A 55,235-nucleotide genomic window follows, 5' to 3' on the forward strand; every position below is an offset into this window, starting at 1 on the left:
AGCGCGTTCTCTTCGCCGACCTTCCACTTCGCCGACTTCACGAACTGGAACACCCCGATCGGCCAGCCCTGGTTCCAGGCCCGCAGCGCCAGCCCGAACGCCGCTGTCGACTTGCCCTTGCCGATGCCGGTGTGGACGAAGACGAGCGGCCGGTTGCGGCGCTGGCGCGTCGTGAGTCCGTCGTCGGGAACGGTGGTCGGCTGCCCCTTGGGCATTACGCGGCCCTCCTGGTCTGAGTGGTCCGTACGGTGTGTACGAGCGCGGAGATGCTGTCCGCGCGCAGCTCGTCCAGCGTCACGACCGGGCCGCGCAGCTCCCGGCCCAGCTCGGCGGCGAGCCCGAGCCGCACCGGCCCCTGCTCGCAGTCCACGACCACCGACGCGGTGCCCTCGCCGGCCAGCAGCCGCGCCGCGCGCGCCGCCCGCTGCAGCGGCTCAAGGCCGCCGGTCGCCCGGCCGTCCGTCACCACGACCAGCAGCGGCCGCCGCGACGGGTCGCGCAGCCGCTCCACCCGCAGCACCTCGTGCGCCCGCAGCAGGCCCGCCGCGAGCGGCGTGCGGCCGCCCGTCGGCAGCTTCTCCAGCCGGGCCGCGCCCGCGTCCACCGACGACGTCGGCGGCAGCGCCACCTCGGCGCCCGCACCGCGGAAGGTGATCATCCCGATCTTGTCGCGGCGCTGGTACGCGTCCAGCAGCAGCGACAGCACCGCGCCCTTCACCGCGCTCATCCGCTTCCGGGCCGCCATGGAACCGGAGGCGTCCACGACGAACAGCACGAGATTGCCCTCGCGGCCCTCGCGCACCGCCTCCCGCAGGTCGTCGCGGCGCACGAGCAGGCCGGGGCCGCTGCGCCCGCGCGCCCGCTGGTGCGGCGCGGCCGCCTGCACCGTCGCTGCCAGGTGCAGCCGGGACAGGGCGCCGCGGGGACGGCGGGAACCGGTCGTCCGGCCGTGCGCCGTACGGGCCCGCGAACGGCGGCCGTCGGCGCCCTCGCCGAGACCCGGGACGTCGAGCCTGCGGGTCCGGAACGGGGCGGAAGCGGCGACTGCGGGGGCTTCGGGGGCCTCTCCGGTCGCCGGCGCGCTCTCGGGGGCGTCCGTGGACTCCGGCCCGGTGCCGGACCCGGCCGGCTCCTGCCGCTGCTGCGGCACGTCGGGCGTGCCGTCGGGGCCCGGGCCGTCCTGCGGGGGCCGCTGCCCGCCGCCGTCGGGGCCGCCGCCCTCGGGACCGCCGTCGCCGGGACCGTCGTCGTCCGGCCCCTCGGGCTCGGGCTCCGGGTCCGGCTCCTCGTCCTCGAAGCCGTTCAGGATCTCGTCGAGCTTGTCCTCGTCCAGGCCGGGAGCGTCGAACGGGTTGCGCCGGCGGCGATGCGGCAGCGACAGCAGCGCCGCCTGCCGTACGTCCTCGGTCAGCACGTCCGTACGGCCCGCCCACGCGGCCAGCGCCGACGCCGTCCGCGCGGTCACGATGTCCGCGCGCATGCCGTCCACCTCGAAGCCCGCGCACACGGCGGCGATCCGGCGCAGCGCCCCGTCGCCCAGCCGCACGGACGGCAGCAGCGCGCGGGCGGCGGCGATCCGCTCGCGCAGCGTCTCCTCCTCGGCGGCCCACTTGGCGGCGAACGCGGCAGGGTCCTCGTCGAAGGCGAGCCGGCGGCGGACGACCTCGACGCGCTCGTCGGGCTCGCGCGAGGCCGCGACCTCGACGGTCAGCCCGAAGCGGTCGAGGAGCTGGGGACGGAGCTCGCCCTCCTCCGGGTTCATGGTGCCGACGAGGAGGAAACGGGACGCGTGCCGGACGGAGACGCCCTCGCGCTCGACGGAGGAGACGCCGGTGGCCGCCGCGTCGAGCAGCGAGTCGACCAGGTGGTCGCCGAGGAGGTTGACCTCGTCGACGTAGAGGACGCCCCGGTGCGCGGCGGCGAGCAGGCCCGGCTCGAAGGCCTTCACGCCCTCGCCCAGCGCCCGCTCGATGTCGAGCGCCCCGACGAGCCGGTCCTCGGAGGCGCCGACGGGCAGCTCGACCATGCGGGCCGGGCGGGCGTCGCCGGGCCCGCCCGCGTGGGGCCCGTCCGGGCAGGTGGGGTCGGGGGCGGCGGGGTCGCAGGAGAACCGGCAGCCGTGGACCGTCACGACCTGCGGCAGCAGCGCCGACAAGGCTCGTACGGTCGTCGTCTTCGCCGTGCCCTTCTCGCCCCGTACGAGCACTCCGCCGATGGCCGGCGAGATCGCGTTGAGCAACAGGCCCAGCCGCATGTCGTCCATCCCGACGATCGCGGTGAACGGGTAGGTGGCCGGAGCCATCAGGTGTTACCCCCTTCGAGGGAATCGATCCGACTGGGCATGTCGGTGGTCGCCGGATCCTGCAGCGTGTCGCCGTGCCCCGCGCGGTCGGGGGTGAGCCGACGACGGTCCGGGCCCTGTCCGCCCTGTGGTTCTCTCTGCGCAGGCAGAGGTGGCGCCCCCGGCGGTATGAACGGGACGCCCTTCGGCACCCCGTCCTCGATCAGCCGCAGCAGCGCGTCCGTGTCCGCGTGTTCCTCGATCAGGTCGCCCAGCCGGTCCAGCTGTTCCTCCCGCAGCGCGGCGAACGACGTGTCCGGGGCCGGGACGAACGCCCTCCCCGCCGCCTCCGCGACGCGCCGCAGGAACGCCCGGCGGAAGCCGTCGCTCTCCAGGGAGCCGTGCCAGTGCGTGCCCCACACCGCGCCGACCCGGCAGCCGTCCAAGAACGGCTCGTCCCCACCCCGTACGTCCGCCACGCCGTGGTGGATCTCGTAGCCCTCCACGGTCTCGCCGAGGGCCGTACCCACCGGTCTCGCCAGGGTCTTCTCCGCCGCGAACCGGACCCGCACCGGCAGCAGGCCCAGCCCCTCGACCGTGCCCGCCTTCGACTCGACCTCGTCGTCGATCCGCTCGCCCAGCACCTGGAAGCCGCCGCAGATGCCCAGGACGGGGCGGCCCTCCGCCGCGCGCCGGGCCAGGGCGTCCGCCAGGCCGCGCTCGCGCAGCCACGCCAGCGCGCGCACCGTGCCGCGCGTGCCCGGCACGATCACCAGGTCGGCGTCGGCGAGCTCCTCCGCGCGGTCGACGAAGCGCACGACCACGCCCGGCTCGGCCGCCAGCGCGTCCACGTCCGTGAAGTTCGACATCAGCGGCACCGCGCACACCGCGACCCGCAGCACGTCCGCCCCGTGCGGCGGGGCCACCACCGACTCGCGCACCGCGCCCCGCAGGGAGACCCGCAGGCCGTCCTCCTCGTCGATGCCGAGGCCGTGCGCGAACGGCAGGACGCCGAACGTCCGCCGGCCCGTCAGCTCGTACAGCATGTGCAGACCCGGCTCCAGCAGCGTCACGTCGCCCCGGAACTTGTTGACGACGTAACCCGCTACCAGCTCCTGGTCCTCCGGCGACAGCAGCGCCGTCGTGCCGAAGAACGACGCGAAGACGCCGCCCCGGTCGATGTCGCCGACCACGACCACGGGCAGCCGCGCCGCCCGGGCGATGCCCATGTTGACGATGTCGCTGCGCCGCAGGTTGATCTCGGCCGGGCTGCCCGCGCCCTCGCAGATGACCGCGTCGTGCGTGCGCCGCAGCTCCTCCAGGCAGTCGGTCACGGTGCCGAACAACTGCTCCTGGCGGCCCGCGTGGTAGCCGCGAGCGCTCAGCTCGCCGACCGGCTTGCCCATCAGGACGACCTGGCTGCTCCGGTCGCCGCCGGGCTTCAGCAGGACGGGGTTCATGAGCGCGCTCGGCTCCACGCGCGCCGCGGCCGCCTGCATGGCCTGCGCGCGGCCGATCTCCGCGCCCTCGCGCGTCACGAACGAGTTGAGCGACATGTTCTGCGCTTTGAACGGCGCGACCTTGACGCCCTTGCGGACCAGCCAGCGGCAGATGCCGGCCGTCACCACGCTCTTGCCCGCGTCCGAGGTGGTGCCGGCCACCAGCAGGCCCCCGCCCAGCGGGCCCCCGGGCCCGCTCCTGTCAGCCGTCACCGGCTCCTCCTTGCCGTTCTTGCCGTCGTCAACAGGCTGCCCACTGTGCGGGCCGCCACCGCTGTCCCCAGGGCCAGCAGCGCCACGCGGTGCGAGAGGCGTACCGCGCGCTCGATGTCGTCCGTCCGCACGGGGCGGTTCTCCCCGCCCAGGACGGGGCGGTGCTCCACCCGGCCCGCGTACGCGAGCGTGCCGCCCAGCCGCACGCCGAGCGCGCCCGCGAACGCGGCCTCCACGGGGCCCGCGTTGGGGCTGGGGTGGCGGGACGCGTCGCGCCGGGCCACGCGCCAGGCGCCCCGCGGGTCCGGGCCCGCGATGACGGCGAGGGCCGAGGTCAGGCGGGCGCCGGGCCAGCCGGCCACGTCGTCCAGGCGGGCCGAGGCCCAGCCGAAACGGCGGTAACGGGCCGACTTGTGACCCACCATCGCGTCGAGCGTGTTCACGGCCCGGAAGCCCACCAGGCCGGGCACGCCGCCGAGCGCGCCCCACACGAGGGCGCCGACGACGGCGTCGGAGGTGTTCTCGGCCACGGACTCCACGACGGCGCGGGCGATCTGCTGACCGTCCAGCGCCTGCGGGTCGCGGCCGCACAGGTGCGGCAGGCGCTCGCGGGCGACCTCCACGTCACCGGCGGCGAGCGCGCCCCCGATGGCGCGGGCCTCACGGCCCAGGGACGTGCCGCCGAGCACCGCCCAGGTGGCGGCGGCGGTCAGCGCGACGTCGGCGGTACGGGAACGGGAGGCGCGTACGGAACGGGCCAGCAGTGCGGCGCCCGCGGCCGCGCCTCCGGCGCACACCAGGGTGTGCAGGGCGCCACGGCCGCGGTCGTCACGCCACAGGCGCTGCTCAACGGCCTGCGCGGCGCGGCCGAACGCGGCGACGGGATGGCCGCGGCGCGGGTCGCCCAGGACGCGGTCACCGAGGTAGCCGAGGGCGGCGCCGCACGCGAAACCGATCGGATCGGCACGCATCGGATCAGACCGCCGTCACGCCTCGGCGGGGGGAGGGGGCTCTGCGGGGCGTTCGGTGGCGGGAGCCGGGCATGACGATGTGTCCTCACTCAGGGTCCGCGCCCTGGCTCGACGTGACCGGCGACCAGAGTCTCCTGGCTCCCGGATCCGCGCCGCCCCGGCCTTCCGGCTCGCCGCCGTGGCCATCGCGTGGGGAGACGCTCCCCGGTGACAGTGGCGGGACCGCGCCGGATTCGCACCGGCTTCCTCTGCTGTCGCCGTTTGGCTCCGGAAGTCCACCATGCGCCGCGGGCGCCGTCAACTCACGTCTGACCTGGGCCGAGCCGTTCCCGTGCCGGGTGCGGCCGACGTCTTTTACCGCCGCCGCGGCGAGCAACCACTGCGTGCGTGTCCGGCGGTGCCGAACCGGCCGTGGGTACGGCACCGCCGGTCACACCCGTGGTGGCTGATCGCCGTTGCGGCGGGAGTGCGTTGCGTGGCAACGAGTTGCAAGCCGGCACGCGAACGGCCGGGCCCCCTCAGGGACCCGGCCGTTCGAAGGCGAGCGCGGCGCTTACGCCACGATCAAGTAGATGCCGTACCCCACGGCCGCCGCGCACAGCGCGAAGCACGCGTACGCCCCGGAGCGCGCGAGCGCACTCGTACCCGCACTCGCACCCGGGTCCGCCGAGCCTCCCGTACGGGGCGACGTGCCCACGATGCCCAGGGTGAAGATGCCCACCAGGCCGACCGTCACCACGAGGCTGACGCCGAAGACCTGGCCGAGAGCTGCCCAGTCGATGTGCATGCGTTTCTTCCTTATGCCTTAGCTCGCCGCCGCGGCGGCGGCAGGAGCCCGCCCGGCCTCGGGGGAGGGGGAGACCGCGGCGGCCGGCGGGCCGGCCGGCGGCGGGGCGACGGCCTGGAGGGCCGCGGTGACGACACCGGCCGGCTCGGCGCCGGCGACGGCGTCGCGCGAGTCCAGGTCGTCGTGGGTGACGGGCTTGCGGCGCGAGGCCAGCCAGATCGCGCCGGAGACGGCGAGGCCGAGGACGGCGACCGTGGCGACGCCCCAGTCGCCCTGGTCGGCGAGGAGGGCCGCGCCACCGGCGACGAGACCGGCCGCGGGGAGGGTCAGGCCCCAGGCCATGACCATGCGCCCGGCGGTCGACCAGCGCACGACGCCGCCCTTGCGGCCGAGGCCCGCGCCCATGATCGAGCCGGAGCAGACCTGGGTGGTGGAGAGCGCGAAGCCGATGTGCGAGGAGGCGAGGATCACGGTCGCGGCGCCGGTCTGGGCGGCGAAGCCCTGCGCGGGCTTGATGTCGGTGAGGCCCTTGCCGAGGGTCTGGATGATGCGCCAGCCGCCCAGGTACGTGCCGAGCGCGATGGCGAGGCCGGCCGAGACGATGACCCACAGCGGCGGGTCGGAGTGCGGCGCGACGACGCCGCCGGCGACGAGCGCGAGGGTGATCACGCCCATGGTCTTCTGCGCGTCGTTGGTGCCGTGGGCGAGGGAGACCAGGGCGGCCGAGGCGATCTGCCCGGCGCGGTAGCCCTTGGCGGTGTCGCGCTCGTCGCGGCCGCGGGCGAGCCGGTAAGTGAGCCGGGTCGCGCACCAGGCGGCGAGGCCGGCCACGATCGGCGCGGCGACGGCGGGGATGAGGACCTTCATGACGACCTTGTCGGCGTTGACCGCGTCGAAGCCGACGGAGACGACCGTCGCGCCGATGAGGCCGCCGAAGAGGGCGTGCGAGGAGCTGGAGGGCAGACCGGCGAGCCAGGTCAGCAGGTTCCAGACGATCGCGCCGACCAGACCCGCGAAGATGATTTCCGGTCTGATGCCCGCGCTCTCATCGATGATTCCGCCGGAGATCGTCTTGGCGACCTCCACGGACAGGAATGCGCCGACGAGGTTCAGCACGGCCGACATCGCCACTGCCACCTTGGGCTTGAGGGCCCCGGTGGAGATGGTGGTGGCCATGGCGTTGGCCGTGTCGTGGAAGCCGTTCGTAAAGTCGAACACCAAGGCCGTGACGATCACGATCCCGATGAGAAGCGTGATGTGTTCCATTCACCCAGGCAATCAGCTCGATGGTCAGTACAGCGGGGACCGTAAAGACCTTGGGTGAACGGAAGGTGAACTGACCCGGGCAGGGCAGTGACGCGAACCGGAGGCGGGAAACGGATGCAGAGGGGTGGAGGACGGATGAGGGAGACCGAGCAGATCCGCCGGACGTGGGCCGATGTGGTGGAGGCGGCCCGCCGCACCACGGCCGACGGCCTCGTCGTGGGCACGTCGGGCAATGTCTCCGCCCGGGTCGGCAACGTGATCGTCGTCACACCGAGCGGCGTCCCGTACGACCGGCTGACCCCGCGCGACGTGGTCGCCGTCGACCCGGAGGGCCGCCGGCTCCTCGGCGACCTGGCCCCCACCAGCGAGCTCCCCCTGCACCTGGCGGTCTACCGCGCCACGGACGCCGCCGCGATCGTGCACACGCACGCCGTCCACGCCACGGCCGTCTCCACCCTCGTCGACGAGCTGCCGCTGATCCACTACATGGCCGGCGCCCTCGGCGGGCCGGTCCGCGTCGCCCCGTACGCCCTCTACGGCAGCGACGAGCTGGCCGCGCACGCCCTGGAGGCCCTCGCCGGCCGCACCGGCTGCCTCCTGCGCAACCACGGCACCCTCGCCTACGGCGCGGGCCTCGACCAGGCGTACGACCGCACCGCCCAGCTGGAGTGGATGTGCCGGGTCTGGCTCACGGCCTCCTCCGTCCCCGGCCGCGCCCCGGCGCTCCTCACCCTTGACCAGGCCTCCCGGGCCGCGGAGAAGCTCCGCGGCTACGGCTCGCAGCGCTGACCGCACGCACCGCGACGGCGGGCCCCGCGCGGCGAAGGCGTCCACTGGCCGTGGCCGCCCACCCCGCCCACACTGGAGGACATGGGCATACGGACCACGGCAGCCGTGGCCGCCGTCACCGCGGTCGGTGCCGGCGCAGCCGCCCTCGCGGCCGGCCGGTACGCCTCCGACGCGGCCCTGCGCGCGGCCCCCGGCGGCCCGCCGCCGGACCAGCCGCGGCTCACCGTCCACTCCGTCGACGGCGACCGCATCACCCTCACCCGCGACCAGGCCTCGCTGCGCCCGGGCACCTACGGGCTGACCGGGCGCGGCCTGCACGCCGTTGTGGGCCCCGTCGTCCAGGACGCGCCGCACGCCGCCGACGCCGTCGTCCGCCGCCTGGTGCGCGTCACGCGCGGCGCGCCGGAGCCGGGCGACCGGGTGTGGCTCACCCCGCAGGTCCACGCCGGGAACCCCCGCGACACCCTCGGCCTCGACCACGCCGACGTCACCGTCCCCGGCGAGCTCGGACCGCTCCCGGCCTGGTTCGTGCCCGCCGCCCGCGACACCTGGGTGATCGCCGTGCACGGCCTCGGCGCCACTCGCGAGCACCCCATGGTCGTCATGCCGTTCCTGCACCGCCTGCGGCTGCCGGTCCTCGCCCTCGCCTACCGGGGCGACCCCGGGGCGCCCCGCCCACCGGACGGAATCAGCCGTTTCGGGCTCGCCGAATGGCACGATCTCGCCGCTGCCGTCCGCTATGCCCTGGCCCACGGCGCCCGCCGGGTCGTCCTGCACGGCTGGTCCACCGGCGCCACCATGGCCCTGCTGGCCGTCAGCGACCCCGGGCTGCGCCCGCACATCAGCGGCGTCGTCCTCGACTCGCCGGTGCTCGACTGGCCGGCCGCCCTGCACGCCCTGGCCGCCGGCCGCGGCGTGCCCGGCCCGCTCCTCCCGCTCGCCGTGCACGCCGCCCGCGGCCGGACCGGAATGGCCCCCGACGGGCTCGGCCGGCTCCGGGACCCGGCCCGGCTCACCGTCCCCGCCCTCCTCGCCCACGGCCCCGACGACACCGTCGCCCCGTGGCACACGTCACGCGAACTCGCGGCCGCCCGCCCCGATCTGATCGTCCTGCACACCGTCCGCCGGGCCCCGCACGCCGCGATGTGGAACGCCTCCCCGGAGCGTTACGAAGAGGCGCTGCGGAGGTTCCTCATCCCCTTCATGTGACGCTCCCACAGCCCCCAAGCTGCCCTGATCCAGCGGCAGGAAGTGAATGGCGGACAGCTGGACAATTGATTCCGATTGGGTTTTCGGAGCGGCAGCGGCAAGACTGCTCCTGTGACGTCCCGTACTCCGCGCGACTCCCGGCTCAGACTTGTCCCCCGACAGCCGATCGCCGCTGCCCGCCGGGCCGTGGCCAACCGAGGCTCTCGCCCGGCGCCCCGCCCGCCGGCCGGCACCCCCGCCCCGGCCGAACTGGCCCGGCAGGCCAGAGACTGCCTCACCGGCGCGGTCCGCGTGGCCCGCTGGGCGGCCGGCGAGCGCGGCCGCGGCGCCACCTTGCGCCCCGGTACGACCGGGCTTTCCGCGGAGACGGCCGGGCGGGCCGCCGCGGCCCTGGGCCTGACGCCCCACCAGGTGCGCGCCGACTGGGATCGCGCCCGCCTCGCCGGGCTTGTCGAACTGCACGGCGGCACGGCCCGTCCCGGCTGGCGCATGCAGGCCTGGGACCGTGACGACGGCGCCGTCCTGCGCGGCTGGGTCGCCCTCTTCGACGCCTGGTCCCTGGCGCACCCGGCGCCCGCGGGCACCGACGCGACGGTCGCCGCCGAGGTCGTCGAGGCCGCGCCCCAGCTGCTGTCCGTCATGCACCTGTCGGCCGGGCCCGTGCCCGTAGCGATGCTCCTCGACCTGCTGCAGCAGCGCGTCGCCGAGATCCGCGCCGAGCGCTGCGAGGTCCCCTACGGCGGCCCGCCCGTCCCCGCCGTCCGGCCCGTCTCGATAGACGACGACCCGCTGGAGGAGCTCCTCGGCTGGGCGCTCGAAGGGCTCGCCTGCGTCGGCGCCCTGGTCATGCGCGGCGGCCCCGGGCCGCAGGCGGGGGCGGAGGCCGAGGCCGTGCTGACCCCGCTGGGCAACTGGGCGGTGTGGGTCAAGCTGGAGCAGATCTGCGTCGCCGCGCAGAGCCCCGCGGGCAACATCGAGCTGTCCGCCGAGGCCATGCTGCGCGGCTGCGCCGACCTCACCCCGGGCCCGGCCCGCGCCGAGTACCGCGCGTGGCTCGCCGCCCGTCCCGCCGGCAGCGCCCTGTGCGAGCTGCTGGACGCGGCCCGCGGGGACGACGCCCTCGTCCGGGGCCTGGCATTCGAGGCGCTGCGGGCGGTCGGCGCGGCCGCGGAGCCCGCCGTCCGGGCCGTGGTGGAGGAGCCGTGCCTGCGGCCGTACGCCCTGCTGTGGCTCGCCGAGCACGAGGGGCGGGACCCGGAGCAGGCGGCCGAGGTGCTCACCCGCGAGGAGGCCACCTGGCTGTGGGTGGACACGGCCGCCGCCGTCGCCGACCACGGCGAGAGCCGGCTGCTTGTGCGGCACCTCGACTCGGCGGTCCAGGGCACGGTGCCGGGGCTGCTGGAGGAGGTGCGGGCGGTGGGACATCCGCGCACGGTGCAGGTGCTGGTCGCCCTGGCGGCGGCCCACCCGGACCCGGCCTTGGCCAAGGCTGTCCGGAAAGCGGCCTTCCAGGTGCACACGGGCGGCGTCTGAGCGGCGCGCCCCGCCGCGCGAGGTGAGCCCGGCCCGCCCGGCCGGGCTCAGCCCGCCGGGACGTACGTCCCGAAGCTCCACACGTTTCCCTCCAGGTCCCGCGCCATGTAGTCCCGCGAGCCGTACTCCTGGTCCGTCGGCGGCATCAGGATCTCCACCCCGCCCTTCTGCGCTCGCCGGAAGTGCGTGTCGGTGTTCTCGACCACGACGTAGACGCCCACCGGCCCGCTCTCCCGCATGGCCTCGGCGAACACCCCCACCCGGCCCTTCGAACCGATCATCACCCTGCCGTTGCCGTAGGCGAGTTCGGCGTGCAGGACCGTGCCGTCCTCGCTCTCGTACAGGGCGGCCTGTGTGAAGCCGAACGCCTTGGTGAGCTGCTTGATCGCCGCCTTCGCGTCGCGGTAGAGCAGCGTGGGATAGATGCTCGGCGTGTGCGTGCCTGTCATCCGATGTCACTCCTTAACGGTTGCTCCCCGCTCAGCGGAACGTATTGCAGCGGGCCATGTCCCCGGTGCTGTACCCCGTGTTGAACCACTGCTGCCGCTGCGCGGCCGAGCCGTGCGTCCAGCTCTCCGGGGTCACCCGGCCCTGGAACTTCTCCTGGATGCGGTCATCGCCGACAGCCGCGGCCGCGGACAGGCCGTCGTCGATGTCCGCCTGCGTCAACCGGCTGATCAGCGGTCGCCCGGTGGACTTCTCGGGCGTCGTCGTGGCGTGCCGGGCCCAGACCCCGGCGTAGCAGTCGGCCTGCAGCTCGACCTTGACGGAGTTGCTCTCGGCGCCCGTGCGCCGGTCCTGGGCGCGGCCCAGCGTGCCCATCAGGTTCTGGATGTGGTGCCCGTACTCGTGCGCGACGACGTACGCCTCCGCGAACGGGCCGCCGGCGGCACCGAACTTGGTCCGCAGCTCGTTGAAGAACCCCAGGTCGAGGTAGACCTTGCGGTCGCCCGGGCAGTAGAACGGCCCGACGGCCGAGGACGCGGCCCCGCAGGCCGTACGGACCTGACCCGTGAAGAAGACGGTCGACGCCGGGGTGTACGTCCCGGAGCGGCGGCCGAACTCCTGGCTCCAGAACGACTGGGCGCTGTTGACCACGGCGACGATCCGGCAGTCCTCGCGGGTGTTGGCGTCGCGCCCCGTCCGGCAGTGCTGGTTGACCTGCGCGTCGCTGCTCGCCGTGCCGCCGGGCGCAGGCTCCGAGGTCAGCCCGAGCTCCTGCGGCCCGATGCCGAAGAACAGCCCCAGGACCAGGGCGATCAGGCCCACGATGCCGCCGCCGATCGTCACCCCGCCGCCCGGGATCCGGCCGCCGCGCTGGTCCTGGACCTGGGAGGTGTCCAGCCCCGCGTCGTCGTCGAACTGCATGCGCCCACCGCCTTCCCACCCCCTGAGTATCGGTGAATCGCGCCATATGTCGCTATTGCTCGGGTGTCCGGTCCGGCGTGTCGGCGGGGCCGGCCGGCGGCGCCCGGATATCCAGGACAAACGGTACGGAAGGAGTGCCCTCATGGCGACGGCGGACACGGTGCACGACGCTCACCGCACCCCCTTCCGGGCCGCCCTCGCGCTCCTCCTCGCCACCCTGCTCCCGGCCCTGCCGCCGGCCGCCGCGGCCCGCCACGAACGGCACGCCCCCTTCGGAGACCGCCTTACCCTGCACGCCGCCCGCCCCGCCGGTGCCGCCCGCCCGCCCCGGCTGCGCCTCGCGCGGGGCGGCCTTGAGGCGTACGACCCGGACACGGGCGCCCGCCGCTGGACGTACGCCCGCGAAGGCCACCGCCCGCTCCAGGCCGCCCGCCCCGCCCGCGGCGAGGCCGTCGCCCTCTGGGACGACGGCCTCGTCACCGGCACCACCCTCCACGGCCGCGCCCTCTCCGTCTGGCACCGCGGCGTCCCCGGCGCCCGGGGCCGGCCCGCGCCCGGCGCCCTCCACCTGCTCGGCACGCCGCCGGGCGCGGTGGCCGTCGTCACCCCGCGGCTCGTCACCGCGTACGGGCCCGGCGACGGCGACCTCCGCTGGCACCGCGAGGCGGGCCCCGGCTGCGCCTTCGACCCCACCCGCACGGCCCACCAAGCGGGCCTCCTCCTGATCGCCCGCCACTGCGCCCCGGGAACGCCCTGGACGTCCCGCATCGCGGCGGTCTCCGCGACGGGCCCGTTCGCTTAGCGGCGGGGCGACGGGGGGCCTTCGCCCGGGGTACCGGCGGATCCGCTGCCGCCGGCGCGGTGCTGTCGCCGCGGCAGACTCTTCCGCCACAACGGCGAGACGCCCGACGACGGCTACCGGCGATGCCGGGCCGGGCCCGGCCACCGGGAGGCCGGGGAGCCCGCTCGCGGGCTCGGCCGCGACCCGGGTCCGGGGCCGGAGTGCACCGGCCGCGCCGGCAAGGTCTCCGCCGCAACGGCGAGACGCCCCGCGGCGGCTACCGGCGGTGCCGCGCCGGGCCAGGCCGCTGCGCCCCGGCCAGGCTCGGTACGGCACCGCCGGAATCCACCGTCGCGGCTGATCACCGCTGCGGCGGAGGCATGCGTGCGGGGCACCCCCTGATCAATCTGCCGGTGCCGCCGGGCGCGGCGGAGCGGGGACGCGCAGCGCCCCCGCAACGGCTCTGTGCCCCGGCGGAGCCAGGACGCCGCCCGGCCCCGGAAGCCGGTTGCGCTTCACCGTTAGACTGATGGGTATGGCATTCCTCCTCGTGCATTAGACGGCGTCGGCCGCCGCCCGCCCGCGCCCGCAGAGGCGCGCCCCCGCGCGCGGCCGAGTTCACTCCCGTCCCCACCGCCGTCCACCACGCCCTGGAGTAATCCCCGTGATCACCGCTTCCGGCATCGAGCTGCGCGCCGGCGCCCGCATCCTCATCGAGAACGCGTCCTTCCGTATCGCCAAGGGCGACCGCATCGGCCTCGTGGGCCGCAACGGCGCGGGCAAGACCACCCTCACCAAGTGCCTGGCCGGCGAGGGCATGCCCGCGGGTGGCACGATCTCCCGCTCCGGCGAGGTCGGCTACCTCCCGCAGGACCCCCGCACCGGCGACCTCGACGTCCTCGCCCGCGACCGCATCCTCTCCGCGCGCGGCCTGGACGAGGTCCTCCGCAAGATGCGCGAGAACGAGGACCGGATGGCCAACGGCAAGGGCGCCACCCGCGAGAAGGCGATGAAGAAGTACGAGCGCCTGGAGACGGAGTTCCTGACCAAGGGCGGCTACGCCGCCGAGTCGGAGGCCGCCACCATCGCCGCCGCGCTGAGCCTGCCCGACCGGGTGCTCGGCCAGCCCCTGCACACCCTCTCCGGCGGCCAGCGCCGCCGCGTCGAGCTCGCCCGGATCCTCTTCTCCGACGCCGACACCCTGCTCCTCGACGAGCCGACCAACCACCTCGACGCCGACTCGATCGTCTGGCTGCGCGACTACCTCAAGACGTACCGCGGCGGCTTCATCGTGATCTCCCACGACGTCGACCTCGTCGAGACCGTCGTCAACAAGGTCTTCTACCTGGACGCGAACCGCTCGCAGATCGACGTCTACAACATGGGCTGGAAGCTGTACCAGCAGCAGCGCGAGGCCGACGAGAAGCGCCGCAAGCGCGAGCGGCAGAACGCCGAGAAGAAGGCCGCGGCCCTCAACTCGCAGGCCGACAAGATGCGCGCCAAGGCGACCAAGACCGTCGCCGCGCAGAACATGGCCAAGCGCGCCGAGCGCCTGCTGTCCGGCCTCGAAGCGGTACGGGTCTCCGACAAGGTCGCCAAGCTCCGCTTCCCCGACCCCGCGCCGTGCGGCAAGACCCCGCTGATGGCGGAGGGCCTCTCCAAGTCCTACGGCTCGCTCGAGATCTTCACCGACGTCGACCTGGCCATCGACAAGGGCTCCCGCGTCGTCATCCTCGGCCTCAACGGCGCCGGCAAGACCACGCTGCTGCGCCTGCTCGCGGGCGCCGAGAAGCCCGACACCGGACAGGTCATCGAGGGCCACGGCCTGAAGATGGGCTACTACGCCCAGGAGCACGAGACGCTCGACCCCGAGCGCACCGTCCTGGAGAACATGCGTTCCTCCGCGCCCGACCTGGACCTCGTCGAGGTCCGCAAGACGCTCGGTTCGTTCCTCTTCTCCGGCGACGACGTCGACAAGCCGGCCGGCGTGCTCTCCGGTGGCGAGAAGACCCGCCTCGCGCTGGCGACCCTGGTCGTCTCGTCCGCCAACGTGCTGCTCCTCGACGAGCCCACCAACAACCTCGACCCGGCCAGCCGTGAGGAGATCCTCGGCGCCCTGCGCACCTACAAGGGCGCGGTCATCCTCGTCACCCACGACGAGGGCGCGGTCGAGGCCCTCGAACCCGAGCGCATCATCCTGCTGCCGGACGGCGTCGAGGACCTCTGGGGCCCGGACTACGCGGACCTGGTCACGCTCGCCTGATCCGGGGCCGTGACGGCCGTCGTCCTTCCGCGGCTCCCGCGGCCTCCCGCGGCCTCCCGCGGCCTTCCCCGCGGCCGCCCACCCGAGCCCTGGCCCGTGCCCGGGCGCTCCGTAGCGCTCCGTGACGGCGTGATCGGTGCCGTCCCGATCATTCGGCCGACGGGTGATCCATCATCTGAGTGAGTGCGGCTCGTACCCCGCTGTCACCCGCTGCCCCGGCGCACGACCCGTGCCATGCGCCGGGGCGTTCGCACCTCCGGTCGGGAGTGCCCCGTCTGACCTGCCCCTTCGCTACGCCACCCGTACGGCCGTACGAGCGCGACCGTTCGGAATTACCTGCTCCGAGGCCTGTGAACGCCGGAAATCGGGGCCGCCGGGGGCCGCGGACTTCTCATGGACCTTGTCGAATGGGTGGCCAGGAGGCCGTATAGGGGTGATCATGAGAGTCAAGAGGCGCATCTCCCATGAGGAGGCACGGGTGGCCGAGACTCTGAAGAAGGGCAGCCGGGTGACCGGCGCCGCGCGCGAGAAGCTCGCGGCAGACCTGAAGAAGAAGTACGACTCCGGTGCGAGCATCAGGGCGCTGGCCGAAGAGACCGGCCGCTCCTACGGCTTCGTTCATCGGATGCTCAGTGAATCCGGCGTGATCCTCCGGGGTCGCGGCGGAGCGACGCGCGGCAAGAAGGCCGCCTCGGCCTGACGCCCCGCGCACCCAGGGCACCGACAGTGTGGGCAGTGCCACCCGGTCGGTCGAGCAGTCGGCCGGGTGGTTACTGTGCAGTCACCTACTGTGCAGTAGCCCGATCGGAGGCCCTTCGATGACCGCCCCCAACGACAAGACTCTGCTCGACACCCTGCTCGACCGTGACGGCGTCCGGCTCACCGTGGACGACGCGGTGGCCACCGTCACCCTCACCAACCCCGCCAAGCGCAACGCCCAGTCGCCCGCGCTCTGGCGGGCCCTGACCGAAGCCGGACGGCTGCTCCCGGGCAGCGTCCGGATCGTCGTGCTGCGCGGCGAGGGCCAGTCCTTCTCCGCCGGACTCGACCGGCAGGCCTTCACCCCCGAGGGCTTCGAGGGCGAGCCCTCCTTCATCGACCTGGCCCGCGGGAGCGACGAGGCGCTCGACGCCGAGATCTCCGCGTACCAGTCCGCGTTCACCTGGTGGCGGCGCAACGACATCGTCTCCATCGCCGCGGTCCAGGGCCATGCGATAGGCGCCGGCTTCCAGCTTGCGCTCGCCTGTGACCTGCGGGTCTGCGCGGAGGACGTGCAGTTCGCCATGCGCGAGACCAGCCTGGGCCTGGTGCCGGACCTCGGCGGCACGCAGCCGCTGGTCTCCCTCGTCGGCTACGCCCGCGCGCTGGAGATCTGCGCCACCGGCCGCTTCGTGCGCGCCGCGGAGGCCGAGCGCGCCGGGCTCGCCAACCTCGTGGTGCCGGCCGGCGAGCTCGACGGCGCCGTCCACGACCTCGCCGCGGCGCTCCTCGCCGCCCCGCGGGACGCCGTCGTCGAGACCAAGGCGCTGCTGCGGGGCGCGGCCGGGCGCACGTACGACGAGCAGCGGGCCGCGGAGCGGGCCGCGCAGGGGCGGCGGCTGCGGGACCTGGCGGGCGTGGGGGAGTAGCGGAGGGCCGGCGTCAGGGGGTCGCGTTCGGTTCAGCCCCGGACGCGGACCCCGTAGCGGGTGCGCAGCACGCGCAGCTCCCAGTACGACACGGCCGTGACGGACAGCGGGCCGCCGAGGAAGGCGGCGATCTGCACGCCCAGCGGCCCGTTCGGCAGGCCGTCACCGAGCTGGGCGACGTTCAGCACCCACACGAGGACGGCCGTGAGGACGGCCGGCAGGGCGGCGTGGACGTCGGCCGTGTTGAAGGCGTAGCGGGCGGCGGCGCCCGAGGCGAAGAAGAGGAAGGATCCTGCCCAGATCAGCAGGGGGATGCCTGCGATCAGGACGGCCAGGAAGATCACGGCCTGGAGCACGAGGATCCCCTCCAGCGCCTTGCTCAGCGCGAGGAGGAGCAGCACCGCACCGACCGCGCCGATCGGTATGCCCAGGTACCAGCCGATGGCCTTGAGCGGGTAGCGCAGCCGTGAGCGCAGCATGGGGCGGTGCTGTGACGGTGCGTACCAGATGAATCCGGCGATCACGAGCGGGCCGACGAGGATCAGCACGAGGGGCGCCAGGAACAGCTTGGTGAAGCCGTCCTCGAACACGGCGCTCCAGCCGCCGTCCACGCCGTAGACGGATATCAGCAGGAACGTGGTGAGCGCGCCGGCGACGGCCCGCGCCTTCTGGACGCGGCCTATGACGGGGTCGATGACCCGGCCGGGGCTGGGGGCGGCGAAGATGCCGTTGGCGTGGCGGCGGGCGTGGCGTGCGAGGCTCAGCCCGTTGCCGGTCAGCAGATGTCTCAGCGCCATGCGGATTTCCCCCTGTGGTGCGGTGTCGCTTCGTCGAGTCGTCAAGATTTCCGCGGAAGCTCGTCCAGGGCTTACGCGACGCCGATCACGCGGATGCGCACGCCATGCCGTGCCGCTCTCCGGGGGATGCCGCCGCCCCGCCGCCTTGATCGATCAAGGCGGGATTCTATCGCTGTGAGCATGACAGCCGGGGCCGGTGGCGGCCCCTGTGGCCTGCCTCGATGCCGTCGCACGCCGGGCGCGTAGCCGGACCGGCGGCTCACTCCGGCCGTGGCCCGCTCCGGTCGTTTCCCCCGGATCCCCCGAGCGGTCCGGGGAATGCGCACCTAAGGTGGCAAAGGGAGCCCACAGCCCATGGCCCGTAGCCGAGAGAGGCGAATGGACGATGAGCGAGACCGTGCACAGCAGCGAGAGCGTTCCGACCGCCCCGGCCGACCGCGGCCGCACCACGATCGCCGACGGGGTGGTGGAGAAGATAGCCGGGCTCGCGGCCCGCGACGTCGTCGGCGTCCACGCGATGGGCAGTGGCCTCTCGCGGACGTTCGGGGCCGTCCGGGACCGGGTGCCGGGCGGCAGCAGGTCGGTCGCGCGCGGCGTGAAGGCCGAGGTCGGCGAGGTCCAGACGGCCCTCGATCTGGAGATCGTCGTGGACTACGGGGTGGCGATCGCCGACGTCGCCCGGTCCGTGCGGGAGAACGTCATCGGGGCGGTGGAGCGGATGACCGGGCTGGAGGTCGTCGAGGTCAACATCGCCGTCACCGACGTGAAGCTGCCCGACGAGGAAGAGGACGAGCCGGAGCCGAGGCTTCAGTAGGTCCGGTCCCGTCTTCAGTGGAGGAGCTCGCGATGAGCATGGCCGTGGTCGGCCTGATCGCCGGTATGGCGCTCGGGTTCGCCGGGTACTTCGGCGGGTTCGGGGCGTTTCTGCTCGTAGCCGCCCTCGGGGCGCTCGGGTTCGTGGTGGGCCGCTTTCTCGACGGGGACCTGGATCCGGGGGAGTTCTTCCGGACGCGGGACCGGGACGGGCGGCGGCGGTGACGCTTCCGGCAGGTGAGCGCGGGGCGACCCGGATCGCGGACCGCGTGGTCGCGAAGATCGCTTCGCAGGCGGCCCGGGAGGCGCTGGGCGCTGCCGTGGCGCGGGGGTTCGGTGCTGCGGGCGGGGCCGGTGCCGGGCCGCCGTACGCCGACGTCACCGTGCACGACGACATCGTCCGGGTGCGCGTCGCCGTCGAGCTCGGCTATCCCTCGGACATCGGGGCGCAGTGCGGTGAGGTGCGGCGGCGGATCGCCGAACGGGTGAAGGCCCTGGCGGGGATGGACGTGCCGGAAGTGGCCGTCACCGTGGAGCGGCTGCACTCCGTGCACACGGTGTCGGCGGGGCGGGAGCGGGTGCGGTGAGCGGGATCGAGGGCGGGGGCGGAGGCGGCGGGATCGAAGGCGGGGGCGGCGAGGCCGGGGGCGGGGTCCCGGGTGCCCGGCGGTTCTGGGCCGTGCGGCGGGTGCCCGCCTTTCTGGTGGCCGCCGTGGTCCTGGGGGCGGCCGGACTCCTGCTGTACGACGTCGCCGCCGTCCGCGCGCACCGGCCGGCGATGGAGTGGCGGCGGCGACTGGCCCACGAGCTCGCCACGCGGCCCCTCGGGGACGGGTGGGTCGTGGGGGGTGCTGTCGTCGCCGTGGTCGTCGGGCTGTGGCTGGTTCTCCTCGCCGTCACGCCCGGGCTGCGGTCCGTGCTGCCCATGCGGCCCGGCCGCGCCGACCTCCGCGCCGGGATCGACCGGCGCGCCGCGGCGCTCGTCCTGCGGGACCGGGCCATGGAGGTGTCCGGAGTGCAGTCCGTACGGGTCAAGGTGGGGCGCCATCGCGTGAACGTACGGGCGCAGTCCCACTTCCGGGACCTCGACGACGTACGGGCCGACGTGAAGGGCGTGATGGTGGAGGGAGTGCGCAAGCTGGGGCTTGCGCGGGAACCCGGGGTGTCGGTGCGGGTCGGCCGGCCGGCGAAGAAGTGAGAAGAAGTGAGGGGCGGCGTGCGGTGTTGAGGGGCGTGCGGTGTTGAAGGGTGTCAACCGGGTGCTGGTGGGCGCGGCCGGAGTCGTACTCGTGGGGCTCGGGGCGGCCGTGCTGGTCGGCTCGCTCGATCTCCAGCGGCGGTGGGGCCTCACCCTGCCGTCGGCCTGGCCGTTCGACGGGCCGCGGGACGTGCTGCTGAGCCGGGCCGCGCAGACCAAGTGGCGGGGCGAGGGCTGGTGGTGGCCCGCCGTCATCGCCGGGCTCGGCGTCGTGGTGCTGCTGGCGCTGTGGTGGCTGCTGGCACAGGTGCGGCGGCGCCGGCTGCGGGAGCTCGTCGTGGACTGCGGGGACGGCGAGGAGGCGGTGCTGCGGGGGAGAGCGCTGGAGGAAGCGGTGTGCGCCGAGGCGGAGGCGCAGGAAGGGGTGGAGCGGGCGCTGGTCGCGTTGCTGGGGCGGCGGACGGCGCCGGAGGCGCGGGTGGGGCTGACGCTGGCGCCGCACGCGTCGCCGGCGGTGGCGCTGTCGCGGCTGGACGGTGAGGCGCTGGAGCACGCGCGGGTGTCGGCGGGGGTGGGGCGGTTGCCGGTGGAGGTACGGGTGCGGGCGGTTCGGCACCGGGCCGAGCGGGTGGGGTGACGGGGCGGCCCCGGCACCTCCCGGCTCGTCGCCCGGTGACCGCCGGTCTCAGAATCCGTGGTGCGCGCCGCCGTCCACCGGCAGCATCACGCCGGTGAGGTAGGAGGCCGCGGGGGAGAGGAGGAAGGCTGCGGCCTTGCCGAATTCCTGCGGGGTGCCGTAGCGGCCCAGGGGGATCTGCGCCGCGTGGTGTTGCCGTGTTCTTTGAGGGTCGTCCGAGAGCGCGTCCAGTTCTCTGACCCTGTCCGTGTCGATGCGGTGGGGGAGGAGGCCTATGACGCGGATGCCCCGCGGGCCCAGTTCCGCGGAGAGGGACTTCGCGAAGCCGGCCAGGCCCGGGCGGAGGGCGTTGGAGATGGTCAGGCCCGGGATCGGCTCGTGGACCGATGCCGAGAGGACGAAGCCGATCACGCCTCCTCCGGAGAGTTCGCGCGCGGCGGTGCGGGCCATGCGGATGGCGCCGAGGAAGATCGTGTCGATGGCCCGTTGCCATTGGTCGTCGCTGACGTCCGCCGCGGTTCCCGCGGGCGGGCCGCCCACGCTGATGAGGATGCCGTCGAAGCCGCCGAAGTGATCGCGGGCCGCGGCGATCACGCGGTCCGGGGTGGCGGGGTCGGCGTTGTCGGCCGCCACTCCGAGGGCGTTGGGGCCCAGGGCCGTCGCGGCGGATCGTGCGGATTCCTCCGTGCGGCCGGTCACCACGGCCTTGGCGCCGTCGGCGATGAGTTCCTGCGCGGTGGCGTTGCCGAGGCCTCTCGTGGCCCCGGTGAGGACGTACGCGCGGTCTTTCAGTCCTAGATCCATGGGGTCAGTCTTGCGGAGAGAAGAGGGTGAGGGCGGCGTTGACCAGGCCGATGTGACTGAACGCCTGGGGGTGGTTGCCCAGGTGGCGCAGGGCGTCGGGGTCGTACTCCTCGGCCAGGAGGCCGACGTCGTTGCGGAGGGAGAGGAGCCGTTCGAAGAGGGTGCGGGCCTCTTCGGTGCGGCCGGTCCTGTGCAGGGCCTCGGCCAGCCAGAAGGAGCAGGCCAGGAAGGCGCCCTCGTTTCCGGGGATGCCGTCCATGGGCTTGAGGTCGGTGGTGTAGCGGCGCAGGAGCCCGCCGTGGGAGAGCTCGCGGCGGACCGCGTCGACGGTGCCGGTGACGCGGGGGTCGCCGGGCGGGAGGAAGCCGACGCGGGGGATGAGGAGCGTGGCGGCGTCGAGCTCGCGGGAGCCGTAGGACTGGGTGAAGGTGTTGCGCTCGGCGTCGAAGCCCCGTTCGCAGACCTCGCGGTGGACCTCGTCGCGCATGGCGCGCCAGCCGTCGAGGTCGCCGTCCAGGCCGGGCTCGGCTTCGAGGGCGCGGACGGCGCGGTCGGCGGCGACCCAGGCCATGACCTTGGAGTGGACGAAGTGCCGGCGGGGGCTGCGGATCTCCCAGATGCCTTCGTCGGGCTCGCGCCAGTGGTCCTTGATGTACTCCATCAGGCAGCGCTGGAGCTTCCACTCGTGGGGCTTGGCGGGCAGGCCCCAGCGGCGGCAGAGGTGGAGGGAGTCCATGACCTCGCCGTAGACGTCGAGCTGGAGCTGTTTGACGGCGCCGTTGCCGACGCGGACGGGGGCGGAGCGCTCGTAGCCGGTGAGCCAGGGCAGCTCGGTCTCGGTCAGCCGGCGCTCGCCGGCGAGGCCGTACATGACCTGGAGGTCGGCGGGGTCGCCGGCGGCGGCGCGCAGGAGCCAGGCGCGCCAGGCGGCGGCCTCGTCGCCGTAGCCGGCGGAGAGGAGGGCGCCGAGGGTGAGGGTGGAGTCGCGCAGCCAGCAGTAGCGGTAGTCCCAGTTGCGGACGCCGCCGATCTCTTCGGGGAGGGAGGTGGTGCAGGCGGCGGCGATGCCTCCGGTGGGGGCGTAGGTGAGGGCCTTGAGGGTGATCAGGGAGCGGACGACGGCTTCGCGGTGGGGGCCGTCGTAGGTGCAGCGGCCCGCCCACTCGCGCCAGTCCTCCAGGCTGTGGCGGAGGGCTTCGTGGGGGTCGACGAGGGCGGGGCGGGGCTGGTGGGAGGGGTGCCAGGTGAGGACGAAGGCGACCTTGTCGCCGGCGGAGACGGTGAACTCGGAGCGGGTGCTGAAGTCGTGGCCGTACGTCCTGACGGGGGGCTCGCTGCGCAGCCAGGCGGAGTCGGGGCCGGCGACGGCGACGCGGTGGCCGTCGGAGCGCCGTATCCACGGGACGACGCTGCCGTAGTCGAAGCGCAGGCGGAGGACGCCGAGCATGTCGACGCTGCCGGAGACGCCCTCGACGATGCGGACGACGTCGGGGGCGCGGTCGCGCTGGGGCATGAAGTCGGTGACCTTGACGGTGCCGTCGGCCGTTTCCCAGACGGTTTCGAGGACGAGGGAGTCCGGGAGGTAGGAGCGGCGGGTGCAGGGGGTGCCGGGGCCGGTGCCGGCGGGGGCCAGGCGCCAGTGGCCGTTGTCCTCGTCGCCCAGGAGGGCGGCGAAGCAGGCGGCGGAGTCGAAGCGGGGCAGGCAGAGCCAGTCGACCGAGCCGTCGCGGCCGACCAGGGCGGCGGTCTGGAGATCGCCGATGAGCGCGTAGTCCTCGATGCGTGCTGCCACGCGGAGCGTCTTCCCGCGAGCCGGGAAGGCTACTCGGGGGTGGCGGCTGTACGGGCTACGTCCGGTTGCACGGCGGGCGCGGTGGAGGCGGTTCCGGCGGCGCGGTCGCGGCGCTCGCGGCGGACGAGGATGATCCAGCCGACGGGCACGAAGGCGGCGAAGAGCCACCACTGGACGGCGTAGGCCATGTGGGGGCCGATGCTGTCGTGGTCGGGGGCCGCCACGGGCTCGGGGCCCTTGGTGCCCGGGTCCGGGTCGGTGAGCTCGATGTAGCCGCCGAGGACGGGGCGGTGCAGGGACTGCGCCTGGCGCTCGCTGTTGATGCGCATGACCTGACGGGGCGGCAGGCCGCGGGTGTCCTTGATGCCGCTGGAGTCGGTCTCGTCGGCGCGCAGCCGGCCGGTGACGGTGACCTTGCCGGAGGGCGGGGCGGGGACCTCGGGGAACTTCGTCAGGTCGCCGGTGGAGGGGATCCAGCCGCGGTTGACGAGGACGGCCGGTCCGTCGGCCTTGTCGGTCAGGAGGAGGGGGCTGAGGACCATGTAGCCGGACTTGCCGTCGGCGTCGGTCCGCAGCCGGACGACGACCTCGCCCTTGGTGTCGAAGGTGCCGCTCGCGGTGACCCGGCGCCAGACGTCGTCGGAGACGTCCTTGCCGGGCGCGGACAGCTCGGTCACCGGCACCGGGTCGGCGGCGAGACTGCGGGCGACGAAGTCGTTGCGCGCGACCCGGTGCTCGTGGCGGTGGAACTGCCAGAAGCCCAGTTTGATCATCACCGGGATGAGGACGAGCCCCACGAGGGTGAGGATCACCCACTGCCGGGACAACAGGAAGCGGTACACGTATTTGACGGTACCTGGCCCGGTTCGCCCCGGGTGCAGTGGGTGGCTCCCGTCAGGAGGCGGGGGCGGGCACCACGTGGGAGAGCAACTGGACGAAGGCGGCCTCGTCGATCACCGGCGTGCCGAAGGAGCGGGCCTTGGTGGTCTTGGTCGTGGGGGAGTCGGGGTCGTTGGTGACCAGCACGCTGGTGAGGCGGGAGATGCTGGTCGCGATGTGCAGCCCCGCCTCGATGGCGCGGTCCTCCAGCAGCTCGCGGTCGATGGAGGTGTCGCCGGAGAAGGCCACCCGCATGCCCTGAATGAGCTGTTCGCCCTCTTTGTATCGCCCGGGGTTGGGGTACGGGCAGGCGGGGCGCTTACGGCTCGGCCGCCAGGAGCCGGGCGTGCTGTACGAGCGCTGATTCCCGATATATCCCGCAGGGCGGGGGTTTGCCGGCCCGTCGGACCACTCCGTGAGCGGCTGGCAGGCGAGCAGCGGCAGCCGCAGATCGGCCTCGGCGGCGAGGTGCAGGCTCGGCCGGAAAGCCTCGGCGAGCACGCGGGCGTCGTCGAGCGCGTGGTGGGCGCGCTCCTGCACGACGCCGTAGTGGGCGGCGAGCGACTCCAGCTTGTGGTTGGGCAGCGGAAGCTGCAGCTCCTTGGAGAGCGCGATGGTGCACAGCCGCTGCCGGACGGGCGCGGTCACCTGGGCGCGGGCGTACTCGCGGGCGATCATCGACCAGTCGAAGGCGGCGTTGTGCGCCACGAGGACGCGGCCTTCGAGGCGCTTGGCGAACTCGTCCGCGATCTCGGGGAAGAGCGGCGCGGAAGAGAGCACGGAGGTCGTCAGCCCGTGGATCCACACGGGCCCCGGGTCGCGCTCGGGGTTGACCAGCGTGTACCAGTGGTCCTCGACCCCGCCGCGGGCGTCCAGCTGGTAGACCGCCGCGGACACTATCCGGTCGTCCCGGGCGAGCCCGGTGGTCTCCACGTCGACGACCGCGTACCCCTCGGGGTACGCGGCCGGCCACGGAGTCGGAGCAGCGGCTGCGGTCTGGTCTTCGAGCATGGTCAGAAAGAATACGGGGGCGCACTGACAGCTACCGGAGCGGGCGGGGAGTCCGGGGCGAGGCGTCCGGGTGGGAAGAGTTCCGCGCCACGGATGCGAGTGGTGTGCCGGACCGTGATGGTGAGGCGTTCGAGCGGGGCCGCGGGGGTCAGGCCGACGGGCTCCGTTCCTGTGGTGCCGCAGGCCGTCAAGCGGAGTGTGGTGAGGGCCGGCAGCTCGGCCGGAGGGGCGGGGAGAGGCCGGGCCGCCGGTCGAGGCCGTCAAGCGCGATGGAACGAGCGTCACCGGAGAGAGTGAGCTCGGTGAGCTGCGGGCCGACGGGAATGTCCGATGTCCTCCCGACCGCGCGGCAGAGCCACCACCCCGTGCTCCCCCTCCCCGAACCTCCGGTAACACAATTCGATACCGAAGGGTAACTACCCCTAGCGGCACGCCTGATGACGCGCCTATCGTGCGCCCATGCCGCACCTTCCCGATGTCGTGCTGTGGTCCATACCCGCCTTCCTCCTGCTCACCGCACTGGAGCTGGTGAGCTACCGGCTGCGCCCCGCCGAGGAGACGGGCGACGCGGGCTACGCGACCAAGGACGCGGCGACCAGTATCGGAATGGGCGCCGGCAGCCTCGTCTTCGACGCGCTGTGGAAGATTCCGATCGTCGCCGCCTACACCGCCCTCTACGAGCTCACGCCGCTGCGCGTCCCCGTGCTGTGGTGGACGCTCCCGCTGATGCTGCTCGTGCAGGACTTCTTCTACTACTGGTCGCACCGCGGGCACCACGTCATCAGGATCTTGTGGGCCTGCCACGTGGTGCACCACTCCAGCCGGAAGTTCAACCTCACCACCGCGCTGCGCCAGCCCTGGACGACGCTGACCGTGTGGCCGTTCTACCTGCCGATGATCGCCGCGGGCGTGCACCCGGCCGCGCTGGCCTTCTGCTCGTCGGCCAACCTCGTCTACCAGTTCTGGGTGCACACCGAGCGGGTCGGGAAGCTGCCCGGGCCGTTCGAGTACGTCCTGAACACGGCCTCCCACCACCGCGTCCACCACGCCTCCCAGGGCGGATACCTGGACCGCAACTACGGCGGGATCCTCATCGTCTGGGACCGGATGTTCGGCTCCTTCGTGCCCGAGGGCGAGAAGCCGGTGTACGGGCTGACCAAGAACATCGACACGCACAACCCGCTGCGCGTCGCCACCCACGAGTACGCCGCGATCGCCCGCGACCTGCGCGCCGCGCGTGACTGGCGGGAGCGGCTGGGGAGGGTGTTCCGCGGGCCGGGCTGGCAGCCGGCGCCCCGGGAGGAAGCGCCCGTCACGGCCGCCGAGGCCGTTCCCGCGCACGAGCACGCCGCGTGAGCCCCTCCCGCGCCTTCCCCGTCCTCTTCGGTGCCGTCGCCCTCGCCCACCTCGGCGCCCTGCTGGCCGGGTCCGCCGTCGCGCTCGTCACCAAGCCCGCCCTGATGCCCCTGCTCGCGGCGTACGTCCTCACGCGCGGCGGGCCGCGGCTGCTCGCCGTGGCGCTGCTGTTCGGATGCGGCGGCGACGTGCTCCTGCAGATCGGCGGGGATCTGCCGTTCCTGCTCGGCATGGCGTCGTTCGCCGCCGGGCACGGCTGCTACCTCGTGCTGTGCTCGCGGCACGGCAGCCCCGGCGGCGCCCGCACCCGCCGGCTGGCCGCCGGCTACGGGGCGGCCTGGCTCGTCACCGTCGCGCTGCTGTGGCCCGGCCTGGAGGCCGGGCTGCGGGTGCCCGTCGCGCTCTACAGCCTGCTGCTCGTCACGATGGCACTGTGCGCGACCCGTACGCTGCCGCTCGCCGCGGCGGGCGGGGCGCTGTTCGTCGTGTCGGACACCCTGATCGCCACCGGCGTCGCCGGCTGGCCCCAGGCGCCCGCCGCCCAGTTCTGGGTGATGCTCACCTACATCGGCGCGCAGCTCCTGCTCGCCGAGGGGCTTCTGCGCAGCGCGGAAGGGGCCGGGCGGACGCCCGGCCCCTCCTCGGACGAGCGCCGGCGTCAGCGCACCGCGTCCAGGGCGTCGACGATGCCGTAGCCGTAGAAGCCGTTGACGGGCTTCGTGCCGGTGCAGACGGCGTCCACCTTGCCGTCGCCGTCACCGTCGTACGGGGCCGTCGGGCAGCCGGGGTTGTCGGCCTGCGCCTTGAGGAGCCACTGGATCTCCTGCGGGGACGACTTGGGGTGCGCGCTCTTCAGCAGCGCCGCCACGCCGGCCACGTGCGGACCCGCCATCGAGGTGCCCTGCAGGAAGCCCCAGTCGCCGCCGGGCAGCGTGGAGAGGATGCGGCCGTCCTTCCCGGGCAGGTCCGGGACCTGGTACTTGTCGCCGCCGGGAGCCGCCACGTCGATCTGGCCCAGGCCGTAGTTGGAGTAGTACGACTTCTGGCCCTTCGCGCCGGTCGCCGAGACGGTGACCACGCCGGGCAGCTGCGCCGGGACGTCGAGGCAGACGGACGGGTCGATCTTGCGCTTCTGCGCCGGGCGGCCCTTGTCGTTCGGGCTGGAGTCGTCGGCGATCTCCTTGGCGGCCAGGTCGAAGTTGGAGTTGCCGGCCGAGGCGACGTTGACCGTGCCCTTGTCCTGGGCGTACTTCGCCGCGCGGGCCACCGACTCGGCTATCGCCTTCTGGTCGGGGTCGTCGGCGCAGTTGAACATCCACGGGTCGACGTAGTAGCTGTTGTTCGTCACCGCTATGCCGTGCTCGGCGGCGAAGACGAAGGCGCAGACCACGCTCTCCGCGTAGAACAGGCTGTCCTTGTTGGAGACCTTGAGCGCCGAGACCTTGACGTTCGGGGCGACGCCCGCGATGCCGACGCCGTTGCGGGCCGCGGCTATCGTGCCGGCGACGTGCGTGCCGTGGTAGTCCTTGGCCGGGTCGTACGGGCGCCAGGCGCCGGGCGTGGTGTCGGCCTTGCCGCTGACGCAGCTCGCCGACTGGGCCGGGGAGAAGTTCGGGGCGAGGTCCGGGTGGGTGTCGTCCACGCCCGTGTCGATGACGCCGACGGTGACCTTGCGGCTGCCCGGGTTGACCTTCGCGGCCTGGTCCGCCTTGATGGCGGGCAGGTCCCACTGCAGGCCTTCCAGGGGCTCGGCCCCGCCGGCGGACTGCCGGGCCGCCGCCGCGGCGCTCGCCTTGGGCAGCTTCACCTTCTCGGGCTTGCCGACGTCGGTCGTGGCGGCCGGGACGATCGGCGCCGTGCGGGTGGCGCCCGCGGACTGCACGCCGGGGACCGCGCGCAGCGTCGCGGCGAAGTCCGGGTTCTTGGAGTGGGCGACGACCACGCCTATCCGCTCGTAGGCGGTCACGACGCTGCCGCCGGCCGCGGCGACGGCCTTCTTCACCTTGGCCACGGTGGCGCGGTCGGCGGAGGCGTTCACCACGTACGACAGCAGGGGGCCGTCCGTGGCGGCCGGCTTCGCCTGCGGTGCGGCGGCGGCCACCCCCGGCAGGAGGCCGAGCGAGGCGGTGAGGGCGAGACCGACGGGAACGGCGAGCAGCGCGTGCCGTCTTGAACGCAGATGAGCCATGGGTTCTCCACATCATCCGAAAACCGCCGCAGCGCAAGCCGCGCGCGGGCGGGTACATGACGAGTGAAGCTAGCGCCGATCATGGCACCGGGCAATGCATTCCGGAACAAACGCCCTGACAGTTGCCGTCAGGCAGCAAATTGCCCTGGGGCAGGGGGAATTCGGAAGGGGAGCGTCCGGCTCCGAGGGGAGGGGCCGGAAGGCTCGCGGAGGGGCCGGAGCGGGGCCCCGGACCCGGGCGCGGGGTCAGGGAGCGAGGTCGCTGTCGCGCAGCGCGTCGATGCTCAGCGGCGGCAGCGGCACCCGGGGCCCGTACCAGCGGCCCGCCCTCGGGAGGGGCACGGACCGGCCCGTCGGCACCGCCGCTATGGGCGCCGTCAACCTGACGATCCCGAACGGTCGTCGACCGGGGGACGGCGGGGGAGGAGGAGGCGCATCGCTCACACCAGGGTCAACGAGGCCGCGGGCGGGCGGTGTCGCCCCGGCCCGCGGCTGCTGCCGAATTCCGGGCCTCCCCCCTGTCGCATACTGCGACCTGCCTCTACGATGCGTGATCCGGATCACAAGCCATCGGCTCGCGCCTCACACCCCCCTTGTCAGGAGAGACCGTGGACACCGCACCAGTCACCACTGAGGGGCCGGACGAACCCGACGGCCCGGACGCCACCGCAACCGCCGCGCCCGCCGGCGTGGCCAACCGTTTCAGCGAGGTGCAGTCGAGCGCCGAGTTCGGCGAACTCCGCCGCGCGCAGCGCTCGTTCGCCTTCCCGCTCACCCTTGCCTTCGTCTCCTGGTACCTGCTGTACGTCCTGCTCTCCAACTACGCGGGCGACTTCATGGGCAGCACGGTCCTGGGCAACATCAACGTCGCGTTCGTCCTCGGTCTGGCCCAGTTCCTCACCACCTTCCTGATCGCCTGGTGGTACTCGCGGCATGCGGCGGCGAAGCTCGACCCGAAGGCCGAGGCCCTGCGGGCCCGCCTGGAAGCGGGGGAGTGACCGTCATGGCCGGCATCTCCAGTGCCCTGCACACCGGGATCCCGCTCGCGGCCGGCGCCGCGAGCGAGCACCGCACCCTGATCATCACGCTCTTCTCCGTCTTCGTCGCCGCCACCCTCGCCATCACCGTCTGGGCCGGCCGGCAGACCAAGGACGCCACCGACTTCTACGCCGGCGGCCGCTCCTTCACCGGCTTCCAGAACGGCCTCGCCATCTCCGGCGATTACATGTCCGCCGCGTCCTTCCTGGGCATCGCGGGCGCCATCGCCCTCTACGGGTACGACGGCTTCCTCTACTCCATCGGCTTCCTCGTCGCCTGGCTGGTGGCCCTGCTGCTCGTCGCCGAGCCGCTGCGCAACTCCGGCCGCTTCACCATGGCCGACGCCCTCGCCTACCGGCTCAAGCAGCGGCCCGTCCGGACCGCCGCCGGCACCTCCACCATCGTCGTCTCGATCTTCTACCTGCTCGCGCAGATGATCGGCGCCGGCGCCCTCGTGGCGCTGCTGCTCGGCGCCTCGGGCGAGGGATCACGGCGCTGGATCATCGGCCTGGTCGGCCTGGTGATGGTCCTCTACGTGACCATCGGCGGCATGAAGGGCACCACGTGGGTGCAGATCGTCAAGGCGGTCCTGCTCATCCTCGGCACCCTGCTGATCACCGTCCTCGTCCTCAACAAGGTGGGCTGGAACGTCTCCACCCTGCTCGGGCGCGCCGCCGAGGAGAGCGGCAAGGGCAAGGCCTTCCTCGAACCGGGCCTGCTGTACGGCAAGGACGGCACCACCAAGCTCAACTTCATCTCGCTCGGCCTCGCCCTCGTCCTGGGCACCGCCGGCCTGCCGCACATCCTCATCCGCTTCTACACCGTGCCCACCGCCAAGGCCGCCCGCAAGTCCGTGAACTGGGCCATCGGCATCATCGGCGCCTTCTACCTGATGACCATCGCGCTGGGCTTCGGCGCCGCCGCCCTCGTGGGCTCCAAGTCCATCACCGCCTCCGACCCCTCCGGCAACACCGCCGCCCCGCTGCTCGCCCAGGAGGTCGGCGGCGGCGCCGGCTCCACCGGCGGCGCCGTCCTCCTCGCCGTGATCTCCGCGGTCGCCTTCGCGACGATCCTCGCCGTGGTCGCGGGCCTCACCCTCGCCTCCTCGGCCTCATTCGCCCACGACCTGTGGGCCAACGTCATCCGCAAGGGGAAGACCAGCGAGAAGGAGGAGCTGCTCACCGCCAAGTGCGCCGCCGTCGTCATCGGCGCCGTCGCCATCGCCCTGAGCATCTTCGCCCACCGGCTCAACGCCGCCGCCGTCGTGGCCCTCGCCTTCGCCGTCGCGGCCTCCGCCAACCTCCCGACCATCCTCTACAGCCTCTTCTGGAAGCGCTTCGCCACCCAGGGAGCCCTGTGGTCGATCTACGGCGGACTGATCTCGTCCGTCGGCCTGGTGATCTTCTCCCCGGTGGTCTCCGGCAACGAGAAGGCCCTCTTCCCCGGCATGAGCTTCGACTACTTCCCGCTCGGCAACCCCGGCCTGGTCTCCATCCCGCTCGGCTTCCTGCTGGGCTGGCTCGGCTCGCTGCTCTCCGAGCCGGAGCCGGACGCGGACGCCAAGTACGCCGAACTCGAAGTCCGCTCCCTCACGGGACACGGAGCGCACTGAGGCTCCTTCCCGGCCCCTGCGACATCCCACAGCCGAACGCCGGACGGGCTGAAACCAGCCCGTCCGGCGTTCGAGGACCCGGGTCCGGGACGGAGCCCCGAAACCAGCCGCGCCCCCGGCCATCGCGTACGCTGCGCACAGCGAATGAACGTTCAAGTCCGCCGGGAGGGGCCGCAACGTGCTCATCGACACCTACGGGCGCGTCGCCACCGACCTGCGCGTCTCCCTGACCGACCGCTGCAACCTGCGCTGCACCTACTGCATGCCCGAAGAGGGCCTCCAGTGGCTCGCCAAGCCCGACCTGCTCACCGACGACGAGATCGTCCGCCTCGTCGGCATCGCCGTGACCCGGCTCGGCATCACCGAGGTCCGGTTCACCGGCGGCGAGCCCCTGCTGCGCCCCGGCCTCGTCTCCCTCGTCGAGCGCTGCGCAGCCCTCCGGCCGCGCCCCCGGATATCCCTCACCACCAACGGCATAGGCCTGGCGCGCACCGCCCCGGCCCTCGCGGCCGCCGGCCTCGACCGCGTCAACGTCTCCCTCGACACGCTGCGGCCCGACGTCTTCCAGCGGCTGACCCGCCGCAAGCGCCACCAGGACGTCCTCGACGGCCTCGCCGCGGCCCGCGCCGCCGGCCTCGCGCCCGTGAAGATCAACGCCGTCCTGATGCCCGGCCTCAACGACGACGAGGCCCCCGGCCTGCTGGCCTGGGCCCTCGACCACGGCTACGAACTGCGCTTCATCGAGCAGATGCCCCTCGACGCCCAGCACGGGTGGCGCCGCGACGGCATGATCACCGCGGCGGACATCCTCGCGAGCCTGCGCACCCGCTTCACCCTCACCCCCGAGGACGCCGACGAGCGCGGCGCCGCCCCCGCCGAACGCTGGCTCGTCGACGGCGGGCCCGGCCGGGTCGGCGTCATCGCCTCCGTCACCCGCCCCTTCTGCGGAGCCTGCGACCGCACCCGGCTCACCGCCGACGGGCAGATCCGCAACTGCCTCTTCGCGCGCGAGGAGTCCGACCTGCGCGCCGCGCTGCGCTCCGGCGCCACGGACGACGAGCTCGCCGAGCGCTGGAAGCAGGCCATGCGGGGCAAGAAGGCGGGCTCGGGCCTGGACGACCCGTCCTTCCTGCAGCCGCAGCGGCCCATGTCCGCCATCGGAGGCTGAGCGGGCCGGCCCGCCCGGCCCGGGCCTTCGGGAGGCCTACGCCCGCGGTGAGGCCTCCCACTCCGCCAGCGTCACCACGTCCTTCAGGAAGCCCCGCAGCCCGAGGAAGTTGGACAGGTGCTCGCGGTGCTCGTCGCACGCGAGCCACGTCTTGCGGCGGTCCGGCGTGTGCAGCTTGGGGTTGTTCCACGCCAGCACCCAGACGGCGGGGGCACGGCAGCCCTTGGCGGAACAGATCACGGCGTCATCGGGGGAAGTCACACCCCAGACTCTACGAACCGTGTGCAGACACGGCGACGCCGGGCAGCCACGGGGGGAGCCGCCCGGCGTCGGTCTGTCGCTCCGACGGGGGATGCGGAGCGCTTAGGAAGTATGTCACGGGGTGCCCGGCGTGCGGCACTGAAACCACATGATTGATCTGAGGTTTTCTTGAGCTTTGCGGCGCGCGCCCTCGCCCGCCGCGCCCCCACGGCGTATCAGCCGTGGTCACGCCCTTGATCACCCTCGGGGCCACGGCCGGCTTCCGGGACGGATTCCGCCATCCCCTCACCGGGACCCGGCATCAGCGCCGGCCGTGTCGGGGCCGGTACGAACGTGCCGGGCAGCGAAGGGGCGTTCTCCCGCCCCGCGTTGGCGATCACGACCGCCACGTACGGCAGCGCGGCACCCAGGATCAGCGTGCCGATCGCCACATAGCGCTCGACGTTCCACAGCACCACGGTGAGCACCACCGACAGGGTGCGGATCGCCATCGAGATGACGTAGCGCCGCTGGCGGCCGCGCACGTCCTCCGCCAGGCCCTGACGGGCACCGGTGATCCTGAAGACCGCCGCCCCGCCCTGCTTCCGCATCACGTTCCACCACCTGATCCGCTGCGCCCGCACGCCCTCGCCGGGACACCCTCCACGTTACGCCGCGTGGCCGCCGGGTACGAGAGCGGGTCCCCGGGCGTCCCCGTTCCCACCTGCGGCTGCGTAGGGCAAGCCCGTACGGCGGCGGACGGACCGCTCCGGCGTGCGCCGTACGGACGACGGCCCCAGAATGGCGGGGCACGGCACATCGCGCCGCTGAGGAGGCGACATGAGCTGGTTGTGGGCCATCATCGTCGGACTTGTCCTGGGCCTGATCGCCAAGGCCATCCTGCCGGGCAAACAGCAGATCCCCCTGTGGTTGACGATCATCCTGGGCATGATCGGCAGCCTGCTCGGCAACTGGGCGGCCACGGGGCTCGGCATCAACGAGACCAGGGGCATCGACTGGGGCCGGCACCTGCTGCAGCTGGCCGGCGCCGTCCTCGTCGTCGGCATCGGCGACCGGCTGTGGGTCGCGGTCCGCGGCGGCAACAAGAGCGGCGGCAGACACGCGGCGTGACGGCGGGGGACCACGCGCCGTAACGGCGCCGGGGCGGCCCGCACGCGTTCTCGCGCACGGACCGCCCCGGACCGGAGCGCGGCGGGTTCCCTACCGCAGCTCGGCGATCTTCCGGCCGGCCTTGAGGTAGACCTTCCCGGCCCCGGCGACCTTCGCGACCGTCTCCGTCACGACCTCGCCCAGCGGGCGGATCGCGTCGGCCTCGGCCAGCACGACGGCCTCCTGGCCGCCGTCCGTCTCGACCACGAGGCGCAGGCCGTTCTGCTTGGCGACCCGGCGGGCCGCCGAGGCGGACGGCTGGAAGCCCAGGACCTGGCTGAGCACCGCCGTCGCCGGCGAGCCGCCGTGCTCGGCGAGCTCCACCACGGGCGTCTCCACGTCGGAGAAGCTCTTCTTCGAGAACTGCGCGACGAACCCGGCCCGGGCCGCCATCGCCGCCTCGATCCCGTACAGCGCCGTCACGACCTCACCCGCGAGGATCTTCTTGAGGTCCATCGGGTGCAGCGAGCGCTCCCCGACCCGGGACAGCGCGAGGGCGATCTCCTCGTCCGTCCACTCGGTCCACGCCTTCAGGTACGGCTCCATCAGCCGGTCCGGCACCGACATGATCTTGCCGAAGACGTCGTCGGCGGGCGCGGTCAGGCCCACGTAGTTGCCCTTGGACTTGGACATCTTCGCGCCCGTGCCGTCCGTGCCCTCGATCAGCGGCATGGTGACGACGAGCTGCGGCGTCTGGCCCTTCAGCTCCATGAGCTTGCGGCCCATCTGCAGATTCAGCAGCTGGTCGGCGCCGCCCAGCTCCACGTCGCAGTCGAGCGCGACCGAGTCCAGGCCCTGGGCGATCGGGTACAGCAGCTCCGACATCGTCAGGCCCGAGCCCGCCGCCAGGCGGTTGCGGAAGTCCTCGCGCTGCAGCAGCTGCGAGACCGGCACCTGCGACAGCAGGCCGAGCAGCTCCGGGAAGGTGTACGGGGCCAGCCAGGAGCTGTTCTGGACGAACGTGACCTTCTCGAAGTCGAAGAACGGGCGGACCTGCTCGCGGTAGCCCGCGAGGTTCTTCGCGATGTCCTCGTCTGTCAGCGGCGGGCGCTCGGCCGTGCGGCCCGTCGGGTCGCCGATCTTGGCCGTGAAGTCACCGATGAGGAGGGTGACGTCGTGGCCCATGCGCTGGAAGCGGCTGAGGATGATCACCGGCACGGCGTGGCCCAGGTGGACGTCGGCCGCCGTCGGGTCGATGCCCAGCTTCAGCTTCAGGCCCTTGCCCTCCGCGCGCCGCTTCTCGATCCGCTCGGCCAGCTTGTCCACGCCCGGCAGCACCTCGACGGTGCGGGCGGCGATCAGCTCGGCCTGCTCCTTCGCCGACAGATCCGTCAGATCGAGATAGCGCCGCGAGCCCGTCTCCTGGAGCAGCCGCTGGACGGTCTGGTCGGAGGAGAGGTCCTGCGCGAGGAGCTCGCCGGCGCGGGCGACGGATTCGCCGAGGCGTGTCATGACATTCCTGGGGTCGATGGGACGAAGAAGAGACGAAGAAGAAAAGCCCCGCGTCCGGGGACGCGGTGGAACGCAGAAGGAGAGAGGGGGACGGGTGGACGCGGACCAGTCTATTCGGACCGGTACCGCGCCCCCGCTGTCACACCCCCGGCCGTCACACCCCCCGGCTCACCGAGCTCATGTTGAAGTCCGGCACCCGCAGGGCGGGCGCCGACGCCCGGGTGAAGTAGTCGCCCCACTCGCGCGGCAGCGTCGGCTCGGTGCGGCCCGCCTCGGTGGCGCGCGACAGCAGCGACACCGGGGACTCGTTGAAGCGGAAGTTGTTGACCTCGCCGACGACCTCGCCGTTCTCCACGAGATAGACGCCGTCCCGGGTCAGCCCCGTCAGCAGCAGCGACGCCGGGTCGACCTCGCGGATGTACCACAGCGACGTCAGCAGCAGACCACGCTCGGTGGCCGCGACCATCTCCTCCAGCGAGCGCGTGCCGCCCGCGTCCAGGATCAGGTTGTCCACGCCCGGGGTGACCGGCAGGTCCGTGAGCCCGGCGGAGTGCCGCGTGGTGACCAGGTGCTCCAGCACGCCGTCACGGATCCAGTCCACCCGGCCCAGCGGCAGGCCGTTGTCGAAGACCGACGCGTCGTCCCCCGAGGAAGCCGTGAGCACGAACGGCGCGCACTCCAGGCCCGCCGCCCGCGGATCGCTGCGCAGCGTCAGCGGCAGCGGGGACAGCTTCTCCCCGACACGGGTGCCGCCCCCGGTCTTCGAGAACACCGTCCGGCCCTCGGCGGCGTCGCGCGCGGCGGCCGACCACATCTGGTAGACGAGCAGGTCCGCCACGGCCGTCGGCGGCAGCAGCGTCTCGTACCGCCCGGCCGGCAGCTCGATCTTCCGCTCGGCCCACGCGAGGCGCCGCGCCAGCTCGGCGTCCAGCGCCTGCGGGTCCACGTCCGTGAAGTCCCGGGTGGACCGGCCCGCCCACGCCGAACGCACGCCGTCCGGCGACTTGGCGTTGAGCTCCAGGGTGCCGGTCGGCTGGTCGTGGCGCAGCCGCAGCCCGGCGGACGTGCCCAGGTAGTGCGAGGAGACCTCGTGCAGGGCGAAGCCGTACAGCTCGCGTCCCGCGGCGCGCGCCCCGGCGAAGGACTCGCCGAGCGCGGGCGCGAAGCCGTCGAAGACGGAGGAGGAGGTCTCGGCGGGCGCGGCGGTGAAGCCGGGGGAGTGCGGCACGCCCGTCACCAGCGGCTGGGCGTCCTCGGCCGGCCCGGCCTCGCGCGCGGCGGCCTCGGCGGCCCGCACCAGCGGCTCCAGCTCCCCGGCCGTCACGGCCGAGCGCGACACGACGCCCGAGGCGGTGCCCTCGGCGCCGTCGACGGTGGCGATCACCGTGACCGTACGGCCGCGGGTGACGCCGTTGGTCGTCAGCGCGTTGCGCGCCCAGCGGAGGTTGGCCGAGGAGTGCTCGCTGGCGATCACCATGCAGCCGTCGGTGCGGGACAGCTCCAGGGCGCGCTCGACGATCTCGTGCGGCTGGTGACGACGGCTCACTGACCGGCCTCCTCGGTGGTGTTCAAACTGTGCTTTCCCGGGGGGCGACCCCCGGACCCCCGGCCGGTTGCGTGGTGACCGCTCACTGACCCGCCTCCTCAGTGGTGTTCAAGATGTTGACGTTCTCGAAGAGGGCCGTGGGGCAGCCGTGGGAGACGGCCGCGATCTGGCCCGGCTGCGCCTTGCCGCAGTTGAACGCGCCGCCCAGGACGTACGTCTGCGGACCGCCGACGGCCGTCATCGAACCCCAGAAGTCGGTGGTCGTGGCCTGGTACGCCACGTCGCGCAGCTGCCCCGCCAGCCGCCCGTTCCGGATCGCGTACGCCCGCTGCTGCGTGAACTGGAAGTTGTACCGCTGCATGTCGATCGACCAGGAGCGGTCGCCGACCACGTAGATGCCGCGCTCCACGCCGGAGATCAGCTCCTGCGTCGACGGCCCGTCCGCCGCCGGCCGCAGCGAGACGTTGGCCATCCGCTGGACCGGGACGTGGGAGGGGGAGTCGGCGAAGGCGCAGCCGTTGGACCGGCCCGCGCCGGTGAGCTTCGCGATGCGCCGGTCCAGCTGGTAGCCCACCAGGACGCCGTCCTTGACGAGGTCCCAGGACTGGGCCTCGACGCCCTCGTCGTCGTAGCCGATGGTCGCGAGGCCGTGCTCCGCGGTCCGGTCGCCCGTCACGTTCATGAGCTCCGAGCCGTACTTCAGCTTGCCCAGCTGGTCGAAGGTCGCGAAGGACGTGCCCGCGTAGGCCGCCTCGTAGCCCAGCGCGCGGTCCAGCTCGGTGGCGTGGCCGACCGACTCGTGGATGGTCAGCCACAGGTTGGAGGGGTCGACCACCAGGTCGTACGAGCCGGCCTCGACGCCCGGCGCGCGCATCTTCTCGGCGAGCAGCTCCGGGATCTCCGCCAGCTCGGCGTCCCAGTCCCAGCCGGTGCCCGTCACGTACTCCCAGCCGCGGCCGGCCGGGGGCGCGAGGGTGCGCATCGCGTCGAAGCCGCCGGTGGCCGGGTCGACCGCGACCGCCGTCAGCTGCGGGTGCAGCCGCACGCGCTGCTGGGTGGTGGTCGTGCCCGCCGAGTCGGCGTAGAACTTGTTCTCCTGGACGGTCAGCAGGGAGGCGTCCGCGTGCGCCACGCCCTCCGCCGCCAGCAGCCGCGCGCTCCAGTCCGCGAGCAGCGCGCCCTTCTCGGCGTCCGGCACGTCGAAGGGGTTGACCTCGTACGACGACACCCACGTCCGCTCGGCGTGCACCGGCTCCGCCGCCAGCTCCACGCGCTCGTCCGAGCCGGCGGCCGCGATCACCTTCGCCGACAGCCTCGCCATCGCGACGGCCTGCCCGGCCACCCGCGCCGCCGCGTCCATCGTCAGCTCGACGCCCGCCGCGAACCCCCAGCTCCCGCCGTGCACCACCCGCACCGCGTACCCCAGGTCGGTGGTGTCCGAGGTGCCCGCCGGCCGGGCGTCCCTCAGCCGCCAGGAGGCGCTGCGCACCCGCTCCAGGCGGAAGTCCGCGTGGTCGGCCCCCAGCGCGCGGGCGCGCGCGAGGGCCGCGTCGGCGAGTTGCCGCAGCGGCAGCGCGAGGAACGACTCGTCGATTTCATGTGGCACGGATGGCCTCCCCTAGGCGTGCGATGTCTCCCGAAGACGCAGTGAACCACGCCGCACCGCGCCCGGGGGCGCCCTTTTGCGCAGTTCAGGGGCGGACCGGGGAGCACTCCGGGAAGCGTCCCCCAAGGGCCGTGCCGCACGGCGCGGCTCCGTTTTCTGTAGGGACCCGACAGGGTCCGCCATGCGCTCCTGTTAGGGGCGGGCTGCGCGCCGTGCGCCGCGGCCCGATAGTTTTCGTACGGTACAGACGACCAATGGCAGCTACACGTGAAGGAAGGGTGGTCCTTTGAGCCGCTCGGTTCTGGTCACCGGAGGAAACCGGGGCATCGGCCTCGCCATCGCCCGCGCCTTCGCGGAGGCGGGCGACAAGGTCGCCTTCACCTACCGCTCGGGTGAGCCGCCGGCCGCCCTCCTGGACCTGGGGTGCCTCCCCGTCAAGTGCGACATCACCGACTCCGAGCAGGTCGAGCAGGCCTACAAGGAGATCGAGGAGAAGCAGGGCGCGGTCGAGGTGCTGGTGGCCAACGCCGGCGTCACCCGCGACCAGCTGCTGCTGCGGATGTCCGAGGAGGACTTCACCTCCGTCCTGGACACCAACCTCACCGGCACCTTCCGGGTCGTCAAGCGGGCCTCGAAGGGCATGCTGCGCGCCCGCAAGGGCCGCGTCGTGCTGATCTCCTCCGTGGTGGGCCTGCTCGGCTCCGCGGGCCAGGCCAACTACGCCGCCTCCAAGGCCGGCCTGGTCGGCTTCGCCCGCTCGATCGCCCGCGAGCTGGGCTCCCGCAACATCACCTGTAACGTCGTCGCCCCCGGCTTCGTCGACACCGACATGACCCGCGTGCTCAGCGACGAGCAGCGCGAGGGCATCACCAAGCAGGTTCCGCTCGCGCGCTACGCGCAGCCCGAGGAGATCGCCGCCTCGGTCCGCTTCCTCGCCTCCGACGAGGCCGCATACATCACTGGAGCCGTCATTCCTGTCGACGGCGGATTGGGCATGGGTCACTGAACGACATGAGTGGAATCCTCGCAGGCAAGCGCATCCTGGTCACCGGCGTCCTCACGGAGGCGTCGATCGCCTTCCAGGCCGCGAAGGTCGCCCAGAACGAGGGCGCCGAGGTCATCCTGACCGGCTTCGGCCGGCTCTCCCTGGTCGAGCGCATCGCCAAGCGCCTCCCCAAGGAAGCCCCGGTCATCGAGCTGGACGTCACCAACCAGGAGCACCTGGACGGGCTGGCCGGCAAGGTGCGCGAGCACCTGGGCGACGACGTCCCGCTGGACGGCATCGTGCACTCCATCGCCTTCGGCCCGCAGGGCGCCTTCAACTTCCTCGAGGGCACCTGGGAGGACGTCTCCACGGCCGTGCAGGTCTCGGCGTACTCCTACAAGTCGCTGACCATGGCCCTGCTGCCGCTGATGCGCGAGGGCGCCTCGGTCGTCGGCCTGACGTTCGACGCGCAGATCGCCTGGCCGAAGTACGACTGGATGGGCGTGGCCAAGGCCGCCCTGGAGTCGACCAACCGCTACCTGGCCCGTGACCTCGGCCCCAAGGGCATCCGCTGCAACCTGGTCTCCGCCGGCCCCCTCAAGTCGATGGCCGCCAAGTCCATCCCGGGCTTCGAGGAGCTCGCGGACGTGTGGAACCACCGCGCCCCCATCGGCTGGGACCTCACCGACCCGGAGCCGGCCGGCCGCGGCGTCGTCGGCCTGCTGTCGGACTTCTTCCCGCGCACGACGGGCGAGATCGTCCACGTGGACGGCGGCGTCCACATGATGGGCGCCTGAGCGCTCCGCAAGGCTGCCTGAACGCTCCGCCGGATGTGCGGTCGGCTGCGGATCGTCCGTGGCTGGTCGCGCTCACGCGACGGAGCCGCAGATTGATACTGCCCCGCGCCCCCTACGGGCGCGGGGGCGGCCCCATGATGGGCCACCCGATCTCGAAGCGCACGCCCGGTGCCCGTTCCGTTACGCCGGAACGGGCACCGGGCTTTTCCGGCTCGTGCGCCGGAGCCCGCCCCCGCACACTGAAGGGCGGAGGTACGCGCATGAGGTCCCCGCTCCGCCGCACCGCGGCGCTCCTGTTCGCGGCCGCGGCCCTGGCCGGCTCCACGGCCCCGGCCTCTCCGGTGGCCGCCGCCGCGGCACCCGCCGCTCCGGCCGGGCCCCGGCACGCCGAGTGCCGCACCCGCGTCCACGGCTCCCACGCCACCGCCGACTGCTTCAACGGCAACGCGACCACCGACCACGTCCAGCTGCACGTCGAGTGCGTGCGCTGGTGGGACCCGGACATGGACACCGCACGGGCCGCCGTCGGCCCCGCCGGGCACGTCTCCCTCACGCAGCGCTGCTGGCTCGGCATACGCCACGCCTGGGTGACCCACCGCGCCACGTGAACCCGTAGCACGCCGCGGGGCTCAGCAGGCGCCGGCGACGCCCCGGCAGCCGAACGGATACGCGCTCGCCTCAGCCCCCGCCGTCTCCTCGTCGCCCTCCTCGATGGCCGCGACCAGCCGCCCGTGATCCACGAGCCCCTCGGGCCGCAGCGCCGTCCCCACGTCCGCCCGCAGGAACTCGCGCATCATCCCGCCGAGGTCCGCGTACACCTCGGAGATCACCTCGTTGTGCGCGGCGGAGACGACGGCGGCGTGCAGCGTGGCGTCCGCCTCCACGAACCGCTCCGCGTCGCCCGAGCGCCACGCCTCCTCGCGCCGCTCCAGCAGCACGGCCAGCTGCACCAGGTCCTGCTCGGTGCGGCGGCGCGCGGCGAGCCGGGCGGCCGAGGCCTCCAGGGCGCTGCGCAGCTCCGCCACGTGCAGCGGGTCCGCGTCGGCGAAGCGGCGGTTCATCACGCCGGCCAGCTCGCTGGTCGCGGCGACGTACGTGCCGGAGCCCTGCCGGATGTCCAGCAGGCCGTTGTGCGCGAGGGCGCGCACCGCCTCGCGCACGGTGTTGCGGGCCACGCCGAGCTGTTCGACCAGCTCGGGCTCGGTGGGGATGCGCGAGCCTACGGGCCACTCACCGGACGTGATCTGGCCGCGCAGCTCGGCGATGACCTGGTCGACGAGCCGGGAGCGCCTGGGGGAATTCAGTGGCATCGACAGCCTCCATTCATCCCATGATTCTATCTATGATGCCGTCATGGCACCCACGGCAGACGAAGACCTCAGAGCAGCCGGCACCTCCGTGTCCGCGCCCGCCCCCGCCGGCCGGTCCGGTTCAGCAGGCCGGGCCCGGGGCGTTCCGCTCCTCGTCGCGGGCCTCGTCCTCGCCGCGTTCAACCTCCGCCCCGCCGTCACGAGCCTCGGCTCGCTCCTCAAGGAGGTCCGGGCCGACCTCGGCATGAGCGGGGCCGTGGCCGGCCTGCTGACGTCCGTGCCCGCCTTCTGCTTCGCCGTCTTCGGCCTCGCCGCACCGCGCCTGGCCCGCCGCTTCGGTCCCGCCGCCGTCGTCTGCGCCGGCATGGCGGCGATAGCCGCGGGCCTCGCCCTGCGCCCGTACGCGGGCGGGGTCCCCGGCTTCCTCGCCCTCAGCGTGCTCGCGCTCGCGGGCATCGCCGTCAGCAACGTCCTGATGCCGCTGGCCGTCAGGCGCTGGTTCCCCGACCGGGTCGGCCCGATGACCGGCCTGTACTCGATGGCCATCGCCGCGGGCGCGGCGGGCGCGGCCGCCGCCACCGTGCCACTCGCCGACGCGATGGGCGACAGCTGGCGCCTCGGCCTCGGCTCGTGGGGGCTGCTCGCCGCCGCGGCCGGCCTCCTCTGGCTGGTGGCCGCCCGCCGCGGCCGTACGGACGGCGCCGCGGCACCCGCGGCCGCCGCCCAGGACGCCCCGCGCACCAGCATCACCCGCAGTCCCACCGCCTGGGCCCTCGGCATCTTCTTCGGCATCCAGGCCACCGGCGCCTACATCGTCATGGGCTGGATGCCGGCGATCTTCCGCGACGCCGGGGTGCCGGCCTCCACCGCGGGCGTCCTGAGCGCCGTCACGATGCTGACCGGCGTGCCCCTCGCCTTCGTGTTGCCGCGCCTCGCCGCCCGCCTGCCCCACCAGGGCGTCCTGGTCGTCGTCCTGGCCTGCTTCGGGCTGGCCGGCTACGCGGGCCTGTGGCTGGCCCCGGCCGCCGGCGCCTGGCTCTGGGCCGTGCTGCTCGGCGTGTCCAACAGCGCCTTCACGCTCGCCCTGACGCTGATCGGCATGCGCGCCCGCACCGGCGGGGGCGTGGTGCGGCTGTCGGCGTTCGCCCAGAGCACCGGCTATCTGATCTCCATCCCCGGGCCGCTGCTCGTGGGCTGGCTCAACGAGCGCACCGGCGGCTGGGACGTGCCGCTCGCCCTCATGGCCGCACTGATGGTTCCTCAGGTCGTGGCGGGAGTGCTGGCCGGGCGCGCCCGCACCGTCGAGGACGAGCTCTGACGACGCGCGCCCGTCCCGCCTCGTCCCGCCCCGGCCTCGGCCACGGGCGCCCGGGGTGGGACACTGGTCCGCATGCAGCCTGTGCTCGATCCGAACCCCAAGAACGGCCAGAAGGCCCTGCTGACGATCCTCGGCGCGATGCTCGGCATCACCGTGGTCATCTCGGTCATCGCGACGGTGTTCTCCCCCTGACCCCCTGACCCCCGGATCCCCGGCCTCCTGGCCCCTTGGCGGTCAGTCCCCTGACTGCCCGCCCTGGCGGTCCGCCTCCATGCGGGGGTGGGGCTAACCCCCCGTCCCCTAGGGGGCCTGGGTCAGGGACAAGTGGGTGGTCCACCGGATGGGAGCGGCCCCCCGTTCTCCGTAGCTTCGTAGTACACCGCGACGCGGCGGTGCACAGAGCGCTCGGAGGCGATCCCATGCCCGCCGGTACGAAAGGGTCCGCCGGCACGAAGGCCCGGACCACCAGCACGGCGCAGGCGGGCCTGCCGTGGTGGGCCCTCGCGCTCGCCGTCGCGGCCTTCACCGCCTTCTTCGCCCTCCTGGCCTCGCCCGCCTCGGCGGACCCCGGGGCGGACGCCGCCGGCGCGGGCGCCGTCGCCCGCGTGGTCGCGTTCGTCCAGCTCGCGCTGGGCGAGCTCCCCGCGTGACGGCCCGCGGGGCGCTTGCGCCGCTTCGGGTGCAAGGCCCCCAACACCCCGCGCCTCGCCGTGGGTTTCGTGCGAAGCTGGACGGCATGAGCTCCGAACCGACCCGCAGGATCGTCATCCTCCGGCACGCCAAAGCCGAATGGTCCGACGGCGACGACCACGAACGCCCCCTCGCCGACCGCGGCCGCAAGGACGCCCCGGTCGCAGGCCGCTGGCTCGCCGGTTCCGGCATCATCCCCGACCTGGCCCTCTGCTCCACCTCCGCCCGCACCCGCGAGACGTGGAAGCTCGCCGTCTCCGAGCTGCCCGAGCGTCCCCGGACGGTCTACGAGGACCGGATGTACGAGGCCTCGCTCGGCGAGCTGATCGCCGTGCTCAACGAGGTCTCCGACGAGATCCAGGACCTCGTCCTGATCGGGCACAACCCCGGCATGCACGCCCTGGCCGACGCCCTGGCGGGCGAGGCCGACGGCGATCTGCTGGCCCGGATGAACCGCTCCGGTTTCCCCACCTCCGCCGTCGCGGTGCTGGCCTTCACCGGCTCGTGGAAGGCCGTCGAGCACGGCGTCGGCCGGCTGGTGGCCTTCTGGGCGCCCCACGCGTAGCGGCCGTCCGGCGGATCAGACGCGTGCATCGATTCCGGTCGTCGCTCATTCCGCCGGACCCTCGCCGCCGTGGTGCCTCGCCGTTGCGGCGGGCATCTTCTCTCCGCCGCAACGGCGAGGCATGAGGACGCAGCAGACCGGCGGTGCCGTGCCCGGCTGCAGCCGGTGGGGAGCCACCGGCACCGGCACGCACCGCGATCCGCCGGAGGCTACTCGTGCGTGCGCGCCGCCTCGACCTCTTCGCGCGTGACGCCCAGCAGATAGAGCACCGTGTCCAGGAACGGGACGTTCACCGCCGTGTGCGCGGCCTGCCGGACCACCGGCTTGGCGTTGAAGGCCACGCCCAGCCCCGCGGCGTTGAGCATGTCGAGGTCGTTCGCGCCGTCGCCGATCGCCACGGTCTGCGCGAGCGGCACCCCCGCCTCGGCGGCGAACCGCCGCAGCAGCCGGGCCTTGCCCGCCCGGTCCACGATCTCCCCGGTGACCCGTCCGGTCAGCTTGCCGTCGGCGACCTCCAGGGTGTTCGCCGAGGCGAAGTCCAGGCCGAGCCGCTCCTGCAGATCGTCGGTCACCTGTGTGAAGCCGCCCGAGACCACGCCCACCTGGTAGCCGAGCCGCTTGAGGGTGCGGATCAGGGTCCGGGCGCCCGGCGTCAGCCGCACCTCCGCCCGCACCTTGTCCACCACGGACTCGTCCAGGCCCGCCAGCAGCGCCACCCGGGCGTGCAGCGACTCCTCGAAGTCCAGCTCGCCGCGCATCGCCCGCGCGGTCACCTCCGCGACCTCGGCCTCGCAGCCCGCGTGCGCCGCGAACAGCTCGATGACCTCGTCCTGGATCAGCGTGGAGTCCACGTCCATCACGATCAGGCGCTGCGCCCGGCGCTGCAGCCCCGCCGCGACGACCGCCACGTCCACCCCGCGCTCGTGCGCCTCCAGCGCGAGCGCGGTGCGCAGCCTCTCGGTCTCCGCGCCGGACACCGCGAATTCCACGGCGGTCACGGGGTACTTGGCGAGCCGGAAGATGCGGTCGATGTTGCCGCCGGTGCCGGTGATCCGCGCCGCGATGGCCGCCGTCGACTCGGCCGTGAGCGGGTGCCCCAGCACCGTGACGTGGGAACGGCCGGTGCCGCGCGGACGGTTGTCGCCCCGGCCCGAGATGATCTCCGCCTGCATCCGCATCGACTCGGCCCAGCTGTGCACCGTGGCCCGCAGCTCGCCCTCGGCGTGTCCGCCGCCCTCCGGCGCCGTGACCAGGGCGCACAAAGTTATCCGGCCCCGGGTGACGACCTGCTCGATGTCGACGACGTCGACGGCGTACGCGGCGAGCGTGTCGAACAGCCCGGCGGTGATGCCCGGCCGGTCCTTCCCGAAGATCTTGACGAGGAGAGTCGGCTCGTCGTCGCCGGGGACGGGGGTGGCAGGCGGGGTCTGCGATGCACTCATGGTCCTCTTACCGTATCGGGCCCCGCAGCCGATACGTACAGGTGTCCCGGGGAGCGGACGGCGAAGACACGGCTTACTCCGCGTGAACCCCGGTCAACGCCGCCACTGCGGCGGCCCGGGCGGCGGAGGCGGAGGCTCCTCGGGCGGGGGAGCGCCGTAGCGGTATCCACTGCCCCGGGGCCGCCGGGGCGGCGGCAGCGGCCGGCCCGTCTGCGTCGGCGCGGTGGAGCGCTCGTCGGGCGGCAGCGGGCGCTTGTACGGGTTGGTGTCGTCCCGCGCGGGCCGTCCCGGCGAGGGGCGGTACGGGCCCGGGGGCCCCGCGAAGCCCGGGTGAGCCGCTCCTGCCGCTCCTGCCGCTCCCGCCGGGCCTTCCGTGGCCGGGCGGGCCGCCGCGGCCGCCCCCGGCCCGAAGGCCACCGCCCGCCGCCCCGCCGTCCCCGTCGCGCACGCCAGGACGCCGCCCACGGCCCCGGCGGCGGCGCCCCACGCGGCGCCCAGGGCCAGCGCCATCGGGGCGTTGCCGGACAGCTCCAGGCCCGCCCCGAACACGTCGAAGCCCAGCACCGACAGGCTCGCGTCCGCCTTCACGCGGGTCGCCAGCACCAGCAGGGGCAGGGCCACGGCGGTCGCCACCCCCAGGGCCACGGCGCAGCGCGCGGCGAACGCCGTCACCCCCAGGCCGTCCCGCGGCGTACGGACCGCGGTGAGCACCCCGACGCACAGCATCATCAGCGCGCAGGCCACGGCCAGCAGCCACACCATCGCGTCGAGCTCCGCCAGCCGTCCCAGCGTGACCGGCTCGTCGGCCCTCGCGCTGAGCAGCTCGTCCAGCGGCGAGGGCAGCACCTTGGTGAGCGCGCCGCTGGCCGTGCCGCGCCAGGAGACGAACAGCCCCAGCGGCACCGCGAGGAACACCCCGTTCGGCGCCCCGAGCAGCGCCGCCCCGAGGACGCGCTTCGGCGCGTCGTCCCCGGCGGCCGCGTACGCCGCGGCGGCCAAGCCCGCCGCCACCGCGAGGACCAGCACCGCGCAGAGCGTCGAGACGGCGGGCCGCACCCCGCGGTGCAGCACGTGCCAGCCGCGGGGGAGCGGCGCGCGCCGCGCGCCCAGCACCGCGATCAGCAGCACGCCCAGCACCCAGACCGCGCCGCCGAGCAGCGAGGGCCCGGTCCGGACGCTGAAGCCGACGGCCGCCTTGGCGTTCGCCAGGCCGGTGAGCCGGTCCGGCAGTCCGCCCGCGATGTCCCCGACGTCCCCGATTCCCGGGATCTCCAGCTTGGGGCCGCCCCCGCCCCCGCCGCCCCCGAGACCCGGGCCGCTCCCGTCGAAGGTGATCGAGTCCTCGCCGGCCCAGGCGAGGCCGGCGAGCAGGAAGAGAAACAACACGACCACCGAGGCGGCCCGTACGGCGAGCTCCCCGGCGCTGATCGTGGCACCCGCCCTGCGCAACGATTGCGCAAAGATCATTCCCAGCAGGAGGGCGCCGGCGAGGCTCACTCCCAGTGGCGCGATATCGATCGCGGTGTGTGCCCCGGCGCCCTTCAGCCCGAATGCTTCAATATCGCCCGAAGGCATGAGGGATCCGCCTACGGCCAGCACGACGGCCGCCGCCGTCATCGGCCCGAGCGCGCCCGCCGCATCCGCGCCCAGCAGGTGCAGCCCCAGCGCGGCGATCCCGGCCATGGCCAGAAAAGCCCAGCTCACAGCGGCAATGGAAGTCAGCAGCAGCTCCGCCGGACGCACTCGGCGCCCGCCCCGGTCCATGGTCATCACGGCCCCCCGCGCCGGTCCGCAACCTGGCTGATGCCCGGATACTCATGATCCGTGCGTATCCATGGCGGTAACCACTCTCAGGGTATGTTTCGGATCGGTCAACGGCGCCTGTTACACGGTCGCGGCAATCCCCGACTTTCGGTACGGGGACTGTGCCTGAAATAGTTCCTCCCGATGTTCGCCATCCCTAGACTCCCCTTGCAGGGGGCTCATCGGGGGACAAGTAGTGGGGCATGGAGTGCCGGAACTCGTACTGGAATTGAATGGACAGACCTGGACGCTCGATCCGTCCAGGTCCTACACCCTCGGGCGGGATCCGCAGGGTGACATGGTGCTGCAGGACGCGCGCGTCTCGTGGCGGCACGCCACCGTACGGTGGGAGGGCCGCAGTTGGGTCATCGAGGACCACGGCAGCACCAACGGCACGTACGTGCAGGGTCAGCGGATCCACCACACGGAGATCGGCCCCGGCTCGACGGTGCACCTGGGCAACGCGACGGACGGCCCGCGGCTGAGCCTGACCGCGGGCGCCGCCGGCGCCGGGGTCGGAGCCCCCGCCGCGGACCTCTACAGCGCGCAGACGGCCATGGCCGCGCCGCTGCAGCAGCAGGCCCCGCCGCAGCAGGCGCCGCACCAGCCGCCGCAGCACCAGCAGCCCGGCGCCTGGCAACAGCCGGGGCAGTACCAGCAGCCGCAGCACGGCGGCTGGCAGCAGCAGCCCCAGCAGGCCTACGTCCCCCAGCAGCCGGGCCCCGGCGGTCACCAGCCCCCGGCGCACGGCGGCGCGCCCTCGCAGGGCGGTGCCCCGCCCGTCTACGGCGACCGCAGCCCGACGAGCTTCCACCAGATGGCCGTCGGCCGCGGCACGATGCGCATCGGTCGTGCCCTGGAGAACGAGCTGGTCGTCTCCGACCTCCAGGTCTCCCGGCACCACGCCGAGTTCCGCGCCACCGGCGACGGCCGGTTCGAGATCGTCGACCTCGGCAGCCACAACGGCACCTACGTCAACGGTCAGCCGGTCCGCCAGCAGGTCATCGGCCCCAACGACATCGTCGGCGTCGGTCACTCCACCTTCCGCCTGGTCGGCGACCGCCTCGAGGAGTTCGTCGACACCGGCGACGTCTCCTTCTCCGCCCGCCACCTCACGGTGACGGTCGAAGGCGGCAAGCAGATCCTCAAGGACGTCTCCTTCGGCGTCCCCGAGAAGTCGCTGATCGCCGTCATCGGCCCCTCCGGTTCCGGCAAGTCCACCCTGCTCAAGGCGCTCACCGGCTACCGGCCCGCCAACCAGGGCGACGTCCTCTACGACAACCGGAACCTGTACAAGCAGTTCGCCGAGCTGCGCCAGCGCATCGGTCTGGTCCCGCAGGACGACATCCTGCACAAGGAGCTCACCGTCCGGAAGGCGCTGCGCTACGCCGCCAAGCTCCGCTTCCCCGGCGACACCGCGGCCTCCGAGCGCGAGGCCCGCATCGACGAGGTGCTGCGCGAGCTCAAGCTCGACATCCACAAGGACAAGAAGGTCACCGCCCTCTCCGGCGGCCAGCGCAAGCGCGTCTCGGTCGCCCTGGAGCTGCTGACCAAGCCCTCGCTGATCTTCCTGGACGAGCCCACCTCCGGCCTCGACCCGGGCATGGACCGCGATGTCATGCAGCTGCTCCGCGGCCTCGCCGACGACGGCCGCACCGTCCTCGTCGTCACGCACTCCGTCGCCGAGCTGGCGCTCTGCGACAAGCTGCTCGTCATGGCCCCCGGCGGCTCCGTCGCCTACTTCGGCCCGCCCGAGGAAGCCCTCAACTTCTTCGGCTACGAGACCTGGGCGGACGTCTTCTCGGCCTTCGAGAACTACCGCGACTACGACTGGTCGGGCCGCTGGCGCGGCTCGCAGCACTACCAGATGTACGCGGCCGACATCGACGCCGTCGCCCCGCAGTCCGTGCACGTCCAGCCGCAGATGGTGCGCCCGCCCAAGGCCCAGAGCTGGGGCTCCCAGCTGTGGACGCTGATGCGCCGCTACGCCTCCGTCATCGCCTCGGACCGCGGCTTCATGGCGCTCATGCTGATCCTCCCGGCCGTCCTCGGCGGGGTGAGCACCGTGATCCCGTCCGACTTCGGACTCGGACCCGCGTCCAAGGGCCACTTCAACCAGGACGCCGGCACGATCATGCTGATCCTCGCGGTCGGCATGTGCTTCTCCGGAGCCGCCAACTCCGTCCGTGAGCTGATCAAGGAACGGGTCATCTACGAACGGGAACGGGCCGTCGGCCTCTCCCGCTCCGCCTACCTGATGTCCAAGGTGGTCGTCCTCGGCCTGATCACCGCGGTGCAGGGCGCCCTCATCTGCGCCATCGGCTTCTCGGTCCGCAAGCTGCCGGAGCACGGCCTGATCTTCAAGGCGGCGCCCGCCCTGGAGCTCTGCCTGGTGATCATCGCCCTGGGCTTCACCTGCATGATGATCGGCCTCGTCATCTCCGCGCTGGTGAAGACCGCCGAGAAGACCATGCCGCTGCTGGTCATGTTCGCGATCGTCCAGGTCGTCTTCACCGGCATCCTGTTCAAGATCTACGACTCGCCCGGCGTCGAGCAGGTCGCCTGGCTGATGCCCGCCCGCTGGGCCATCGCCGGCGCCGGCACCACGCTGGACCTCTCGCACGTGATGGCCCCGTTCGACAAGAGCCGGCCGCCGAAGCTCGACCCGCTCTGGGAGCACACCGCCACCCAGTGGGGCATCGACATCGTGGCGCTCATCGTCATCGGCGTCGCCTGCGGATTCGCAGTCGCACGTTTGCTGCGCCGCCACGAGCCGGAGGTCATGCGCAAGTAGTCGCGCGCCTCGTTCCGTACGCGCCGAAGGGCGGCACCCGCATGGGGTGCCGCCCTTCGGCGTTGCTGTCCGCGACCGCTTTAGTAGGCGGAGTTCACGTTGTCCATCGAGCCGTACACCTTGGCCGCGTAGTTGCAGGCGGCGGTGATGTTGGCGACCGGGTCGTAGATGTTCCAGGACGTGCCCGCGACGTGGTACGCCTTGAAGGTCGGGTCGATCACCTGGAGCAGGCCCTTGGACGGGATGCCGGCGGCGGCGTTCGAGTCCCAGTTGTTGATGGCGTTCGGGTTGCCCGTCGACTCCCGCATGATGTTGCGGTAGATGCCGTTGTAGGAACCCGGGATGCCCTTGGCCTTCATGATGTCCAGGGCTTCCTTGATCCAGCCGTCGAGGTTGTTGGCGTAGACCTTGGGGGCCGGGGCGGCCTGGACGACCGGCTTGCGCTCGGCGGACCGGCTCGCGGCCTCCTTGTCGGCGCGCTCCTTGTCGGCCTTCGCCTTGGCGGCGGCCTCGGCGTCCGCCTTCTTCTTGGCCTCGGCCTGGGCCTTCGCCTGCTTGGCGGCGTTGTCGGCCTGCTTGCCGATCTGCTCCTGCTGGTCCTGGGTGCCGAAGGCCTCCGTGCTCCAGGAGACGGGCTTCACGGCGATGGACTGCTTGGCCGAGTCGTCGGAGCCCGGGATCGCGGCGACCGCCAGGGCGGCGACGGCCGCGGCGGAGACGCCGGCGGCGGTGAACTTCTGGACCTTGGTCAGGCGGCTATAGCCAGAGATGGGGGAGCGCATGTTTGTGCTGAACCTCTTCTGAGTCGCTTCAAGTCGCAGTGGCCCGGATCGGCGCGGAGAGCGCCGCGTCTCGATCGACGGCGCCGTGCAACGGGAGAATTCTTAGCGGCCGCAAAAAGGTGTGGCAAAGGAGTGACGTACTACCCGGCTTCGTAGCCGAGGGGGCTGCGGGGAGGGCCGACAGGAAGGTCAAAAGGGTCCCTGCCACCCGCTTATGCCGGATTTATCTATCCACTAGGCGCGGTCGTAGGTGACGTGCGTCCTATGCGCGGCGTCACACCGGGCGGGCGCTCCCGTCGCCCGGTGCGACCGGCTCCGCACGCAGCGTGCCTGCCGGGTTCAGACCTCCACCAGCACCTGACCGAGGCTCTTGCGCACCAGGTCCGGCACCTCGCAGTCGGGGGCCGGATACCCCACCGGGATCACCGCGAACGCCTTCTCGTTCACCGGCCGCCCCAGCACCTCCGACAGGAACCGCATCGGGCTCGGCGTGTGCACCAGCGCCGCGAGCCCCGACAGGTGCAGCGCCGACAGCAGCATCCCGACCGCGATGCCGACCGACTCGTCCACGTAGTAGTGCTTGCGCTTCTCCCCGCCCTCACCCAGCCAGTACCGCTGCTGGAAGACCACGATCAGCGCGGGTGCGTCCGTCAGGTGCGGCTTGACCTCGTCCGTGCCCAGCGGCCGCAGCGCCTCCAGCCACTCCTCGCCCAGCCGCCCCGCGTACGACAGCTGTTCCTCTTCCTCCGCGGCCGCACGGATGCGCCGCCGCACCCCGGGGTCCTTCACCAGGACGAAGGTCCACGGCTGCTGGTGCGCCCCGGAGGGCGCGGTGGCCGCGCACGCGATCGCGTCCCGCACCACCTGCTCCGGCACCGGGTCCGGCGAGAACTGCCGCACGGTCCGGCGCCGTCCCATGCGCTCGCGCAGCTCCGCGGCACGGACGAGGGACTCGGCGGCGGACATGCGCTCGGGCCGGTAGGGCACGGGCCGGTAGGCGTCGCCGTGGGTGGGCGTCCACTGAGTTGGTATAGACATGAGGGGTACATGCCCACTGCCGGGTTGTGGGCAACCGTGGGCACGACCCGACCACCGGCCTAAGGCTTACGGACTACGCCGGCCACCCGGTAGGCCCGATCCCCGGCCGGAGAGCCCTCGATACGGTGAGAACCATGACGAACGGCCCCCGCTCCGGCCTCACGGCAGTGAGCACCGCACTCCTCGCCATGAGCAGACACCTGCAGGTGCACGACGTCCTCAAGACGATCGTCGTCTCCGCCCGGGAGCTGCTGGACGCCCGGTACGCGGCCCTCGGCGTCCCCGACGACCACGGCGGGTTCGCCCAGTTCGTCGTCGACGGCGTCAGCGACGAGCAGTGGAAGGCCATCGGCCCCCTGCCCCGCCAGCACGGCGTCCTCGCCGCGATGATCCAGCAGGCCACCCCCGAGCGCCTCGCCGACGTCCGCGCGGACCCCCGCTTCGGCGGCTGGCCGGCCACCCACCCCAACATGCGCGACTTCATCGGCATGCCGGTCGCCGACGGCGACGAGGTCCTCGGCGCCCTCTTCCTCGCCAACAAGAAGCGGCCCGACCGCGCCGACGAGCCGCCCTGCGGCCTCGAGGAGGCCGCAGCCGCCTGCGGCTTCACCGCGGAGGACGAGGAACTGCTGAGCGTGCTGGCCCAGCACGCGGCCATCGCCCTCACCAACGCCCGCCTCTACGAGCGCAGCCGCGAGCTGACCATCGCCGAGGAGCGCGCCCGCCTCTCCCACGAGCTGCACGACGCCGTGGCCCAGAAGCTCTTCTCGCTGCGCCTGACCGCCCAGGCCGCCGCCGCGCTCATCGACCGCGACCCGGGCCGGGCCAAGGAGGAGCTCCACGAGGCCGCCAGGCTCGCCGCGGAGGCCACCGACGAGCTCCGCGCCGCCGTCGTCGAGCTGCGGCCCGCAGGGCTGGACGAGGACGGCCTCGTCGCCACCCTGCGCACCCAGGTCCAGGTCCTCGACCGCGCCCACACGGCCAAGGTCACCTTCGCCTCGCACGGCATACGGGCCCTGCCCGCCTCCCAGGAGGAGGCGCTCCTGCGCGTCGCCCAGGAGGCCCTGCACAACGCCCTGCGCCACTCCGGAGCGGGCCGCGTCCAGGTCACCCTCACCCGGGTCGGGCAGGGCGCGGCGCTGTGCGTGGCCGACGACGGCTGCGGCTTCGAGCCCGAGGCCGTCCGCAAGGCCGGGCGCCATCTGGGTCTGGTGTCGATGCGGGACCGCGCGAGCGGCGTCGGCGGCAGTCTGACCGTTACCTCGGAGCCCGGCCTGGGCACCGCGATCGAGATGGAGGTGCCCGGTGGCTGAGGACGTCATTCGCGTGGTGCTGGTGGACGACCACCAGGTGGTCCGCAGGGGCCTGCGCACCTTCCTGGAGGTCCAGGACGACATCGAGGTGGTGGGGGAGGCCGCGGACGGCGCTGAGGGCGTCGAGCGCGCGGAGGAGCTGCGCCCGGACGTCGTCCTCATGGACGTGAAGATGCCGGGCATGGACGGCATCGAGGCGCTGCGCCGGCTGCGGGAGCTGGAGAACCCCGCGCGGGTGCTGATCGTCACCAGCTTCACCGAGCAGCGCACGGTCGTCCCCGCCCTGCGCGCGGGCGCGGCGGGCTACGTCTACAAGGACGTGGACCCCGACGCCCTGGCGGGTGCGATCCGCTCGGTGCACGCCGGGCACGTCCTGTTGCAGCCCGAGGTGGCGGGGGCGCTGCTGTCGCAGGACGAACCCGGTGGCGGCCAGGGACGGGGCAACGCGCTGACCGAGCGGGAGCGGGAGGTGCTGGCGCTGATCGCCGACGGCCGGTCCAACCGCGAGATCGCGCGGGCGCTGGTGCTCTCGGAGAAGACCGTCAAGACCCACGTGTCGAACATTCTGATGAAGCTGGATCTCGCCGACCGCACGCAGGCGGCCCTGTGGGCCGTCCGACATGGGATCGGAGCCTGACCGGAAGCGCGCACGGCAAAACGGAACGTCGCATTCTGATCAGAGATTCATACGACCGTGTGGCTGTCGACCCGGTCCCGCAACCCGAATGGCCGCAGCCCGTTCTCCATGGCGTACCGCGGCGGCTGGCCGTGGCAACGCCCTAGGAAGGTCATAAGAAGAGTGAAGAACATGAAGAAGGCCGCAGTCCTCACCATCGTCGCCGGCGGTCTCGCCATCGCCGGTGCGGGCGCTGCTTCCGCGCACGAGGCGGACGGCAAGGCGATCGGCAACCCGGGCGTCGTCGCGGGCAACGTCGCCCAGGTGCCCGTGCACGTTCCCGTGAACATCTGCGGCAACACCATCAACGTGGTCGGCGTGCTCAACCCGGCCGCCGGCAACCTCTGCATCAACAAGTAAGGCCGGCACTTCCCGCCTGCCCGGTGTGCGCCGCATAGCCGGGCAGGAGCGGGCGAGCAATCGTCCGAACGAGGGCAACACCGCCGATGGCCGTGCCGTCGGCGGTGCGCTGACGTTCATCACTACGCGACCCCGCGGCTGGGGCCGCTGAGAACGTCAGCAGAAGGAAGACCCTCCATGAACAGTGCCAAGAAAGCAGCTCTCGCTCTGGCGGTCACAGGGCTCGCCGTCGGTTCCACCGCGGCCGTCGCGTCCGCGCACGACCACGGCGGCGGCCGCCAGGTGCACGAGCACCGCCACCACCCCGGGGGCGCCATCGCCAATGGTGTCGCCAAGGGCTCGCCGGGCGTCGTCTCCGGCAACGTCATCCAGGTGCCGATCCAGATCCCGCTGAACATCTGTGGCAACAGCATCGACATCATCGGTCTGCTCAACCCGACCTTCGGGAACACCTGCGTCAACGCCAGCAGCGGCTGGGACGAGTTCCACAGCCACCGCGAGTTCCACCACGGTGGCCACCACCACGGCGGTCACGACAAGCACGGCCACGACGGTCACTGGGGCGGCGGTCACGACGACGACCACGACGACGACGAAGGTCACTGACCGTACCGGCGCACCGGGAAGGCCCCGCGGACCTCAGGGTCCGCGGGGCCTTCCCGCGCGCCCGCCGCGGGTCACCGTCTCAGTGCCGCCTCCGGGCCCGCTCCTCGACGATCGCGTTGTACGCGGCCACCTGGGCCCGCCGCGCCGTCCGCTCCACCGGCCGCAGCGCCTGTGCCCGTGCCGCTATCTCGGACGCGCTCACCGCGGCCCCGTGCTCCCGGCCGCCGCCGTCCCCCGGCTCGTGGGCGATCGCGATCAGCGTCCCCACGCGCTGCGCCAGCTCCAGGACCCGCACCGCCCGCGGCGGGTACCCCGGTGCCAGGACCTCCCTCCCGCGCTCGGCCCGCGCCCGGTACGCCTCCAGTGCCGCCTGGGCCACCGGCCCCGACCCCGCCACGTCCAGCCGGGTGAGCACCTCCGTGGCGTCCCGCAGCGCCTCCGCGAGCTCCCGCTCGGCCTCCCCGAGCGAGGGCACGTCCGCCGGCGGCGCGTCCCGTACGGGCAGGCAGTGCCAGACGACCTCGACGTGCAGATCGCCCTCCGGCCCGGCCTCGTACACCTCCGGCACGAGCCCCAGCGCGGCCCCGGTGGCGACGACCGCCTCCCCGGCCTCCAGGGCGCGGGCGTTGAACTCCGGCGGGCCGCTCAGGCCCAGCGGGTGCCCGGGCGCCGGCAGCGCGAGGCGCAGTCCCGTGGCGCCGAGGGCCCGTAGCCGGCCGAGTGCGAGCGTCAGGCCGACGGGCCCGGATTCACCGGGAAGGCCCACGACGCGGTGGACCGCGTCATCTCCGGTGATGTGGTGCGCGGCGTCATCAGGTGCGGCAAACCCCGCAATAAGGGCATTTCCCCACGCGGTGAGCC

The 55,235-nt window shown here is 73.2% G+C and carries 56 protein-coding genes and 1 riboswitch (2 of these 57 only partly in view); of the genes, 30 read left to right on the forward strand and 26 right to left on the reverse strand.

The window, feature by feature from the left end:
- The 6 genes from cobO to IF61_RS0113850 form a co-directional block, all read right to left on the reverse strand.
- On the reverse strand, nt 1-215 hold the 5' end (the start) of the coding sequence (gene cobO, locus IF61_RS0113825; protein ID WP_030366656.1) for a cob(I)yrinic acid a,c-diamide adenosyltransferase. It extends 385 nt beyond the left edge of the window; the window shows 215 of its 600 coding nt (coding positions 1-215); it begins with the start codon at nt 213-215; its stop codon lies off the left edge, out of view.
- Nucleotides 215-2,302 carry a putative cobaltochelatase gene (locus IF61_RS0113830; protein WP_030366657.1) on the reverse strand — a complete coding sequence of 696 codons (2,088 nt, stop codon included), beginning with the start codon at nt 2,300-2,302 and terminating at the stop codon, nt 215-217. Before IF61_RS0113830 ends, cobO begins: the two co-directional genes overlap by 1 nt.
- Nucleotides 2,302-3,960, reverse strand: coding sequence for a cobyric acid synthase (locus IF61_RS0113835; protein WP_245684507.1), 1,659 nt, complete (start codon nt 3,958-3,960; stop codon nt 2,302-2,304). The genes IF61_RS0113830 and IF61_RS0113835 overlap by 1 nt, the downstream gene beginning before the upstream one ends.
- 29 nt (nt 3,961-3,989) lie before the next feature.
- Entirely contained in the window at nt 3,990-4,964 is a 975-nt protein-coding gene (locus tag IF61_RS0113840) for a cobalamin biosynthesis protein (RefSeq protein WP_030366659.1), read from the reverse strand.
- A gap of 128 nt (nt 4,965-5,092) precedes the next feature.
- A riboswitch (cobalamin riboswitch) is annotated at nt 5,093-5,212 on the reverse strand.
- 305 nt (nt 5,213-5,517) lie between these two features.
- Nucleotides 5,518-5,751 (reverse strand): hypothetical protein, encoded by a 234-nt coding sequence (locus IF61_RS0113845; protein ID WP_030366660.1) that lies wholly within the window; start codon nt 5,749-5,751, stop codon nt 5,518-5,520.
- A gap of 18 nt (nt 5,752-5,769) precedes the next feature.
- Entirely contained in the window at nt 5,770-7,017 is a 1,248-nt protein-coding gene (locus IF61_RS0113850) for an inorganic phosphate transporter (RefSeq protein ID WP_030366661.1), read from the reverse strand.
- A gap of 135 nt (nt 7,018-7,152) precedes the next feature.
- Between IF61_RS0113850 and IF61_RS0113855 the strand changes: the two genes are divergently transcribed.
- From IF61_RS0113855 to IF61_RS0113865, 3 genes are all read left to right on the forward strand, one after another.
- The gene (locus tag IF61_RS0113855) at nt 7,153-7,806 is read left to right on the forward strand and encodes a class II aldolase/adducin family protein (RefSeq protein ID WP_043189080.1); all 654 of its coding nucleotides are present in this window, start codon (nt 7,153-7,155) and stop codon (nt 7,804-7,806) included.
- Nucleotides 7,807-7,887: 81 nt separating this feature from the next.
- Nucleotides 7,888-9,015 (forward strand): alpha/beta hydrolase, encoded by a 1,128-nt coding sequence (locus IF61_RS0113860; RefSeq protein ID WP_030366663.1) that lies wholly within the window; start codon nt 7,888-7,890, stop codon nt 9,013-9,015.
- A gap of 111 nt (nt 9,016-9,126) precedes the next feature.
- Nucleotides 9,127-10,548 carry a hypothetical protein gene (locus IF61_RS0113865; protein ID WP_078660194.1) on the forward strand — a complete coding sequence of 474 codons (1,422 nt, stop codon included), beginning with the start codon at nt 9,127-9,129 and terminating at the stop codon, nt 10,546-10,548.
- A gap of 47 nt (nt 10,549-10,595) precedes the next feature.
- Here IF61_RS0113865 and IF61_RS0113870 read toward each other — a convergent pair whose 3' ends face one another.
- Together IF61_RS0113870 and ypfJ are read right to left on the reverse strand one after the other, a co-directional pair.
- Nucleotides 10,596-10,997 carry a VOC family protein gene (locus IF61_RS0113870; RefSeq protein WP_030366665.1) on the reverse strand — a complete coding sequence of 134 codons (402 nt, stop codon included), beginning with the start codon at nt 10,995-10,997 and terminating at the stop codon, nt 10,596-10,598.
- A 31-nt stretch (nt 10,998-11,028) separates the two neighbouring features.
- Nucleotides 11,029-11,916: a KPN_02809 family neutral zinc metallopeptidase gene (gene ypfJ, locus IF61_RS0113875; protein ID WP_030366666.1), complete on the reverse strand. Its 888-nt coding sequence runs from the start codon at nt 11,914-11,916 to the stop codon at nt 11,029-11,031.
- 142 nt (nt 11,917-12,058) lie between these two features.
- Between ypfJ and IF61_RS0113880 the strand changes: the two genes are divergently transcribed.
- The 4 genes from IF61_RS0113880 (at nt 12,059) to IF61_RS0113895 (ending at nt 16,588) form a co-directional block, all read left to right on the forward strand.
- Nucleotides 12,059-12,718, forward strand: coding sequence for a hypothetical protein (locus IF61_RS0113880; protein ID WP_052392681.1), 660 nt, complete (start codon nt 12,059-12,061; stop codon nt 12,716-12,718).
- 643 nt (nt 12,719-13,361) lie between these two features.
- Nucleotides 13,362-14,960 carry an ABC-F family ATP-binding cassette domain-containing protein gene (locus tag IF61_RS0113885; protein ID WP_030366668.1) on the forward strand — a complete coding sequence of 533 codons (1,599 nt, stop codon included), beginning with the start codon at nt 13,362-13,364 and terminating at the stop codon, nt 14,958-14,960.
- Nucleotides 14,961-15,438: 478 nt separating this feature from the next.
- Nucleotides 15,439-15,660, forward strand: coding sequence for a helix-turn-helix domain-containing protein (locus IF61_RS0113890; RefSeq protein ID WP_030366669.1), 222 nt, complete (start codon nt 15,439-15,441; stop codon nt 15,658-15,660).
- Nucleotides 15,661-15,778: 118 nt separating this feature from the next.
- Complete coding sequence (locus IF61_RS0113895; protein ID WP_030366670.1) at nt 15,779-16,588, forward strand: enoyl-CoA hydratase/isomerase family protein; 810 nt, start codon at nt 15,779-15,781, stop codon at nt 16,586-16,588.
- A 32-nt stretch (nt 16,589-16,620) separates the two neighbouring features.
- Here IF61_RS0113895 and IF61_RS0113900 read toward each other — a convergent pair whose 3' ends face one another.
- Entirely contained in the window at nt 16,621-17,385 is a 765-nt protein-coding gene (locus IF61_RS0113900; protein ID WP_052392682.1) for a hypothetical protein, read from the reverse strand.
- Nucleotides 17,386-17,770: 385 nt separating this feature from the next.
- Here IF61_RS0113900 and IF61_RS0113905 point away from each other — a divergent pair, with 385 nt between their 5' ends.
- From IF61_RS0113905 to amaP, 5 genes are read left to right on the forward strand one after another with little or no spacing between them, the layout of a single operon-like run.
- Entirely contained in the window at nt 17,771-18,199 is a 429-nt protein-coding gene (locus tag IF61_RS0113905; protein WP_030366672.1) for an Asp23/Gls24 family envelope stress response protein, read from the forward strand.
- Between the two features lie 32 nt (nt 18,200-18,231).
- Nucleotides 18,232-18,423 (forward strand): hypothetical protein, encoded by a 192-nt coding sequence (locus tag IF61_RS0113910; protein ID WP_030366673.1) that lies wholly within the window; start codon nt 18,232-18,234, stop codon nt 18,421-18,423.
- A complete protein-coding gene (locus IF61_RS0113915; RefSeq protein ID WP_030366674.1) occupies nt 18,420-18,785 on the forward strand; it encodes an Asp23/Gls24 family envelope stress response protein in 366 nt (121 codons plus the stop codon). The genes IF61_RS0113910 and IF61_RS0113915 overlap by 4 nt, the downstream gene beginning before the upstream one ends.
- 32 nt (nt 18,786-18,817) lie before the next feature.
- A complete protein-coding gene (locus tag IF61_RS0113920; RefSeq protein ID WP_052392684.1) occupies nt 18,818-19,396 on the forward strand; it encodes a DUF6286 domain-containing protein in 579 nt (192 codons plus the stop codon).
- Between the two features lie 40 nt (nt 19,397-19,436).
- Complete coding sequence (amaP, locus tag IF61_RS0113925) at nt 19,437-20,033, forward strand: alkaline shock response membrane anchor protein AmaP (protein ID WP_030366676.1); 597 nt, start codon at nt 19,437-19,439, stop codon at nt 20,031-20,033.
- 48 nt (nt 20,034-20,081) lie between these two features.
- On the opposite strand, the gene IF61_RS0113930 is transcribed toward amaP, so the two are convergent.
- From IF61_RS0113930 to IF61_RS0113945, 4 genes are read right to left on the reverse strand one after another with little or no spacing between them, the layout of a single operon-like run.
- Nucleotides 20,082-20,837 (reverse strand): SDR family oxidoreductase, encoded by a 756-nt coding sequence (locus IF61_RS0113930; RefSeq protein WP_030366677.1) that lies wholly within the window; start codon nt 20,835-20,837, stop codon nt 20,082-20,084.
- Nucleotides 20,838-20,841: 4 nt separating this feature from the next.
- Nucleotides 20,842-22,629, reverse strand: a complete 1,788-nt coding sequence (locus IF61_RS0113935; RefSeq protein ID WP_030366678.1) for a glycoside hydrolase family 15 protein — start codon at nt 22,627-22,629, stop codon at nt 20,842-20,844.
- Nucleotides 22,630-22,658: 29 nt separating this feature from the next.
- On the reverse strand, nt 22,659-23,471 hold the full coding sequence (locus IF61_RS0113940; protein WP_052392683.1) for an SURF1 family cytochrome oxidase biogenesis protein: 813 nt from the start codon (nt 23,469-23,471) through the stop codon (nt 22,659-22,661).
- A gap of 52 nt (nt 23,472-23,523) precedes the next feature.
- Nucleotides 23,524-24,519 carry a DEDDh family exonuclease gene (locus IF61_RS0113945; RefSeq protein ID WP_030366680.1) on the reverse strand — a complete coding sequence of 332 codons (996 nt, stop codon included), beginning with the start codon at nt 24,517-24,519 and terminating at the stop codon, nt 23,524-23,526.
- 459 nt (nt 24,520-24,978) lie between these two features.
- Between IF61_RS0113945 and IF61_RS0113950 the strand changes: the two genes are divergently transcribed.
- Together IF61_RS0113950 and IF61_RS0113955 are read left to right on the forward strand one after the other, a co-directional pair.
- Nucleotides 24,979-25,875 carry a sterol desaturase family protein gene (locus IF61_RS0113950; protein ID WP_030366681.1) on the forward strand — a complete coding sequence of 299 codons (897 nt, stop codon included), beginning with the start codon at nt 24,979-24,981 and terminating at the stop codon, nt 25,873-25,875.
- Nucleotides 25,872-26,570, forward strand: a complete 699-nt coding sequence (locus IF61_RS0113955) for a lysoplasmalogenase (RefSeq protein ID WP_043189085.1) — start codon at nt 25,872-25,874, stop codon at nt 26,568-26,570. Before IF61_RS0113950 ends, IF61_RS0113955 begins: the two co-directional genes overlap by 4 nt.
- Here IF61_RS0113955 and IF61_RS0113960 read toward each other — a convergent pair.
- On the reverse strand, nt 26,534-28,063 hold the full coding sequence (locus IF61_RS0113960; RefSeq protein ID WP_030366683.1) for a S8 family peptidase: 1,530 nt from the start codon (nt 28,061-28,063) through the stop codon (nt 26,534-26,536). The two genes, IF61_RS0113955 and IF61_RS0113960, sit on opposite strands and share 37 nt — an antisense overlap.
- A 246-nt stretch (nt 28,064-28,309) precedes the next feature.
- Nucleotides 28,310-28,444 (reverse strand): hypothetical protein, encoded by a 135-nt coding sequence (locus tag IF61_RS37455; protein WP_267470822.1) that lies wholly within the window; start codon nt 28,442-28,444, stop codon nt 28,310-28,312.
- Between the two features lie 227 nt (nt 28,445-28,671).
- Between IF61_RS37455 and IF61_RS0113965 the strand changes: the two genes are divergently transcribed.
- From IF61_RS0113965 to moaA, 3 genes are all read left to right on the forward strand, one after another.
- A complete protein-coding gene (locus tag IF61_RS0113965) occupies nt 28,672-29,061 on the forward strand; it encodes a DUF485 domain-containing protein (RefSeq protein WP_078660196.1) in 390 nt (129 codons plus the stop codon).
- A gap of 5 nt (nt 29,062-29,066) precedes the next feature.
- Nucleotides 29,067-30,713 (forward strand): solute symporter family protein, encoded by a 1,647-nt coding sequence (locus IF61_RS0113970; protein WP_030366685.1) that lies wholly within the window; start codon nt 29,067-29,069, stop codon nt 30,711-30,713.
- A gap of 178 nt (nt 30,714-30,891) precedes the next feature.
- Nucleotides 30,892-31,881, forward strand: a complete 990-nt coding sequence (gene moaA, locus IF61_RS0113975) for a GTP 3',8-cyclase MoaA (protein ID WP_030366686.1) — start codon at nt 30,892-30,894, stop codon at nt 31,879-31,881.
- 36 nt (nt 31,882-31,917) lie between these two features.
- Here the strand turns inward: moaA and IF61_RS0113980 are convergent, their stop codons facing one another.
- The gene (locus IF61_RS0113980) at nt 31,918-32,142 is read right to left on the reverse strand and encodes a hypothetical protein (protein WP_030366687.1); all 225 of its coding nucleotides are present in this window, start codon (nt 32,140-32,142) and stop codon (nt 31,918-31,920) included.
- A 215-nt stretch (nt 32,143-32,357) separates the two neighbouring features.
- A complete protein-coding gene (locus IF61_RS0113985) occupies nt 32,358-32,732 on the reverse strand; it encodes a DUF3099 domain-containing protein (RefSeq protein WP_030366688.1) in 375 nt (124 codons plus the stop codon).
- A gap of 229 nt (nt 32,733-32,961) precedes the next feature.
- On the opposite strand from IF61_RS0113985, the gene IF61_RS0113990 reads away from it, so the two are divergent.
- Nucleotides 32,962-33,252, forward strand: a complete 291-nt coding sequence (locus tag IF61_RS0113990; RefSeq protein ID WP_030366689.1) for a GlsB/YeaQ/YmgE family stress response membrane protein — start codon at nt 32,962-32,964, stop codon at nt 33,250-33,252.
- A 90-nt stretch (nt 33,253-33,342) separates the two neighbouring features.
- Here the strand turns inward: IF61_RS0113990 and tyrS are convergent, their stop codons facing one another.
- From tyrS to IF61_RS0114005, 3 genes are all read right to left on the reverse strand, one after another.
- On the reverse strand, nt 33,343-34,743 hold the full coding sequence (tyrS, locus tag IF61_RS0113995) for a tyrosine--tRNA ligase (RefSeq protein ID WP_030366690.1): 1,401 nt from the start codon (nt 34,741-34,743) through the stop codon (nt 33,343-33,345).
- Nucleotides 34,744-34,897: 154 nt separating this feature from the next.
- Nucleotides 34,898-36,289, reverse strand: a complete 1,392-nt coding sequence (locus tag IF61_RS0114000; protein ID WP_030366691.1) for a metallopeptidase TldD-related protein — start codon at nt 36,287-36,289, stop codon at nt 34,898-34,900.
- A gap of 82 nt (nt 36,290-36,371) precedes the next feature.
- Nucleotides 36,372-37,895, reverse strand: a complete 1,524-nt coding sequence (locus IF61_RS0114005) for a TldD/PmbA family protein (protein ID WP_030366692.1) — start codon at nt 37,893-37,895, stop codon at nt 36,372-36,374.
- Between the two features lie 286 nt (nt 37,896-38,181).
- Between IF61_RS0114005 and fabG the strand changes: the two genes are divergently transcribed.
- The 3 genes from fabG (at nt 38,182) to IF61_RS0114020 (ending at nt 40,285) form a co-directional block, all read left to right on the forward strand.
- Nucleotides 38,182-38,901, forward strand: coding sequence for a 3-oxoacyl-[acyl-carrier-protein] reductase (gene fabG / locus IF61_RS0114010; protein ID WP_030366693.1), 720 nt, complete (start codon nt 38,182-38,184; stop codon nt 38,899-38,901).
- A gap of 5 nt (nt 38,902-38,906) precedes the next feature.
- Nucleotides 38,907-39,677, forward strand: a complete 771-nt coding sequence (gene fabI, locus IF61_RS0114015) for an enoyl-ACP reductase FabI (RefSeq protein ID WP_030366694.1) — start codon at nt 38,907-38,909, stop codon at nt 39,675-39,677.
- Between the two features lie 260 nt (nt 39,678-39,937).
- Nucleotides 39,938-40,285, forward strand: coding sequence for a hypothetical protein (locus IF61_RS0114020; RefSeq protein ID WP_030366695.1), 348 nt, complete (start codon nt 39,938-39,940; stop codon nt 40,283-40,285).
- Between the two features lie 21 nt (nt 40,286-40,306).
- On the opposite strand, the gene IF61_RS0114025 is transcribed toward IF61_RS0114020, so the two are convergent.
- On the reverse strand, nt 40,307-40,987 hold the full coding sequence (locus tag IF61_RS0114025) for a FadR/GntR family transcriptional regulator (protein WP_030366719.1): 681 nt from the start codon (nt 40,985-40,987) through the stop codon (nt 40,307-40,309).
- A 43-nt stretch (nt 40,988-41,030) separates the two neighbouring features.
- On the opposite strand from IF61_RS0114025, the gene IF61_RS0114030 reads away from it, so the two are divergent.
- From IF61_RS0114030 to IF61_RS0114045, 4 genes are all read left to right on the forward strand, one after another.
- Nucleotides 41,031-42,305 (forward strand): CynX/NimT family MFS transporter, encoded by a 1,275-nt coding sequence (locus IF61_RS0114030; protein ID WP_078660197.1) that lies wholly within the window; start codon nt 41,031-41,033, stop codon nt 42,303-42,305.
- A 72-nt stretch (nt 42,306-42,377) separates the two neighbouring features.
- Nucleotides 42,378-42,497 carry an SGM_5486 family transporter-associated protein gene (locus IF61_RS37460; protein ID WP_268829820.1) on the forward strand — a complete coding sequence of 40 codons (120 nt, stop codon included), beginning with the start codon at nt 42,378-42,380 and terminating at the stop codon, nt 42,495-42,497.
- 227 nt (nt 42,498-42,724) lie between these two features.
- Nucleotides 42,725-42,955 carry a hypothetical protein gene (locus IF61_RS0114040; protein WP_030366697.1) on the forward strand — a complete coding sequence of 77 codons (231 nt, stop codon included), beginning with the start codon at nt 42,725-42,727 and terminating at the stop codon, nt 42,953-42,955.
- Nucleotides 42,956-43,041: 86 nt separating this feature from the next.
- Nucleotides 43,042-43,560: a SixA phosphatase family protein gene (locus tag IF61_RS0114045; RefSeq protein ID WP_030366698.1), complete on the forward strand. Its 519-nt coding sequence runs from the start codon at nt 43,042-43,044 to the stop codon at nt 43,558-43,560.
- A gap of 209 nt (nt 43,561-43,769) precedes the next feature.
- Here the strand turns inward: IF61_RS0114045 and serB are convergent, their stop codons facing one another.
- Complete coding sequence (gene serB / locus IF61_RS0114050) at nt 43,770-45,002, reverse strand: phosphoserine phosphatase SerB (RefSeq protein ID WP_030366699.1); 1,233 nt, start codon at nt 45,000-45,002, stop codon at nt 43,770-43,772.
- 93 nt (nt 45,003-45,095) lie between these two features.
- A complete protein-coding gene (locus IF61_RS0114055; protein ID WP_030366700.1) occupies nt 45,096-46,772 on the reverse strand; it encodes a streptophobe family protein in 1,677 nt (558 codons plus the stop codon).
- A gap of 229 nt (nt 46,773-47,001) precedes the next feature.
- Between IF61_RS0114055 and IF61_RS0114060 the strand changes: the two genes are divergently transcribed.
- On the forward strand, nt 47,002-49,599 hold the full coding sequence (locus IF61_RS0114060) for an FHA domain-containing protein (RefSeq protein WP_078660198.1): 2,598 nt from the start codon (nt 47,002-47,004) through the stop codon (nt 49,597-49,599).
- An 80-nt stretch (nt 49,600-49,679) separates the two neighbouring features.
- On the opposite strand, the gene IF61_RS0114065 is transcribed toward IF61_RS0114060, so the two are convergent.
- A complete protein-coding gene (locus IF61_RS0114065) occupies nt 49,680-50,381 on the reverse strand; it encodes a transglycosylase SLT domain-containing protein (protein WP_030366702.1) in 702 nt (233 codons plus the stop codon).
- A gap of 339 nt (nt 50,382-50,720) precedes the next feature.
- Nucleotides 50,721-51,419 carry a nitroreductase family protein gene (locus IF61_RS0114070; protein ID WP_030366703.1) on the reverse strand — a complete coding sequence of 233 codons (699 nt, stop codon included), beginning with the start codon at nt 51,417-51,419 and terminating at the stop codon, nt 50,721-50,723.
- A gap of 134 nt (nt 51,420-51,553) precedes the next feature.
- Here IF61_RS0114070 and IF61_RS0114075 point away from each other — a divergent pair, with 134 nt between their 5' ends.
- The 4 genes from IF61_RS0114075 to IF61_RS0114095 all read left to right on the forward strand — a co-directional run bounded on the left by IF61_RS0114075 (nt 51,554) and on the right by IF61_RS0114095 (nt 54,374).
- Nucleotides 51,554-52,732, forward strand: coding sequence for a GAF domain-containing sensor histidine kinase (locus IF61_RS0114075; RefSeq protein WP_030366704.1), 1,179 nt, complete (start codon nt 51,554-51,556; stop codon nt 52,730-52,732).
- On the forward strand, nt 52,725-53,369 hold the full coding sequence (locus IF61_RS0114080; RefSeq protein ID WP_030366705.1) for a response regulator: 645 nt from the start codon (nt 52,725-52,727) through the stop codon (nt 53,367-53,369). The genes IF61_RS0114075 and IF61_RS0114080 overlap by 8 nt, the downstream gene beginning before the upstream one ends.
- 162 nt (nt 53,370-53,531) lie before the next feature.
- The gene (locus IF61_RS0114090; RefSeq protein WP_030366706.1) at nt 53,532-53,768 is read left to right on the forward strand and encodes a chaplin; all 237 of its coding nucleotides are present in this window, start codon (nt 53,532-53,534) and stop codon (nt 53,766-53,768) included.
- Nucleotides 53,769-53,945: 177 nt separating this feature from the next.
- Nucleotides 53,946-54,374, forward strand: coding sequence for a chaplin (locus IF61_RS0114095; protein ID WP_078660199.1), 429 nt, complete (start codon nt 53,946-53,948; stop codon nt 54,372-54,374).
- Nucleotides 54,375-54,453: 79 nt separating this feature from the next.
- Here the strand turns inward: IF61_RS0114095 and IF61_RS0114100 are convergent, their stop codons facing one another.
- On the reverse strand, nt 54,454-55,235 hold the 3' portion of the coding sequence (locus IF61_RS0114100; RefSeq protein WP_030366708.1) for a hypothetical protein. 25 nt of this gene lie beyond the right edge of the window; the window shows 782 of its 807 coding nt (coding positions 26-807); the start codon falls outside the window, past its right edge; it ends in the stop codon at nt 54,454-54,456.

Origin of the sequence: Streptomyces roseoverticillatus, assembly GCF_000719265.1 — a bacterium.
GTDB lineage: Bacteria > Actinomycetota > Actinomycetes > Streptomycetales > Streptomycetaceae > Streptomyces > Streptomyces roseoverticillatus.

What these genes read in the sequence shown, in the direction of transcription:
- IF61_RS0113830 (WP_030366657.1), bottom strand. Translation starts at nt 2,302, where the DNA reads ATGGCTCCGGCCACCTACCCGTTCACCGCGATCGTCGGGATGGACGAC.
- IF61_RS0113840 (WP_030366659.1), bottom strand. Translation starts at nt 4,964, where the DNA reads ATGCGTGCCGATCCGATCGGTTTCGCGTGCGGCGCCGCCCTCGGCTAC.
- IF61_RS0113845 (WP_030366660.1), bottom strand. Translation starts at nt 5,751, where the DNA reads ATGCACATCGACTGGGCAGCTCTCGGCCAGGTCTTCGGCGTCAGCCTC.
- IF61_RS0113850 (WP_030366661.1), bottom strand. Translation starts at nt 7,017, where the DNA reads ATGGAACACATCACGCTTCTCATCGGGATCGTGATCGTCACGGCCTTG.
- IF61_RS0113855 (WP_043189080.1), top strand. Translation starts at nt 7,153, where the DNA reads ATGAGGGAGACCGAGCAGATCCGCCGGACGTGGGCCGATGTGGTGGAG.
- IF61_RS0113860 (WP_030366663.1), top strand. Translation starts at nt 7,888, where the DNA reads ATGGGCATACGGACCACGGCAGCCGTGGCCGCCGTCACCGCGGTCGGT.
- IF61_RS0113870 (WP_030366665.1), bottom strand. Translation starts at nt 10,997, where the DNA reads ATGACAGGCACGCACACGCCGAGCATCTATCCCACGCTGCTCTACCGC.
- ypfJ (WP_030366666.1), bottom strand. Translation starts at nt 11,916, where the DNA reads ATGCAGTTCGACGACGACGCGGGGCTGGACACCTCCCAGGTCCAGGAC.
- IF61_RS0113880 (WP_052392681.1), top strand. Translation starts at nt 12,059, where the DNA reads ATGGCGACGGCGGACACGGTGCACGACGCTCACCGCACCCCCTTCCGG.
- IF61_RS0113895 (WP_030366670.1), top strand. Translation starts at nt 15,779, where the DNA reads ATGACCGCCCCCAACGACAAGACTCTGCTCGACACCCTGCTCGACCGT.
- IF61_RS0113900 (WP_052392682.1), bottom strand. Translation starts at nt 17,385, where the DNA reads ATGGCGCTGAGACATCTGCTGACCGGCAACGGGCTGAGCCTCGCACGC.
- IF61_RS0113905 (WP_030366672.1), top strand. Translation starts at nt 17,771, where the DNA reads ATGAGCGAGACCGTGCACAGCAGCGAGAGCGTTCCGACCGCCCCGGCC.
- IF61_RS0113910 (WP_030366673.1), top strand. Translation starts at nt 18,232, where the DNA reads ATGAGCATGGCCGTGGTCGGCCTGATCGCCGGTATGGCGCTCGGGTTC.
- IF61_RS0113930 (WP_030366677.1), bottom strand. Translation starts at nt 20,837, where the DNA reads ATGGATCTAGGACTGAAAGACCGCGCGTACGTCCTCACCGGGGCCACG.
- IF61_RS0113945 (WP_030366680.1), bottom strand. Translation starts at nt 24,519, where the DNA reads ATGCTCGAAGACCAGACCGCAGCCGCTGCTCCGACTCCGTGGCCGGCC.
- IF61_RS0113950 (WP_030366681.1), top strand. Translation starts at nt 24,979, where the DNA reads ATGCCGCACCTTCCCGATGTCGTGCTGTGGTCCATACCCGCCTTCCTC.
- IF61_RS0113960 (WP_030366683.1), bottom strand. Translation starts at nt 28,063, where the DNA reads ATGGCTCATCTGCGTTCAAGACGGCACGCGCTGCTCGCCGTTCCCGTC.
- IF61_RS0113970 (WP_030366685.1), top strand. Translation starts at nt 29,067, where the DNA reads ATGGCCGGCATCTCCAGTGCCCTGCACACCGGGATCCCGCTCGCGGCC.
- IF61_RS0113985 (WP_030366688.1), bottom strand. Translation starts at nt 32,732, where the DNA reads ATGCGGAAGCAGGGCGGGGCGGCGGTCTTCAGGATCACCGGTGCCCGT.
- IF61_RS0113990 (WP_030366689.1), top strand. Translation starts at nt 32,962, where the DNA reads ATGAGCTGGTTGTGGGCCATCATCGTCGGACTTGTCCTGGGCCTGATC.
- tyrS (WP_030366690.1), bottom strand. Translation starts at nt 34,743, where the DNA reads ATGACACGCCTCGGCGAATCCGTCGCCCGCGCCGGCGAGCTCCTCGCG.
- fabI (WP_030366694.1), top strand. Translation starts at nt 38,907, where the DNA reads ATGAGTGGAATCCTCGCAGGCAAGCGCATCCTGGTCACCGGCGTCCTC.
- IF61_RS0114020 (WP_030366695.1), top strand. Translation starts at nt 39,938, where the DNA reads ATGAGGTCCCCGCTCCGCCGCACCGCGGCGCTCCTGTTCGCGGCCGCG.
- IF61_RS0114025 (WP_030366719.1), bottom strand. Translation starts at nt 40,987, where the DNA reads ATGCCACTGAATTCCCCCAGGCGCTCCCGGCTCGTCGACCAGGTCATC.
- IF61_RS0114030 (WP_078660197.1), top strand. Translation starts at nt 41,031, where the DNA reads ATGGCACCCACGGCAGACGAAGACCTCAGAGCAGCCGGCACCTCCGTG.
- IF61_RS37460 (WP_268829820.1), top strand. Translation starts at nt 42,378, where the DNA reads ATGCAGCCTGTGCTCGATCCGAACCCCAAGAACGGCCAGAAGGCCCTG.
- IF61_RS0114040 (WP_030366697.1), top strand. Translation starts at nt 42,725, where the DNA reads ATGCCCGCCGGTACGAAAGGGTCCGCCGGCACGAAGGCCCGGACCACC.
- IF61_RS0114045 (WP_030366698.1), top strand. Translation starts at nt 43,042, where the DNA reads ATGAGCTCCGAACCGACCCGCAGGATCGTCATCCTCCGGCACGCCAAA.
- serB (WP_030366699.1), bottom strand. Translation starts at nt 45,002, where the DNA reads ATGAGTGCATCGCAGACCCCGCCTGCCACCCCCGTCCCCGGCGACGAC.
- IF61_RS0114055 (WP_030366700.1), bottom strand. Translation starts at nt 46,772, where the DNA reads ATGACCATGGACCGGGGCGGGCGCCGAGTGCGTCCGGCGGAGCTGCTG.
- IF61_RS0114065 (WP_030366702.1), bottom strand. Translation starts at nt 50,381, where the DNA reads ATGCGCTCCCCCATCTCTGGCTATAGCCGCCTGACCAAGGTCCAGAAG.
- IF61_RS0114070 (WP_030366703.1), bottom strand. Translation starts at nt 51,419, where the DNA reads ATGTCTATACCAACTCAGTGGACGCCCACCCACGGCGACGCCTACCGG.
- IF61_RS0114075 (WP_030366704.1), top strand. Translation starts at nt 51,554, where the DNA reads ATGACGAACGGCCCCCGCTCCGGCCTCACGGCAGTGAGCACCGCACTC.
- IF61_RS0114095 (WP_078660199.1), top strand. Translation starts at nt 53,946, where the DNA reads ATGAACAGTGCCAAGAAAGCAGCTCTCGCTCTGGCGGTCACAGGGCTC.